This window comes from Prevotella sp. HCN-7019 (assembly GCF_037890215.1).
GTDB lineage: Bacteria > Bacteroidota > Bacteroidia > Bacteroidales > Bacteroidaceae > Prevotella.
On sequence record NZ_JBBKBO010000009.1, the window covers coordinates 57,672 to 115,342 of the forward strand.

At 36.1% G+C, this 57,671-nt stretch carries 45 protein-coding genes and 1 pseudogene; 21 read left to right on the forward strand and 25 right to left on the reverse strand.

Going from position 1 to position 57,671, the window contains the following annotated elements:
* Positions 1–190 precede the first annotated feature (190 nt).
* Positions 191–787 (reverse strand): DUF4738 domain-containing protein, encoded by a 597-nt coding sequence (locus tag WKT13_RS11115; protein ID WP_298617459.1) that lies wholly within the window; start codon positions 785–787, stop codon positions 191–193.
* A 222-nt stretch (positions 788–1,009) separates the two neighbouring features.
* Positions 1,010–1,462 (reverse strand): DUF4890 domain-containing protein, encoded by a 453-nt coding sequence (locus WKT13_RS11120; RefSeq protein ID WP_298617462.1) that lies wholly within the window; start codon positions 1,460–1,462, stop codon positions 1,010–1,012.
* Between the two features lie 166 nt (positions 1,463–1,628).
* Between WKT13_RS11120 and WKT13_RS11125 the strand changes: the two genes are divergently transcribed.
* The 5 genes from WKT13_RS11125 (at position 1,629) to WKT13_RS11145 (ending at position 5,379) form a co-directional block, all read left to right on the forward strand.
* Entirely contained in the window at positions 1,629–2,297 is a 669-nt protein-coding gene (locus tag WKT13_RS11125) for a DUF4230 domain-containing protein (RefSeq protein WP_340323930.1), read from the forward strand.
* Positions 2,294–2,956 carry a DUF4230 domain-containing protein gene (locus tag WKT13_RS11130; protein ID WP_340323931.1) on the forward strand — a complete coding sequence of 221 codons (663 nt, stop codon included), beginning with the start codon at positions 2,294–2,296 and terminating at the stop codon, positions 2,954–2,956. The genes WKT13_RS11125 and WKT13_RS11130 overlap by 4 nt, the downstream gene beginning before the upstream one ends.
* A 284-nt stretch (positions 2,957–3,240) precedes the next feature.
* Complete coding sequence (locus tag WKT13_RS11135; protein WP_340323932.1) at positions 3,241–3,849, forward strand: thiamine phosphate synthase; 609 nt, start codon at positions 3,241–3,243, stop codon at positions 3,847–3,849.
* A gap of 29 nt (positions 3,850–3,878) precedes the next feature.
* Positions 3,879–4,817, forward strand: coding sequence for a ribose-phosphate pyrophosphokinase (locus WKT13_RS11140; protein WP_298617468.1), 939 nt, complete (start codon positions 3,879–3,881; stop codon positions 4,815–4,817).
* A gap of 19 nt (positions 4,818–4,836) precedes the next feature.
* Entirely contained in the window at positions 4,837–5,379 is a 543-nt protein-coding gene (locus tag WKT13_RS11145) for a TlpA family protein disulfide reductase (protein ID WP_340323933.1), read from the forward strand.
* Positions 5,380–5,627: 248 nt separating this feature from the next.
* On the opposite strand, the gene glgP is transcribed toward WKT13_RS11145, so the two are convergent.
* Together glgP and WKT13_RS11155 are read right to left on the reverse strand one after the other, a co-directional pair.
* Positions 5,628–8,183: an alpha-glucan family phosphorylase gene (glgP, locus tag WKT13_RS11150; RefSeq protein ID WP_340323934.1), complete on the reverse strand. Its 2,556-nt coding sequence runs from the start codon at positions 8,181–8,183 to the stop codon at positions 5,628–5,630.
* Positions 8,184–8,196: 13 nt separating this feature from the next.
* Positions 8,197–9,864, reverse strand: coding sequence for a glycosyltransferase (locus tag WKT13_RS11155; RefSeq protein WP_340323935.1), 1,668 nt, complete (start codon positions 9,862–9,864; stop codon positions 8,197–8,199).
* A gap of 131 nt (positions 9,865–9,995) precedes the next feature.
* On the opposite strand from WKT13_RS11155, the gene WKT13_RS11160 reads away from it, so the two are divergent.
* Positions 9,996–10,415, forward strand: coding sequence for a hypothetical protein (locus WKT13_RS11160; protein ID WP_298617473.1), 420 nt, complete (start codon positions 9,996–9,998; stop codon positions 10,413–10,415).
* 576 nt (positions 10,416–10,991) lie between these two features.
* Here the strand turns inward: WKT13_RS11160 and WKT13_RS11165 are convergent.
* Complete coding sequence (locus WKT13_RS11165; protein ID WP_340323936.1) at positions 10,992–11,513, reverse strand: hypothetical protein; 522 nt, start codon at positions 11,511–11,513, stop codon at positions 10,992–10,994.
* 438 nt (positions 11,514–11,951) lie between these two features.
* Between WKT13_RS11165 and WKT13_RS11170 the strand changes: the two genes are divergently transcribed.
* A complete protein-coding gene (locus WKT13_RS11170; RefSeq protein ID WP_298620540.1) occupies positions 11,952–12,785 on the forward strand; it encodes a carboxypeptidase-like regulatory domain-containing protein in 834 nt (277 codons plus the stop codon).
* 79 nt (positions 12,786–12,864) lie between these two features.
* Here the strand turns inward: WKT13_RS11170 and WKT13_RS11175 are convergent, their stop codons facing one another.
* The 10 genes from WKT13_RS11175 to WKT13_RS11220 are packed head-to-tail and all read right to left on the reverse strand — an operon-like array spanning position 12,865 to position 22,981.
* Positions 12,865–14,304 carry an NADH-quinone oxidoreductase subunit N gene (locus WKT13_RS11175; protein WP_298620538.1) on the reverse strand — a complete coding sequence of 480 codons (1,440 nt, stop codon included), beginning with the start codon at positions 14,302–14,304 and terminating at the stop codon, positions 12,865–12,867.
* A gap of 16 nt (positions 14,305–14,320) precedes the next feature.
* Complete coding sequence (locus tag WKT13_RS11180; protein WP_340323937.1) at positions 14,321–15,826, reverse strand: complex I subunit 4 family protein; 1,506 nt, start codon at positions 15,824–15,826, stop codon at positions 14,321–14,323.
* 57 nt (positions 15,827–15,883) lie between these two features.
* Positions 15,884–17,863 (reverse strand): NADH-quinone oxidoreductase subunit 5 family protein, encoded by a 1,980-nt coding sequence (locus tag WKT13_RS11185; protein ID WP_340323938.1) that lies wholly within the window; start codon positions 17,861–17,863, stop codon positions 15,884–15,886.
* Between the two features lie 5 nt (positions 17,864–17,868).
* Positions 17,869–18,177, reverse strand: a complete 309-nt coding sequence (gene nuoK / locus WKT13_RS11190) for an NADH-quinone oxidoreductase subunit NuoK (RefSeq protein ID WP_298620532.1) — start codon at positions 18,175–18,177, stop codon at positions 17,869–17,871.
* A gap of 3 nt (positions 18,178–18,180) precedes the next feature.
* Complete coding sequence (locus tag WKT13_RS11195; RefSeq protein ID WP_298620530.1) at positions 18,181–18,696, reverse strand: NADH-quinone oxidoreductase subunit J family protein; 516 nt, start codon at positions 18,694–18,696, stop codon at positions 18,181–18,183.
* Positions 18,697–18,711: 15 nt separating this feature from the next.
* Positions 18,712–19,239 carry a NuoI/complex I 23 kDa subunit family protein gene (locus WKT13_RS11200; RefSeq protein WP_298620528.1) on the reverse strand — a complete coding sequence of 176 codons (528 nt, stop codon included), beginning with the start codon at positions 19,237–19,239 and terminating at the stop codon, positions 18,712–18,714.
* A gap of 51 nt (positions 19,240–19,290) precedes the next feature.
* Positions 19,291–20,373, reverse strand: coding sequence for an NADH-quinone oxidoreductase subunit NuoH (gene nuoH / locus WKT13_RS11205; RefSeq protein ID WP_340323939.1), 1,083 nt, complete (start codon positions 20,371–20,373; stop codon positions 19,291–19,293).
* A gap of 28 nt (positions 20,374–20,401) precedes the next feature.
* Positions 20,402–21,970, reverse strand: a complete 1,569-nt coding sequence (locus tag WKT13_RS11210; protein WP_298620524.1) for an NADH-quinone oxidoreductase subunit D — start codon at positions 21,968–21,970, stop codon at positions 20,402–20,404.
* Positions 21,971–21,983: 13 nt separating this feature from the next.
* Complete coding sequence (locus tag WKT13_RS11215) at positions 21,984–22,640, reverse strand: NADH-quinone oxidoreductase subunit B (RefSeq protein ID WP_298620523.1); 657 nt, start codon at positions 22,638–22,640, stop codon at positions 21,984–21,986.
* A complete protein-coding gene (locus WKT13_RS11220; RefSeq protein ID WP_340323940.1) occupies positions 22,631–22,981 on the reverse strand; it encodes an NADH-quinone oxidoreductase subunit A in 351 nt (116 codons plus the stop codon). Before WKT13_RS11220 ends, WKT13_RS11215 begins: the two co-directional genes overlap by 10 nt.
* Positions 22,982–23,836: 855 nt before the next feature.
* Here WKT13_RS11220 and WKT13_RS11225 point away from each other — a divergent pair.
* From WKT13_RS11225 to WKT13_RS11245, 5 genes are all read left to right on the forward strand, one after another.
* Positions 23,837–24,442 carry a riboflavin synthase gene (locus WKT13_RS11225; protein ID WP_340323941.1) on the forward strand — a complete coding sequence of 202 codons (606 nt, stop codon included), beginning with the start codon at positions 23,837–23,839 and terminating at the stop codon, positions 24,440–24,442.
* 272 nt (positions 24,443–24,714) lie between these two features.
* Entirely contained in the window at positions 24,715–26,055 is a 1,341-nt protein-coding gene (locus WKT13_RS11230) for a TolC family protein (RefSeq protein WP_340323942.1), read from the forward strand.
* A 23-nt stretch (positions 26,056–26,078) separates the two neighbouring features.
* On the forward strand, positions 26,079–27,257 hold the full coding sequence (locus WKT13_RS11235) for an efflux RND transporter periplasmic adaptor subunit (protein ID WP_340323943.1): 1,179 nt from the start codon (positions 26,079–26,081) through the stop codon (positions 27,255–27,257).
* 16 nt (positions 27,258–27,273) lie between these two features.
* Entirely contained in the window at positions 27,274–28,023 is a 750-nt protein-coding gene (locus WKT13_RS11240; RefSeq protein ID WP_340323944.1) for an ABC transporter ATP-binding protein, read from the forward strand.
* A gap of 39 nt (positions 28,024–28,062) precedes the next feature.
* Complete coding sequence (locus WKT13_RS11245; RefSeq protein WP_340323945.1) at positions 28,063–29,301, forward strand: ABC transporter permease; 1,239 nt, start codon at positions 28,063–28,065, stop codon at positions 29,299–29,301.
* An 87-nt stretch (positions 29,302–29,388) separates the two neighbouring features.
* On the opposite strand, the gene WKT13_RS11250 is transcribed toward WKT13_RS11245, so the two are convergent.
* From WKT13_RS11250 to WKT13_RS11260, 3 genes are all read right to left on the reverse strand, one after another.
* The gene (locus WKT13_RS11250; RefSeq protein ID WP_340323946.1) at positions 29,389–30,021 is read right to left on the reverse strand and encodes an HAD family hydrolase; all 633 of its coding nucleotides are present in this window, start codon (positions 30,019–30,021) and stop codon (positions 29,389–29,391) included.
* Between the two features lie 1,186 nt (positions 30,022–31,207).
* On the reverse strand, positions 31,208–31,582 hold the full coding sequence (locus tag WKT13_RS11255) for a DMT family protein (RefSeq protein WP_298620509.1): 375 nt from the start codon (positions 31,580–31,582) through the stop codon (positions 31,208–31,210).
* An 18-nt stretch (positions 31,583–31,600) separates the two neighbouring features.
* Entirely contained in the window at positions 31,601–32,362 is a 762-nt protein-coding gene (locus WKT13_RS11260) for a tRNA 2-thiocytidine biosynthesis TtcA family protein (protein ID WP_340323947.1), read from the reverse strand.
* A 174-nt stretch (positions 32,363–32,536) separates the two neighbouring features.
* Between WKT13_RS11260 and WKT13_RS11265 the strand changes: the two genes are divergently transcribed.
* The 7 genes from WKT13_RS11265 (at position 32,537) to WKT13_RS11295 (ending at position 39,800) form a co-directional block, all read left to right on the forward strand.
* Entirely contained in the window at positions 32,537–33,034 is a 498-nt protein-coding gene (locus WKT13_RS11265) for a GAF domain-containing protein (protein WP_340323948.1), read from the forward strand.
* Between the two features lie 187 nt (positions 33,035–33,221).
* Positions 33,222–34,619: a tRNA uridine-5-carboxymethylaminomethyl(34) synthesis GTPase MnmE gene (mnmE, locus tag WKT13_RS11270; protein ID WP_340323967.1), complete on the forward strand. Its 1,398-nt coding sequence runs from the start codon at positions 33,222–33,224 to the stop codon at positions 34,617–34,619.
* A gap of 281 nt (positions 34,620–34,900) precedes the next feature.
* Complete coding sequence (locus WKT13_RS11275) at positions 34,901–35,806, forward strand: helix-turn-helix domain-containing protein (protein ID WP_340323949.1); 906 nt, start codon at positions 34,901–34,903, stop codon at positions 35,804–35,806.
* A 125-nt stretch (positions 35,807–35,931) separates the two neighbouring features.
* Positions 35,932–37,041, forward strand: coding sequence for a site-specific integrase (locus WKT13_RS11280; RefSeq protein ID WP_117699877.1), 1,110 nt, complete (start codon positions 35,932–35,934; stop codon positions 37,039–37,041).
* Between the two features lie 461 nt (positions 37,042–37,502).
* Positions 37,503–38,126, forward strand: coding sequence for a mobilization protein (locus WKT13_RS11285; RefSeq protein WP_340323950.1), 624 nt, complete (start codon positions 37,503–37,505; stop codon positions 38,124–38,126).
* 91 nt (positions 38,127–38,217) lie between these two features.
* A complete protein-coding gene (locus WKT13_RS11290) occupies positions 38,218–38,592 on the forward strand; it encodes a helix-turn-helix domain-containing protein (protein WP_012055862.1) in 375 nt (124 codons plus the stop codon).
* Positions 38,577–39,800, forward strand: coding sequence for a primase-helicase family protein (locus WKT13_RS11295; RefSeq protein WP_340323951.1), 1,224 nt, complete (start codon positions 38,577–38,579; stop codon positions 39,798–39,800). The genes WKT13_RS11290 and WKT13_RS11295 overlap by 16 nt, the downstream gene beginning before the upstream one ends.
* 213 nt (positions 39,801–40,013) lie before the next feature.
* Here the strand turns inward: WKT13_RS11295 and WKT13_RS11300 are convergent, their stop codons facing one another.
* The 7 genes from WKT13_RS11300 to WKT13_RS11330 all read right to left on the reverse strand — a co-directional run bounded on the left by WKT13_RS11300 (position 40,014) and on the right by WKT13_RS11330 (position 55,671).
* Positions 40,014–40,697: a hypothetical protein gene (locus WKT13_RS11300; protein WP_340323952.1), complete on the reverse strand. Its 684-nt coding sequence runs from the start codon at positions 40,695–40,697 to the stop codon at positions 40,014–40,016.
* A 65-nt stretch (positions 40,698–40,762) separates the two neighbouring features.
* Positions 40,763–41,116, reverse strand: a complete 354-nt coding sequence (locus WKT13_RS11305; RefSeq protein WP_340323953.1) for a hypothetical protein — start codon at positions 41,114–41,116, stop codon at positions 40,763–40,765.
* A complete protein-coding gene (locus WKT13_RS11310; RefSeq protein WP_340323954.1) occupies positions 41,106–43,460 on the reverse strand; it encodes a hypothetical protein in 2,355 nt (784 codons plus the stop codon). The genes WKT13_RS11305 and WKT13_RS11310 overlap by 11 nt, the downstream gene beginning before the upstream one ends.
* 18 nt (positions 43,461–43,478) lie before the next feature.
* On the reverse strand, positions 43,479–46,319 hold the full coding sequence (locus WKT13_RS11315) for a hypothetical protein (RefSeq protein WP_340323955.1): 2,841 nt from the start codon (positions 46,317–46,319) through the stop codon (positions 43,479–43,481).
* 66 nt (positions 46,320–46,385) lie between these two features.
* Complete coding sequence (locus tag WKT13_RS11320) at positions 46,386–49,655, reverse strand: DEAD/DEAH box helicase family protein (protein ID WP_340323956.1); 3,270 nt, start codon at positions 49,653–49,655, stop codon at positions 46,386–46,388.
* Positions 49,652–52,759, reverse strand: coding sequence for a site-specific DNA-methyltransferase (locus tag WKT13_RS11325; protein WP_340323957.1), 3,108 nt, complete (start codon positions 52,757–52,759; stop codon positions 49,652–49,654). Before WKT13_RS11325 ends, WKT13_RS11320 begins: the two co-directional genes overlap by 4 nt.
* Positions 52,760–52,767: 8 nt before the next feature.
* Positions 52,768–55,671: an SNF2-related protein gene (locus WKT13_RS11330; RefSeq protein ID WP_340323958.1), complete on the reverse strand. Its 2,904-nt coding sequence runs from the start codon at positions 55,669–55,671 to the stop codon at positions 52,768–52,770.
* A 1,197-nt stretch (positions 55,672–56,868) separates the two neighbouring features.
* On the opposite strand from WKT13_RS11330, the pseudogene WKT13_RS13360 reads away from it, so the two are divergent.
* Positions 56,869–56,970, forward strand: a pseudogene (locus WKT13_RS13360) (competence protein CoiA family protein); the annotation flags it as partial.
* Between the two features lie 108 nt (positions 56,971–57,078).
* Positions 57,079–57,423: a hypothetical protein gene (locus WKT13_RS11335; RefSeq protein WP_340323959.1), complete on the forward strand. Its 345-nt coding sequence runs from the start codon at positions 57,079–57,081 to the stop codon at positions 57,421–57,423.
* The last annotated feature ends 248 nt before the right edge of the window (positions 57,424–57,671 follow it).

The following is a 57,671-nucleotide window of genomic DNA, read 5'->3' on the forward strand; positions in this document are numbered from 1 at the left end:
CATGTTGTCTGGACATTTTACGGCATACGGCACGTTAATTAAGAACCAATCCCCACAGAATTTCATTTTAGCCATTATAATGTTATATGGGATATAGTGCCAATTACTATTATCCGTTTCATCATTTTGGGCTACAATCTTCAAACATTTGATCAATCCAAACTCTAAAACACATAATTTCATAAACAACTCAAACGCCTTCTTCCTCAGACAACTCTACCTCAGAATTGTCTAAATCATTTGAGTTTGCTGTATCTAGCATTGTATCTCTATAAACATCAAGCTTATAATTTTTATATGAAAATCTGACAACCAAAGGAATGTATTCATCACTCATCTTATCTGGTGCACCGACACTTGCTGCAAAATAAATATAATCATCATCCACCCTGTCAAAAACAAGTCCCAGTAAAACATTGTTCTTCAAATAATCAGCTCCTACATATTTACTAAAATCTTCTTTTGTAAAACTTCGCTTGAGAACATCCAAACCATCTTTTCCTGTTATACGCAACATTATACGATTGTCATAATATTTATTTCCCGTTCCATCATCAACAATCGACAAAGAATTATCAGCCTTGCGTTCTATGCTGACATTATATACAGAACCGTGCCAATCTATTGTACGAGTCTGTTCATAATCTCCAATTTTCTGGACAGTCTTTTTTACAGTTTTAACTTCTTGCTTATGCGTTATGATATCATTTGTTTTCTTACCTTCACTACATGAAGTTACCAAGTATAAAGTTACAAATACAGCCAAAATATATTTTATTCTTCTCATAAAAGTATTAATCATTTATGGCAACAAAGTTAATGTAAATTGATCGCAGATCAAAATAAATAAACTCATTTATTTTTGAATATTTTTATATAAATAAATGACGCTATCCCATTTTTGGATAGCGTCATCGCCATTACCTTGAGGGAAACAAGCATATGGCTAAGATATTAACCTCACTAATTATGAACAGATGTTCCTATATAAATGTTATTTGTCGACACCTTATTTTCGTTTATTATTCTGACGTGGACGACGTTGCATCATCTTTTTCTGATCTTCCTCATATTTCGAAAACTGATCATCAGTCATTATCTTCTTCAGACCGTTATTATATGCCTCACGTGTCTCATTCATAGTTTTCATCATTGCTTCGATCTGCTCCTTGCTAGGACGTTCTTTAACTAATACAGAGTCATTATTTGCCCTATCACGACGCATACCTTTCATTGGACCTACTCGCCCTCCCATGAACATTTTATCTGCGTATTGCGTATTAAGTTCCAGTAAGTCTTTAGCCTGTTTCTCATCAAGCCCATATTTCTCAACCATACGATCAGTACGTTTCTGTATAATCTCAGACTTATCCAATTTCTTTCTACCATTATTGTCCTGCGCCATAACACATGCAGCACTTAAAGAAAAACACAATACAAATGCTAATAAATACTTTTTCATATCAAACAATTTTTGTTAGTTATATTAACAGCCATTTTAAAAGCCGTTCTAATAATATGACGTTATAACTCCATAAAGGTTTAACATATACATCAAAATAACATATATTACTATTCACTTTGACGTTTTTTTTATATCTTTGCCATATCAAAAAATGGCATCAGAAATGAGAAAGACACTATTTATTCTGATATTACTCACCTCTGCATTTTGCTCATCATGCAGAAAAGAAAGAACTACGGATCCAACAGAAGCGATTGATACAATCCCGATGTTGATAATGCAGATAAAGAAATGCTCACGCCTTTATACAACAGAATATCATATACATAAAATTATAACCCACGATGATAAAATCAGTGTTAAAGGTAAATTTTTTAAAAAAGAATACGATATAGATCTTCCTCTAGGAAACAGAAAAATTGCTATACCAATTGATGCTACAATAAAAGCATATATTGATTTTGGAAACTTTTCAAAAGAAAACGTTGAGAAGATAAACGGCAAAATAAATATTATTTTGCCGGATCCCAAGATAGCAATAACCAGTACAACAATCAATCACAAAGACATTAAAGAATATGTCGCTCTAACACGGCGTGATTTTAGTGATGAGGAACTTTCCAATTATGAACGACAAGGACGCCAGGCCATTGTTGACGACATTCCGAATATGGGCCTGATAGATATGGCAAGAGAAAGTGCGGCTCGCACCCTAATTCCAATATTTAAACAAATGGGCTATAAAGAAAGTGACATAACCATCACATTTAGAAAAGATTTCACACGGAAAGATTTCAACTCTATTATTGAAAAATCAAATATTACACAATGAAGAAAGATTCCGGTAGAACAAGAAGGTTCATAAAACATATTATCAGTACATCAATGATGCCTTGGTTACTTACGGCAGCCGGAGTAATCGTTGTATTGATAATTATAACTTCCATTATTCATTGCGGAAAGGATAATAGTGCAAAAATTTACACAAATGACAAAATTGATATTACGCCAAATCTAATAGAATCAATCAAAGATATTGGCGAATGGGAATTTCTGTCAATCAACGATGAAGAACTTGTAGATACCATAAGGCATGGCTTTTTCGGTGATGATCAACTGGTAAGAATATATTATGGTACATTACGTTTGGGAATTAATCTTCATGAAACCAATAAAGATTGGATAATGACATCTGGAGATTCTATTATAGTAACACTTCCTGCAATAAAACTATTAGACGAAAAATTCATAGACGAAACAAAAACAAGATCATTTCTTGAAAGCGGTAAATGGAGTCATATGGATCGCGCTGCGCTATACAAGAAGGCACAAGACATTATGCTGAAACGTTGTCTGACAGAATCAAACATTAGAAGCGCAGAGCAGAATGCAACTATACAATTTCAGAATCTCATGCAGTCAATAGGATATAATAATATAAAAATCAGATTTGAACACAATAATAAGCAAAAAGCCAAACATGTTAAATAATAGCTGATTAGCCTACAGAATTTAATAATATCATATACAACATCGCTTATGACTCATATGTGTTCTACACAATAAAGTAAATTATATTATTACATTTTCTTATTTACATATAACCGACCATAAAAATTACAAATACATCCACATATATTGTTTAACAACTAAATGTTTTAAATCCTTCGATAAATCTCTACCAAAATATTAAAGCCTGCACATTTTTATTGTATAATATAATTGTATGTTTGGCAGAAAATTAATAATTTTGCAACATAAAAGAAAAACAGGCGATGAAGTTAATTATCATGACCAAATCTACATTCTTCGTAGAAGAAGATAAAATTCTTGTTACTCTTTTTGAAGAAGGGATGGACAATCTGCATCTTTACAAACCGGCAACATCACCTGTTTATTCCGAACGTCTGCTTTCGTTAATACCCGAGGAGTTCTATAATAAAATAACAGTCCACGATCATTTCTATCTAAAAGATGAATACCGTTTGTGTGGTATTCATATAGATACCCCAGTCCTAACTCCCCCACTAAACTACAAAGGGCATATCAGTAGAACATGCACAAACCTAGAACAACTGAAGGATATTAAGAAACAATCCAACTACGTTTTTTTGAGAAATATCTTTGACAGTCAATCAGAGCCGACTCAAAAATCAAACTTCACAATGAATGATTTGGAGAATGCGGCAAGTTGTGGATTGATAGACAAAAAAGTGTATGCTCTTGGTGGAATGAATATGGATAATCTTCAGATTGCCAAAGATCTTGGATTTGGCGGTATTGTTATATGTGGTGACTTGTGGAATAGATTTGACATACATAACCAAAACGATTACAAAGAGTTAATCAACCACTTTGAACGTCTAAGAAAAATAATCAGTTAAATTTATATACATCATTTAATAAAAAAGAAATGAGTGCAAAAAACTCTTTTTTGGTTTTCTCTGGCACAAGCACGAGATACCTTGCAGAAAAAATCTGCTCCAGCTTAGGTTGTCCGCTAGGCAACTTGGTGGTAACGCGATTCTCTGATGGCGAGTTCGCTGTTTCCTATGAGGAATCAATTCGCGGACGCGATGTTTTTCTCGTACAAAGCACATTCCCAAATTCTGATAATCTGATGGAATTGCTATTGATGATTGATGCAGCCAAAAGGGCATCTGCACGACAGATCATCGCAGTGATACCATATTTCGGTTGGGCAAGACAAGATCGCAAGGACAAACCAAGAGTAAGCATCGGTGCAAAACTTGTTGCAAACCTTCTAAGCGCGGCTGGAATCGACCGACTCATCACAATGGATCTCCATGCAGACCAGATTCAAGGATTCTTCGATGTACCAGTAGACCATCTTTATGCATCTGGCGTACTGTTACCATACCTTCAGAGCCTGCACCTAGAAGATCTCGTTATAGCATCTCCTGACGTAGGCGGTTCAAAACGTGCAAGCACTTTTGCCAAATACCTTGGATGCCCACTAGTGTTGTGCAATAAAACACGTGCACGTGCAAATGTTGTAGAAAGCATGCAGATCATCGGTGATGTAAAAGACAAAAATGTCATTATCGTGGACGACATGGTTGATACCGCAGGAACAATCACTAAAGCTGCAGATATCATGAAAGCAGCTGGTGCTAAAAGTGTCAGAGCATGTGCTTCCCACTGCGTTATGAGTGGTCCTGCATCTGAACGAGTACAGAATTCTGCACTTGAAGAAATTGTATTTACCGACTCTATCCCATATTCAAACCGTTGTGCAAAAGTTAAACAACTTTCTGTTGCCGACATGATTGCTGAGACTATAAAACGTGTCATCAACAACGAAAGTATCAGTTCACAATATCTGGTATAACAATAACAGCGGATGTTTTATGAGAATATTCCGTAACATATCTTTGGCTGCGGTAGCAATATTCTTGCTATCCGCATGCCAAATTAAGCATGGCAACAAACAGGAGACCGCAGAAACGCAACAAGCAGAAACGTCTGTTCCGACACTTACGGACATTGAACTTGGCGATCTTCAACGTAACAGCGTATCACTGAAAAGTGAAATAAGCAAGAATCAGATAACCATAATAGACTTTTGGGCAAGCTGGTGTGGTCCGTGTCGGGCAGAAATGCCTTTAATGGTCAACATCTACAATCAATATAAAGACCAAGGCCTTGGAATAATCGGTATATCACTTGATTCTGATTATAATGCATGGGAAAAAGCAATCACAGACAACAAACTGACATGGACACAATTGTCCGATCTAAGAGGTTGGGATAGCTATGCCGCCCAAAACTATCATGTAACAGCAATCCCATACACAATTATTGTTGACAAAAATGCTAAAATCATGGCCAGTGGCCTGCGTGGCGAAAAATTGGAAAAATTCGTAAACAACTATTTCAATACACCACATTAAGTCAAAACCATTTCAGAATATTTTCAGAGATATTTGCAGATATATATGGAATTTCCATACAATATCTGCAAATATTTTTATTGTCAACAAAAATCCTCCGCATTCATCATCTTCATAGAAAATATATAAAATATAACAACAGGTAATAACCATATTACCTGTTTGAAGATAATAAATATGGACTGGGTATAAATAAAAAAGCATCGGATACATACAATATCCGATGCTTTTTATGTTTGTAATATTTATTAATCAAGCCATTTAACATAGCAGAAGGCCTGTCTGTGAGCAAGCATTTCGTGCTTCGGGAACATTCTCACACATCCCTTGAACGAGCCAGCAACATCTGGTTCGAACTCTAGTTCAAATGTATAAAGGTTTCCTTCATGACCAACCATCTTGAACTCACGTACATTGAATATACGTTCCTCTCCATTGCGGTCTGTCTTAACAGAAACAAACTCTAGACCAACAGCGTCATTGAGTCCCTGCTCATCAATCACATATCGCATACTGTACTTCTTTCCTGTTTCTACACCGTTGACAATAAAGTCGCTCTTTGATACGACATGTATTGAATCCCATCGTTCTGCAACAGTCTCTTTCCACTGTGCAAGTTCCTTGGCAAGTTGGTTGTCATTAGCTGACAACTTCTTGAAAAGAGTAGCCTGCTTTGTATAGAAACGACTGTAATAATCATCAAGCTGACGCTTCATGGTATAATGAGGAGCGATTGTCGCGATAGAGTTCTTTATTGTCTTTATCCAACCTTCACTATATCCTTTCTTGTTACGGTTGTAATAAAGTGGTGCGATATCATTCTCAAGAAGACTGTAAATCATTGCTGCATCAAGCTGATCCTGATAACCTTGGTTCTGATATGTACGTTCCTGAGGAAGAGCCCAACCAGCACCATCACGATATCCTTCAACCCACCAACCATCAAGAACTGACAGGTTGACTACACCATTCATCTCAGCTTTCTCACCAGATGTACCTGATGCCTCGAGTGGACGTGTAGGAGTATTCATCCAAATATCAACACCAGAGACAAGACGCAGAGCAAGCTGCATGTCATAATCCTCAAGGAAGATTATCTTACCAAGGAATTCCGGACGTTGGCTTATCTCAAAAACCTTCTTAATAAGTCCTTGTCCAGCACCGTCTGCCGGATGAGCCTTTCCTGAGAAAATGAATTGTACAGGGCGTTCAGGATTGTTGACAATCTTAGCCAGACGGTCGAGATCTGTAAACAGAAGATGAGCACGTTTGTATGTAGCAAAACGACGGCAAAAGCCAATCATCAAGGCGTTTGGATTAATGCGCTCTAACAAAGACACAACACGTGCCGGATCGCCCTGGTTCTTCAACCATGTCTCAGAGAATTTCTTGCGTATATATTCTACAAGATTCTTCTTAAGAATCATACGTGTCTTCCATATTTCTTCGTCCGGCACATCATATATGGCATGCCAAATACTTTCATTACTCTGATCCTTCAGGAAATTCTTGTCAAAATATTTTGCATACAACTGCTGCCATTCTGTTGCCGTCCATGTCGGGAAATGAACACCGTTGGTAACATATCCTACATGATTCTCTTCCGGATAATATCCTTTCCATATCGGAGAGAACATTTTCTGGCTAACCCATCCATGTAATTTACTTACACCATTAACCTCTTGACATGTGTTGCATGCAAATACCGACATACAGAATTGCTCAGAATGGTCATCCGGATTCTGACGTCCCATACCGATGAACTCATCCCATGTTATGCCAAGCATTGAAGGATAGCCTCCCATATATTTACCGAAAAGCGACTCATCAAAATAGTCATGGCCTGCAGGAACTGGAGTGTGGACCGTATAAAGCGAAGAAGCGCGTACGAGCTCCATTGCCTGATTGAAATTCAAGCCACTCTTAACATAGTCACACAGACGCTGCAAGTTACAGAGAGCTGCGTGTCCCTCATTGCAATGATAAACATCTTTCTTTATACCAAGTTTCTTGAGAGTGAGCATACCTCCGATACCGAGCAGAATCTCCTGCTTCAGACGATTCTCGTTATCACCACCATACAATGAGTGGGTTATCGGTTTGTCAAACTCAGAGTTTAACTCATTATCTGTATCAAGAAGATACAGTTTGATACGTCCCACATTTACTCTCCAAACATAAGCATGAACCTGATAATTCATATAAGGTACATCCACTACGAGCGGATTACCGTCAGAGTCATTCTCACGTTCGATCGGCAGTGACTCAAAATTCAGAGCCTCGTATTTCGCAATCTGCTGACCATCCATATTCAGCGACTGGATAAAATATCCATAACGGTAAAGGAAACCGACAGCACACATGTCCACATTACTATCTGATGCCTCCTTCAAATAGTCACCGGCAAGCATACCCAAACCTCCGGAATAGATCTTAAGCACATGACTCAATCCATATTCCATACAGAAATATGCTACAGACGGACGTGTATGGTCCGGTTCAACATCCATATAATCGCGGAATTTCTTATAAACGCTCTTTACACGGCTCATTATAGCAGGATCCTTTACAATCGCCTCCTTGCGGTCATAACTGAGACGTTCCAACAGAAGAACAGGATTGTGTTTCACCTCTTCGAAAAGCTGTTCGTCCAGACTTTTCCACAAATCCTGTGCCTCATAATTCCATACCCACCACATGTTATGGGCTAACTCATCCAAGCATTTCAACTGCTCGGGCAATCTTGATCTTACAATCAACTCCTTCCATTGAGGAGCGTTGGCATAATCTGATTTTATTTTCATAACTGTATTTTAATTATTTTTCTGATATTCGTTTCTGAACTGCTCGGAGAGAATAATCATAAGCGGCATAATACTGTTTGATGAAATTGCTCCATAAAGCAATCTTCGACAATGAGGAAGCATTATTTCTGGCAGACTTAACTTCCGAATCTGTAAATCCGGCAAACTCCTCCACGGTTTCCTTTATTGCCTCTGCGACATCAAAATAATTGTAGTCATTGCGATGGATAACCTTAACTCCATCTTCTATCTCTCCGTATTTCCCCTTGACAGAATTTACCCATAAACCGAAACCAGCCAAGTCAGTCGTTATACAAGGAACCTTGAAAGCGATTGCCTCAAGCGGTGTGTATCCCCACGGTTCATAATATGACGGATAAACGCAAAGGTCGTTTCCTAACACCAGGTCATAATAAGTCATATTAAATATGCCATCATCGCCAGTCAGATAGCACGGCACAAAAATAATCTGTACCTTGGAATCTTTGCTATTATGCACATTCATAGCATTCAGCATGCCCATAACCCGATCTTCACTCATATTATTAAGCCAATGGGTAAGCTGCGGATTTTCAAGCGGGATATCGAAAGTCTGACCTGAAGCGAGACGGTCCTGTAAATCCTCGCGTGGCGAGTTTACCCAAGCTGGAACTTCTATAAATGCTACGGCCTTACGATTGAATTTTTCATCATTTCTCAAACGATTCATAGCCTCTATGAATACGTCAATACCCTTATTTCTGAATTCATAACGACCACTGGTCGATATAATCAGAGTGTCATCATCGACACTGCAGCCCGTTAGTGCATTGGCCACTTGAAGAAGTCTACGACGTGCCATACGTCGTTTCCGAGTAAAAGTCGCAGCTTTTGGTACAAAACTGTTATCAAATCCGTTAGGCAATATGAAATCAGCCGGTTTATCCAACAATTCGGCACATTCTCTACCTGTTATATCGCTGACTGTTGTAAAACAGTCCACATGACATGCAGTCTGTTTCTCAATAGAATGCTTGCTCTGCATATTAAGTTCTGCAGCCATCTGATCACCATTATAGGCAAAGAGATAATCGTACAGAGGTTTGTTGTTACCAGCAATACTGCGACCAATACTCGTCGCATGCGTAGTGAATAAAGTTGCAATCTCCGGTAATTTATGATTGATATAAAGTAGTCCGAGGCCTGTCATCCACTCATTTCCATGATAAATCACACGTGTAGCTGGAGTCAGATAAAATGTATAAAAACTCTCCACGACTCTGGCTGCTGCATACGAAAACATAGAAGCTTCGTCATAGTCGCCATAAGCATGAAGACTGTCTACACCATACAATTCCCATATACGGGTGTATATTTCATTCTTTTCTGAATAAAATGGTGTGAAATCAACTAAAACGGCAACAGGATTACCAGGTATTTTCCAACGTCCTGTTTTTATCTTCAACCCTTCCTCACATGCATGTGTTCTCCATTCTGCATATAGAGTGTTATCATTCTCAAAATAAGGGCATTCCTTGTCACCCCAACAATCAGGGCCGATAAAAATCAAATTATCCTTCAGTTTTTCCTGCAAAGTTTTCGCTCTTGTAGATAAAACCGTATATATACCACCGACTTTATTACATACTTCCCAACTAGACTCAAATAAATAGTCCGGGAACAATAAACTTTCTTTAGCCATATGAAAAATTATGTGTTTGCAAATATATACATTTTAATATAAATTGCCAACTTTTATAAATATAAAAATAGTAAAAGTCGGCGTATTCTTGATTTAATTTGGTATTTTTGCGAGAACGCAAAAAATATAAAATGAAAAGGTTATCTATACTGGCAATCATTTCTGCCATAGCACTGAATGCATTCTCACAAAACGATTCCATATTTAAATGCAATTTGTATAATGAAGAATACAAAGTGTATATGAATATCAATCTGTATGACAGCAATATAACCGCGCCCAGACAAGAAATATTCGGGGAACTGCCAGGATATTTCGGACAGGACAATGACAGTAGGGTTTGGCTTATAACTGATGTAAAAATCTCAAAGAACAATGTAGCAAAATTGTCGATTGTAAACGATTACGGAAGTGAAGACCTTACGGCTACTTTGACCGTAGACAAAGACGGAAACTATATACTAAAACAGGAAGATGGAAGCAGAATAAAGATCGTGGAAAACAGAAAATGGGTGAAAATACCTACAGAGTTAAAATTCAAGAAGAGATAAAATCCACAAAAGAAATACAACACCAGCATACTGTATGATCTTAACAAGAGTATGAAGAATAGTCATAAAATATAAAAAGTATATCTTGCTCACAAGATAGCATACCGCAAGCCACCAATCGCCAGAATAACAGACACACTTTGCTGTTATAATCAAACAAACTGCCCATTTCATTATTCTCACAACTTATATGCTGCATGATTCTTTCCTCTATACGTCATAACTTTCCACTAATCAGTGGATATTGTTATCTGTCATAAAATTTATCAAAAATGTATAATTATTCATTATGACATAAATATACAGACAACACAAATCTACAAAATAGAAAAATAAAAAGCCAGACAACAGCTATCAGAACACAGCGAAAGTATTTCTCACATTCATCATAACTTAGCAATAATATAAAACATCCAACATCAATGCACAAAAATGGCTTTTCCACAGTATAATACTGGCGTTATGGTCATGTAATATCGGCTTTATCGCACCCCAAGATAGGCATCCTTTCTAAGCGGAACTGGCTTTCTGATAAAATAGGTAGCAATCCCTTACCTTCTAATAACAGAGGAAATATCACCAGAGTTTAATATCAGGATCCATTTTTACTATATGAAGTATTTCTTCTTTACTCATTTCTGTATTTTCATCTTCTTCTATCATTATAGAACGTAACTCGTAACTTTCAACAACCTCGTTTTCTTCATCCACATTACTATATACCCAACAGTCGAACACCCTATCGGGCGCATCGAGAAAGGTAATTCTGATAAATGCTCCACCCAACAGATAAGGATTTATATCATAAATAACAAATTTACCTTTTATCATATCCTTATAAGGTTCCAAGCCTGGATCATCCACTTTTCCGCTATTATATTCATCCAAATATGCACGTAAGGTACGGATATAGTTGTTATCCATCCAATCATGTCTATCCCAACCTTCAAAGCGAATATCATTAAGTGATTTTCCTTCACCTATAGTATCCTGGACATTCTTGGTTGAGTCATTCACATTCTGCTGAGAATTACGATGCTTCATAACGCAAGCAGACATTAATATTAAACACATAAATGACAATATTATTCTTCTCATATAGCAAATATATAATTTGGTAAAATGTCTTGTTGTTATATCAACAAATATAAGATATATATTATTACACAATTACACACTCTCGATCTCTATGAAACACTAAATTTACATATATTTATTGTTATATGGATAATTTCTATTAAAAAAATCCTATATCTGAATATATATGTATACATATTGATATGAAAACATTTTAATATGAGCCTGATATAAATCTTCATACCTATGAGAAGTTTCTTGATGCTAAACATAGTAGAAGATAATAAATTTCTGTAATTTTACAGTCAATAAAATAAATATTACAAAACAAATGCGGTAATATTAGTGTAACATCTAGATTCATTTACAAAACTATAATACAAAAATGTATCTGATACATGATATTGCTTGTGCCGAGTATAATCAAAAGAATATAGAACTTAAAAACAGTAAAATAAAATGAGAATATATAAATTAGTAAAAATATCAATATTATTAATGAAAGTCTGCTTGCCAACAATGATTCTTGCACAAGAAACAAGCGACTCTGTTACAATAAGCGGCTTCATTTCTGATTATAATAATAATGCAATAAACAATTGTTCCGTAATGTTTATGAATTCTAATTTTGATGTTCTTTTTGAAACCAAAAGTAATAACAACGGAATTTATCAGATTCGCATACCAAAAGGCAAATACAAAAGTATGGGAGCTATAAATATGGACACTTATCCTCATACCATGAAAGCAGGAACAAATAATGAAGACCTGAGATTAGAATTCTGGGGATGGAATTTTATTGCAGACAAAGATACAATCTTGAATATCAAATATGACAGAATGGAGGCATACGGTCTACATGCATTTCAAATTCCTGGCGGAATGCCAACTTATCAGATATACGTTCGTCCTATGAGTCTGACAAGATATCTTACAAACAAAGACATAAAAAGCCAACAGCACAAACAAGATCTTTCTAATATAATTCAGACCGTTTCATCAAAAAGTGCAACATGCGATAATCTTGCTCCCACAATCGATAAAGTGAATATAAAAGTATGGATTGACGGAGAGAAAGTACCCATCCTAATGAAACAACAGATTAAAGAATATTATGAAGAAAATGAATTTGGCATTGCATATTATCTGACTGTTGACCATCCACAACATAAGAAATCTTCACCATATCATATTTTCAAAGTGGAATTAAAAGATATGGAAAACGGAGATCAAGGTGAGGCAATATATTTTCTTGAGGAAACAAATTATATTGAAAGAACTAACAATATGTAATCTAAGATAAACTAAAAAATAAAAATAGCACCATAAAGAAAAACTTTATGATGCTATTTTTTTATTGGGAATTATGTCCTTATGCCATAGCCAAGGCAATCCAGTCATAGAAGAAGCTGAATACACCAAAGACTAAGATACCTATTGTGCATAATGTAAGAGCCAGTTTTGTGTTGCAGTCACTCTTGAATGCAGGCAGCGGACTGTCAGTCTTGTTAATATACATTGCCTTTACTATAAGCAAATAGTAATAAAGACTTATAACAGTATTTATAAGAGCAATGAATACTACAACATAAGCCCAAACTGTGCCAGACTGTGCAGCAGCCATGAACACGAAGAACTTACTAAACATTCCGGCAAACGGAGGAATACCTGCGAGAGAGAACAATGCAAGTGTCATCAGGAAAGAAAGCTTGGGATTGGTCTGATAGAAACCATCATAGCTTCCCATTTCTGTAGTTCCACCGTTTTTCTGCTCAACAACTCCGATAACAGTAAACACACTCATGTTGGCCACAACATAAACCAGAACATAGAATATAAGTGAAGACATTGCCATTGTGTTATCACCACAAACTGCCAACATTATATATCCGGCCTGTGAGATTGAGCTGAATGCCATGAAACGCTTCAATTCGCTCTGACGTATTGCAAAGAGATTGGCAACAGTAATACTCAGTACAATTACGATATAAAGCAGATACTGCCAGTATTCAACCAGCGGTGCAAATGCTTTCATAAGGATTACCATAAGAGTGAAAGCTGCAGCTCCTTTTGAGATAACGCTCAGATATCCGGTGACTGTTGTCGGAGCTCCCTGGTATGTATCAGCTGTCCAGAAATGGAATGGAACAAGACTTATCTTGAAACCAAGACCACTGAAAAAGAATACAAGTCCCATTATATTCATCGCAAAATTCTCTGAAGAACTCAGAGCTGTTGCGACATCAGCAAAATACAATGTTCCGACACTTCCATATATGAAAGATATACCATAGAGCATCACACCGCTCGAGAATGTCGCAGTAAGAATGAACTTTGCTGCACCTTCAGCAGAATTGTGACGGTATTTGTCAAATGCAACAATGCATGCCATTGGTACTGAAGCCATTTCAAGTCCAAGGAAGAACAAAAGGAAATGACCAGAACTCATCATTACATTCATACCAAGCAGAGTGGATAGAACAAGCATATAGAACTCACCTTCTCGATTGCGCACATCATCACGGCTGAGCCAGAGACGGCTCTGAATGAGTACAATAAGAGTTCCTGCAGCCAGAATGACTTTCATCACATTGGTTGCAGCGGTTGTTATATACATTTCACCAAAAGCAGTCTTAGCATCTGGTGAAAGAATTGTGGCAACAACTTGTATCAGCATCAATGTGCATACAAGCGGATTAAACCACTTCCGATTATTATTGCGTGATGATATGAAATCGGCAATAAAAACGATTATCAGGATAGCCATCAATGTGACTTCCGGAATCATATTTAGAAATTGACTATAACCCATTTTTTCGAACTATTTATTATAATGATGCTAATGCTGATAATGAATGGATATGCTCAATAATAGGACCGACAGAACCACTGATGACATCACTTGCCCACAGAGGTGCGATACCGAGACCTGCTACACAGAAAATCAGACAGCATACAGCTACGCGCTCATCCCATGTTGCATCTGTCAGTTCAAGATAATGAGGATCAGCAACCTTCTGATAAAGTATCTTGCCAACAACACGAAGAATATAAACGGCTGTCACGACAATACTTGTACATGCGATAATCGTTGCTGTACGATGAAATACATCATTATTTGCGAATGATCCTACGAAGATTGTCATTTCTGCAATGAATCCCGAGAAGCCTGGCAGTCCAAGATTGGCGAGACCGGCAATAACATAACCTACACTGAGGAACGGCATTATCTTCATCAAACCACCAAGCTTACGGATGTCACGTGTATGTGTACGGCCGTAAATCATACCGATAAGGGCAAAGAACAAGGCTGTCATCAAACCATGAGAAAGCATCTGAAGAATAGCACCTGTACAGGCTGTCTGAGTCATCATAAGCAGAGCAAAAAGCACAAGACCACAGTGAGATACAGATGAATATGCATTGATGTATTTCAAGTCTGTCTGAACACATGCAGAAAGCGCACCGTAAACGACAGATATGGTTGTGAGTATAATGAAAATCCACGCGAGTTCACGAGCTGCTTCCGGAAGAAGGAACATAGCAATACGGAAACATCCATATCCTCCAAGTTTCATCAACACACCAGCATGAAGCATAGAAACAGCTGTCGGTGCAGAAGCATGACCATCAGGTGACCATGTATGGAATGGGAACAACGCCCCCAGAACGCCGAATCCTATGAATACAAATGGGAAGAATACTTTCTGTACATTAACAGGTATATTGTGCATAGCTGCAATTTCCATGATATTCATAGTTGTTGCACCACTGAAATAATATATACCTAATATACCTATAATAAGAAGAGCTGAACCTCCCATAAGCATAAGTGTAAGTTTCATAGCAGCATACTCCTTATGTCCACTACCCCAAACTCCAATCAACAAATACATTGGAATAAGAGCGACCTCATAGAATACGAACATTGCGAACATATCTGTACAGATGAAGAAACCGAAAACTCCGGTTGACAACAATGTGAACCAAAGGAAATATTCCTTAGTCAGCGGTTTCAGCTGCCATGAAGCAAATGTTCCTGTAAAAACAATGATACTAGAAAGTAAAAGCATTACAACAGAGATACCGTCAACTCCAATAGAATATGCGATATTCAAAGGTTTGAACCATGGAATGCTATAAGTAAACAGCATCGGCGCCGTATCTCCGGCATTGCGCATCTGTATGAAAGTGATAGTCAACCATACAGAAAGCAGCAATAGACATGACGAACCCGCCACCATCACACCACGTACCTGATTTAGATTTCGTGATATCCACAAACCGAATAACATCAGTAATGGTATTACAACAAATAAACTTAATATATTCATTTTTATTTATTTTCTAAGATTTGCCTATATTTTCATTTTATGCAAGGTGATTCTCACTTATAAGCACAATAAAGCTAAAGTCAAAGCAACCGTGCCGGTCAAGAACCAAACAGCATATTGTCTCACGTCTCCACTCTGCCAGCTGCGTATACTTTCTCCACCGGCATTAGCAGCCCAAGCCATGAAATTCATAGCTCCATCTACCACATGACGGTCAAACCAAGCCAAAGGAGTAGAAACAAAACGGAATATGATCTTATGTGTAACAAACATCCAAACCTCATCCATATAGAAGCGACGATAAGCTGCCTCATGCAAACGTGGAAATTTCCGGGCAAGCATGTCTGCAACAGGAGTTTTTTCTCCTTTATACATGAATGTTGCAAGACCGATACCACAAATGGCAAGCACTGTACTGACTCCTGCAACAGTCCAATTTGTATGCGTAGCAAAGCCAATACCATTTGCAGAAATAAGTTCTCCAAACTCAAAAATGTGCAACGTACCAGTTATACCCACCAACAATGTTATGATTGACAGTATAACCAACGGAAGTGTCATTGTCAGTGGAGCTTCGTGCGGTGCGTGTACGCCTTCCGATTTATGAGTTTCGTAATAGCTCTCACCCCAGAATATAACATAGTACAGACGGAACATGTAGAATGCTGTCATTGCTGCAATACCGCTCATTATAATACCCATAGGCATAGAGAAATTATAGCATGCAACGAGAATCTCATCCTTTGAGCAGAAACCAGAGAAGAATGGTATACCGGCAATAGCAAGACATGAGATAAGGAATGTCCAGTGTGTAACAGGCATATATTTACGAAGACCTCCCATGTATTTCTTTTCATTCGAATGAACAGCATGAATAATACAACCTGCACCAAGGAAGAGACATGCCTTAAACATTGCATGTGTAAACAAATGGTACATACTTGCCATATAGCCAAGACCATTAACATCTGCATACTCTTCAGTCATGGCAACCTTGCCGATTTCCGGATCAGGCATACATACACCTAAAGCAACGAGCATGAAACCAATCTGTGAAATAGTAGAGAATGCCAATACTCTTTTGATATCACTCTGACAGCAAGCCACAGCAGCTGCATAAAAGGCAGTGAATGCTGCTATATATGCAATCACATGAAGTGCCTGCGGAGCAAATTCTACAAAAATCGGGAAAAGACTTGCAACAAGATATACACCAGCAACAACCATTGTTGCAGCATGTATCAATGCAGAAACAGGAGTAGGACCTTCCATTGCATCAGGCAACCATATATGCAACGGGAACATAGCACTCTTTCCTGCACCTCCGATAAACATTAGGAATAATGATGTCGGAATAATCCAAGCTGAATTATGGAGAGCCTCGGCCTGCTCCGGAGTCATCGTTGTCAGGTCATAATTGAATGTTCCTACATAGAAGCTGTAAAACAGGATACCTATAAGGAAGAACAAGTCTGCAAATCTTGTTACAATAAAAGCCTTTTTGGAAGCTGCGACAGCTGCATGTAAAGGATAATAGAATCCAATGAGAAGATAAGATGAAACTCCGACAAGCTCCCAGAAAAGATACATCTGGAATATATTTGTAGCAACAACAAGTCCCAACATTGACATTGAGAAAAGGCTTAAGAATGCGTAATAACGCTGAAAACCTTTTTCACCATGCATATATCCAAATGAATATATATGGACCATCAAACTGACTGTGGAGATGACAATAAGCATCATCACTGATATCGGTGTCAGGCGGAACCCTATATTGAATGTAAGTAATTCACTGAATCTCAGCCAAGTGAAATCAAAAGCAGTCACCGTTGGATACAATCCGCTTGATGCTTCACGTCCAACAACAAGGAAATATTCAATAGCTGTATAATACGAAAGTATCGTAACAACAGCCAAAGAGCAAGTACCGACAATTCCAGCTAATTTATGAGACATTTTCATTCCTGCAAGTCCAAGCAAGATAAATGACAATGCAGGCAACAAAAGTATCAGATATACATAACTATAATCCATAACACTTAAAATTTCATGTTTTCAATACTGTTCACCTGATCACTGTGGAAGTTGCGGTAAACATTAATAATGATAGCAATAGCCACGGCTGACTCGGCTGCAGAAACACCAATGGAAAATAATGTAAAAAACATACCTTCCATCTGGCCAGGATACAGCATTCTATTAAACGCTGCAAAATTTATATCAACCGCATTGAGTATCAACTCTATAGAAATCAACATGGCTATCAGATTGCGGCGTGTAACGAAACCGAATACACCTATAAAAAACAACAGTGCAGAAAGCACAAAATAATATTCTACTGGTACCATGTATTACTTCTCCTTTCTTGAAATTACTATACCTCCGATAATGCAAGCCAGCAAGAACACAGATATAAACTCAAATGGCAGTATGTACTGATATTTGTCAGCCCCCATAAGAGTGTGACCGATCTGCTCCATAGGCACTTCTGTGTCTGGCAATTGTGCTGCCATAGATATAAATTCATTCTTTAATAAAATAGCAACTACAGTTACAAGACCAACAAGAGAAAGCAAAGCGCCACATATCACTCGGCTTCCACGCAATTTCTCGTATAACCCCTGAAGAGTATGTTTGCTGACAAGCTGTATTGCAAAAATATAAATCATAGTTACACCTCCGGCATACACAGAAATCTGAGCAGCGCCTAAGAACGTATAATCAAGCAGGAAATAAAGACCTGCAACTCCGAAAAGCACAAACAACAAGAATGTTGCGGCTCTCATTATTCTCTTTGTCGTAACACATACCAAAGCTGAGCCAAGGATGAAGACAGCAAGAATTATAAACATTACCATATTAGCCATTTTTTACGTCTCCTCCTATTTTTTTGTATTAAATGTTCCTATCTCAAACTCGGCCCCTCCATCAAGAAGATTTGGTAATGATGGATTATAAGATGTTTCCTTATCAAGATGCAAAACCAATGAATCACGACTGAATGTTGAATTCTCAAAATCATTGGTAAATTTGATTGCATCATGAGGACAAGCCTGTACACACAATTCACAGAACATACAATCACCTAAATCGTATTGATAATCAACAAGACGACGTTTTTTCTTTCCTTCCTCGTCTGTTACCATCTCTGTTGTTATCTTTATCGTGCCATTCGGACAAGCCTTTTCGCACAATGTACATGCAATACATTTGGTATTGCCGTCTGCATCATGTGGCATTACAAGTCTGCCACGATGTCTTTGAGAGACATGCAATGTTGTCTTACGATTCTCCGGATATTGTTCTGTGACCTTCTTTGTGAAATATTCTTTCCAAGTCACACCCATACCGGTGAGCAAAGATTTTATCGCATCCTTAACCTCTCCAAAGTATGTTTTATTATTTTCCATTTCTATATGATAGTCAACGAATGATATTTGAAATATTACACTTTACTTATATTAAAAGTGAAGTCCGAAAGCTACTACCAATGTCATAATTACAAGATTGAGAAGTGCCAAAGGCATCAGATACTTCCATTCTAATTTTAATATCTGATCAATTCTCAAACGTGGGAATGACCACTTAATCCACAACATAATCCATACTATAAGGAATGTCTTGGCAAGGAACCATACAATACCTGGAATATAATCCATTATAGTATTGAATCCATCCAATCCGGCAACATGCAAAGGCATCCATCCTCCTAAGAAAACAGTTGCTGCAAGACCTGCAATTATAAACATATTCAGATATTCTGCAAGATAGAAAAAGCCGAATCCCATTCCCGAATATTCCGTATGATATCCTGCAGTGAGCTCACTCTCTGCTTCGGCAAGGTCAAATGGGCCACGATTCGCCTCTGCATTTCCAGCAATAAGGAAAACTATAAAAGCAATAATTGCAGGAATATGCCCACGGAATATCAGCCATCCACTTTCCTGTGCCTCGATTATTCCAGACAACTGCATTGTCCCTGTAAGTACAACTGCGGTAATAAGGCACAGACAGAGAGACATTTCATAAGAAATAAGCTGTACTGCACCACGCATTGCTGATACAACACTATACTTATTATTTGAACTCCATCCAGCAAGGAATATACCAACAACACCAATACTTGATATTGCTGTCAGTAAGAATACTCCGAGATTGAAATCTATTATATGAGCACCTTTATTCCATGGCATAAACGCAAATGCACCAACACTACCGATCAACACAAGGAAAGGTGCTATAATATAAAGTAGTTTATCAGCTTTATCTACAAAGAATATCTCTTTGATGAGCATTTTCACAACGTCAGCAAAAACCTGAAATACGCCCCATGGACCGACACGCATCGGACCGAGACGACATTGGAAATATGCACAAACCTTGCGCTCCATGAATATAAGCACTATAGCCAGCAACGCATACGCGGTAAGAATAAACAAGCCGACCAGTACGCACTCGATAAGGACTGACAGGAAACTGCCCAAGCCCAAAGTATCGCGCAGAAGACTGTCAAACCATGTTGTAACTATACTAAAATCAAACATTTTGATAAAATGATTTATTATTTATGAATTATCTGTCGATATCTGGTATCACATAGTCAAGTGTTGCTCCGACAGAAATGAGGTCCGCAATCTTTTCACCTTGCAACATTTCATCAAGTGCAGATACCAGCGGAAGACCCATCGGACGGAATTTCAAACGATACGGACTCTTGTCGCCACGACTATCAAGATACACACCAATCTCACCACGGCTTCCTTCTACAGACTTATACCATTGGCCTTCCGGGACACGGATTATAGGTTTCTGCTTTATATAGAAATCACCAGCCGGTATGTTATCAATAAGCTGTTCTAGAATTCTAACGCTCTGCTCCATTTCCTTCATACGTACCATATAACGATCGAAACAGTCGCCATTATTCAAAACAATCTCATCAAAATCAACATTTCCGTACATATCATATGCATGATGTTTTCTGACATCATTATGCCATCCACATGCACGACCAGTACCACCAGTACAACCGTAAGAGATCGCATTCTCGCGTGAAAGTTTTCCAACACCGACAAAACGATTATGCAGAATAACATTTCCTGTAAAGATGTCATTATATTCTTTGAACATCGGTTTAATGTATGTACAAAGTTTCTTGACATTATTTACAAAATTCGGATCTATATCAGCATAACATCCACCAATTCTATAATAATTCTGTATCAAACGGCCACCTGTTGTTTCCTCCATTACGTTCAATACCTGTTCACGGTCACGCATTCCATAAATAAATGCTGTAAGCGCTCCCAAATCCTGTGCGCAACAAGCATAGAACAACAAATGGGAATCCAGACGCTGAAGCTCATCCATTATCGTACGAATATACTTTATACGATCACTAAGCTCCACTCCCATAGCTTCTTCTATAACAGAAACAAGTGCATGACGGTTCATCATAGCCGAAAGATAATCCATTCGGTCTGTCAACGCCAATGTCTGAGGATACGTATAACTTTCACACATCTTTTCGATGCCACGATGTATATATCCGCAATGTGGATATACCTTACGTATTACCTCACCATCAAGAATTGTCTGCAAACGAAGCACACCATGTGTTGCCGGATGCTGAGGACCAATATTGATCACATAATCATCATCCGTAAAAAGTTTATGATATGTCTCCTTGATTTTTCCGTTATCATCCAAATTATATTCAACAGTATAATCTGGCTCCGGATCATCCTCAAGAGTATATCTGTTATTTTCAGGACTCATGTCATAATCCTTACGGAAAGGATATCCATTAAAGTCAGAGCGCAAATAAAGGCGGCGCATATCCTTATGACCAAGGAACTTTATGCCATAAAAATCAAAGACCTCTCGCTCCAAGAAATCAGCAGATTTCCATAAATGACTTACTGTAGGAATATATGCATTTTCACGGTCAGGATTTACAACTTTTACACTTATCCGTTCATAATTATCTGTGTTTTCAAGAATATAAACACATCCTAGTCCTTCTTCGCCGAAATCCTCTCCGACAATTGTCACAAGGAAGTCGAAATGCTTCTCGTTTTTCAATTTTGCCATTTGTACGGCAAAATCTTTAAGTTCAAAAAGTTTATGTTCTAATTTCATATCCTTCCTTTAATTAAATATTGCCTTCTTTGTTCATGTCAACAGATGTTGCATCATTTAACATAGACTTATCTATTTTTCCATCAACAATTATCGGTTTTCTTTCCTTACGGTTTGCACCTCCGAAGAATTTCTCAACTTTTACCTTTCTCTGAAGTTGCATCATTCCATAAAGGATTGCCTCTGGACGTGGAGGGCAACCTGGAACATAAACATCAACAGGTACTATTTCATTAATACCCTTGACAACATGATAACTACTCTTGAATGGACCGCCTGAAATTGCACAACCTCCAACAGCAACCACATATTTTGGTTCCGCCATCTGGTCATACAAACGCTTGAAAACCGGAGCCATTTTGTTTGTAATTGTTCCGGCACACATAATCAAATCGGCCTGACGTGGAGAGTTTCTGGTCACCTCAAATCCAAATCTCGCAAAATCGTATCTGGCACATCCAACTGCCATAAACTCAATTCCGCAACAACTTGTCGCAAATGTCAAAGACCACAATGAATTACTACGTCCCCAGTTGATCATTTGATCCAAAGAACCAGTAACCACATTCACGCCACCCTCATGAAGTTCTTGAACAATTTTCTCAAGAGAATCATTGTCCTTGAATTCCGAATAAGGAATGCTCTTGATAACAGGTTTCTTTACTTCCATTCCAACGCTCCTTTCCGCCAAGCATAAGCCAAGCCAAATACAAGTACTAACAAGAAGAACCCGATACTTACGAGTGCCATAGCACCAAAGTCCTTCACCACTACTGCCCAAGGATAAAGAAACACTGTTTCAACATCAAAGATCAAGAACAGGATGGCAAAAAGATAGTAGCCGACATATACCGGTATCCATGATGATCCATGAGTAGGAATTCCACACTCAAAAGGTTCACCTTTCACCTTATTAAATGTACGAGGGCCTATGAGTTTTGCAATCACATAAGCCGCTACTACCAAGAAAACAGCCGTTATTAAAACGGTAATTAACAAGATAAAATACATAAAATATATAAAATATTACGTTTTTGTTTGCAGGGAAAAATCGTATTCATGCTATTTTTAAAGTGCGTAATAGAATATTTTCTACACCACAAACGTGTACACCGCTTATTTCAACGTGCAAAGTTAATAATAAATATCCGAATATCCCATAATAATAAAAAAAATATTTATTTATGTTTAAAACCTTCATTACACACATATAAACCACTGATAAAATAAGCTGATATACAGGTTATTACAACCTATTTTATTACATATCAATAAAATAAAACAGACACATCTATTCAAATTATATACAACGATTTCCATACCACATCCATTGCCATTTAGTCATGACGAACTATAGTATTCTATGTTTTACTAAATACACCTTATAAATTAGGTCATTATACAAACCGAAAGGCTACCTTTTTAGAAAAAAAGAATTTGATTCCCCACAATATTCCATTTATTTACAGACAATATTGTTCAATAACAAAAAAACTATAAAAATGCAATTTATATTTTGCAATGTGCGATAGTTAACGTATCTTTGCATTAGAAAAAAGAAATTCTGGGGTTGTTCCGGTTTGATCGGGATACTCATCAATATAAAACAAAACCGAGGAAGTTTCTCTTGTTAATGGCGGGCCACATAAATCCTCAAAGGACTAAGCTGTATAGCCGGTGGATTACAAAGACGGAGAGCTCTCAAATCCTATAAGCTCGGAGTTTCATCACATCATCGGGCAACCCCTTTTCTATTTAACTCTCTTTACATATTATATAATCACTCCATATTCAAAGATATAAACATATCTTATTATTGGAGGTTAAATAGAATGCTTTTTCATAAATAATAATAAAATATACATTATGTTTTCTGGTATAGTAGAAGAAATGGCGACAGTTGTCGCAATACAAAAAGAGCATGAAAATATTCATCTAACCTTAAAATGCTCCTTTATAAATGAATTGAAAATAGACCAAAGCATTTCCCATAACGGCGTATGTCTGACTGTTGTAAACATCGAAAATGATACCTATACAGTCACTGCGATGAAAGAAACTCTTGACAAATCAAATCTCGGTTTTCTCAAACCTGGAGACAATGTCAATATAGAGCGTTCCATGAAAATGAACGGACGATTGGACGGACACATTGTACAAGGCCACGTTGATGGAACTGCAATATGTAAAGATATAAAAGATGCTGATGGTTCCACATACTTTACTTTTGAATACAATTTTGATAAAGATATGGCCAGTCGTGGATATTTCACTGTTGACAAAGGTTCTGTCACAGTAAACGGGGTATCACTGACTGTGTGCAATCCTACAGAAAACACATTTACAGTCGCTATAATTCCCTATACGTTCGAAAATACAAATTTCTGTAATATAAAAATCGGAAGTATCGTAAATATTGAATTTGACATACTCGGAAAATATATTGCAAGACTTAATTCTCTGACTAGATAGTATAAAACCAAACTATAAAACAAAAGAGGCAGAATCAAACGTTCTGCCTCTTTTGTTTTCATAAAAGCCTGCAATCATAACAATATTGAACATGAGGAACTGTTACAAAAAGCTACAAAACCAGGGCTTTTGTAAAAAAGAATGTTAAGAAACGGCCATCATGATAAACATTTTGGATAATTTTTCATCTAACTGATTGTAGCAAAAAAAATTGCAACAGAGAGACATTTATAGACAACATAAAAGAAATATAAAACTTTAAAACATACAAAATGAACAAGTATCGAACAACATGTCTAACAGCCATGATTGCACTATGCATTTCTGATGTCATGGCACAGCAATGGACTTTAAAAGATTGCATTGACTACGCATTGGCAAACAATATCTCATTAAAGAAAACCAAATTGCAGGAGTACAGTGCCATTGAAGATATAAAACAAAGTCAGGCAGATCTTCTACCTTCACTAAGTTTTTCTACATCCCAAAACGGAACATACCGCCCGTGGCCGGAAGAAGGGAAAGCTACTGTTGACAACGGATATGTCCAGTCTAGTGTTGACAAAATCTATTATAGCGGTTCATACAGTGTAAGTGGCAATTGGACTGTATGGAACGGAGGACGCAACACAAACACTATAAAACTCAACAAACTTACAGCTGAGCAAGCCAAGCTTGATTCTGCAGAAACAGCCAATTCCATACAAGAGCAGATCGCACAACTCTATGTACAGATCTTGTATTCAAACGACGCCATCAATGTGTGCAAGGAAAGTTTGGAAACCAGCAAGAAAAATGAAGAACGCGGCAAGGAAATGTTCGATGTCGGCAAAATAAGCAAGGCTGATCTTGCCCAACTCACAGCACAACGGGCACAGGACGAATATAATGTAGTCGAAGCAGAAAGTAATATGAGAAACTACAAACGCCAACTCAAACAGGTTCTCCAGATCGCAGACGACAAGGAATTTGACATTGCCATACCTCAAACTACCGACGAGATGGCATTAAGCGAGATACCGGCTCTGAACGACGTATATACATCCACGCTCAGCATAAGACCAGAGATAAAGAATGCGAAACTCGGCATAGAAAGCAGTGATCTGAGCATAAAAATAGCAAAAGCACAGAAACTGCCAACCATAGGACTGAATGCCGGTGTTTCAACAAACACGACCTCAATGAGTGACAATGCATGGGGCACTCAGCTGAAAAACAATGTAAACGTAGGAGCAGGATTTACAGTAAGTATTCCATTGTTCGACAACCGATCATCTAAAACAGCTGTAAACAAAGCAAAAATACAGAAAGAGAACTACATGTTGGAACTGCAGGACAAGCAAACAACACTCTACTCCACCGTAGAAAACTACTGGCTGCAGGCTGTTACCAACCAGAACAAGTTCAAGGCAGCCAAAGTATCCACAGAAAGCGCAAAAGCAAGTTACGAACTTCTCAGTGAACAGTTCGCACAAGGACTTAAAAATATAGTTGAACTTATGACTGGTAAAAACAATCTGCTTACAGCTCAGCAGAATGAGTTACAGAGCAAATATCTTGCGATACTCAACATTGACATGTTAAAATTCTATGAAACAGGTAAATTAAAATAACAATACACAGAAAATAGAGAGAGATGAAAAGAATCAGTAAATTATGGATTGTTGTCGGTGTACTGGCTATAATAGCATTGATAATGTGGATGCTGTCCGGCAACAAAAAGAAAGAGGAAGTCACTTTCGAAACTGTCGCAGCAGCTCCGGCGACAATAAGAAACAGCATCACAGCCACTGGTACAATTGAACCGGTAACCGAAGTGACCGTTGGTACACAAGTCAGTGGTATTGTCAGCAAACTTTATGTTGACTACAACAGTATTGTAAAAAAGGGACAGGTTATTGCTGAACTTGACAAAACAAATCTTATCAGCCAACTCAACACTGCTAAAGCAAACCTACAAAGTGCCGAAAGCAACTTGAGATACCAGACTGCCAATTACAAACGGTACAAGACTCTTTACGACAAAGGGCTTGTAAGCGCAGACGAGTTTGAAAACGCACAGTTGTCATACAAGCAAGCAAAAGAACAGGCGGCATCCTCTAAGGAAGAAGTGAACCGCGCTGAGACCAATCTTGGTTACGCCACCATCACATCCCCGATTGATGGAGTTGTTCTGTCAAAAGCCGTAGAAGAGGGACAGACAGTCGCAGCTAGTTTCTCCACTCCAGAATTATTCACCATTGCACAAGACCTTACAGACATGCGTGTGGTGGCCGATGTTGACGAAGCAGATATAGGTAATGTCAAAGAAGGCGACAGAGTTACCTTCACCGTCGACGCTTTCCCAGACGATACATTTGAAGGAACCGTAACACAGGTTAGACAAGAAGCAACCACAACCAACAATGTTGTGACATATGAAGTTGTGATAAGCGCTCCAAATGCGGATCTCAAACTGAAACCTGGACTTACAGCCAACGTCACAATCTATACAGCTGAAATAGACGGAGTACTGTGCGTACCAAGCAAAGCTTTAAGATACACACCGACTAAAGAAACTGTCGGCAACAGAAAGATACAAGACGTACAAGGAAAAAACAAGGTGTGGACATTGGAAGCCGATAAAATTGTAGCCCATAGCGTAAGCATAGGTGCTACAGACGGTACACACACACAGATTCTGAAAGGCGTAGAATCAGGAACAAAAGTCATTACAGGTATCAGCGTAATAACCGACGAACAACCGGAAGAAGCTGTAACAGAAAGTAGTCCTTTTGCCCCAGGTCCACCTGATAAAAACAAGAAAAAGAAGTAATAAAAACTGAATTTTCATGGAGAAAAAGATAGTTATAGAACTTCAGAACGTGAAGCGCGACTTCATCGTTGGCGACGAAACCGTGCATGCGCTGCGAGGAGTATCGTTCAAGATACACGAAGGCGAGTTTGTAACAATCATGGGCAAATCCGGATCTGGAAAATCAACACTGCTAAACCAACTGGGGTGCCTTGACACCCCAAGCAGTGGAGAATATTACCTCGACGGCATATCCGTACGCAAGATGTCAAAATCGCAACGTGCCACGTTGCGTAACAAAAAGATAGGCTTCATCTTCCAGAACTACAATCTACTGCCCAAGACTACAAGCATAGAGAATGTGGAACTGCCGCTTATGTACAACTCTGCAGTCAGCGCAAAAGAACGTCTAGAACGAGCCACAGAAGCATTGAAGGCAGTAGGACTAGAGAGCCGTATGTATCATAAGTCGAATCAGATGTCCGGAGGACAGATGCAACGTGTAGCCATAGCACGTGCGCTGGTAAACAATCCGGCCGTAATACTTGCCGACGAGGCAACCGGTAACCTTGACACCCGTACTTCATTCGAAATTCTCGTGTTGTTCCAAAAACTTCATGCAGAAGGACGAACTATAATATTCGTCACTCACAATCCGGATATTGCAAACTATTCATCACGCAACATCATGTTGCGCGACGGAGTGATAATAAGTGATGAAGTGAACAACAGCATCCTTTCAGCAAAGGAGGGACTGGCTGCACTGCCGGTAAACAATGAAGACTGAACAACCACAGCAAACAGAACAAATAATATATAGAAAAAGATGAATTACGCGAATCTGTTCAAAATAGCACTGAAAGCCATCGCAGCCAACAAGATGCGATCATTTCTGACAGCATTGGGCATCATCATCGGCGTTGCATCGGTCATAACAATGCTTGCCATCGGACAAGGCTCGAAGAAAAGCATACAGGCAAACATAGCCGAAATGGGTTCGAACATGATCATGATACATCCGGGCGCCGATATGCGTGGAGGAGTAAGACAAGACGCTTCCTCCATGGAAACCCTGAAAATAACGGACTATACAGCCATAAAGGATGAATGCAACTATATCAAAGGCATAAGCCCGACTGTAACAAGCAGCGGACAGTGGATATACGGCAACAATAATACTCCGTCAACAATATACGGTGTAAACCAGGATTATCTTGACATCAGACAGCTCTCTGTAAGCGACGGCGAGATATTCACAGATGCCGACATCAAATCAAGTGCGAAAGTATGCATTCTCGGCCAGACTGTTGTTGACAACCTTTTTCCTGATGGCTCTGACCCAATCGGAAAAGTTGTACGCTTCAACTCAATACCATTCAGGGTTATTGGTGTGCTCAAGAAAAAAGGCTACAACTCAATGGGAATGGACCAGGACGATCTTGCACTGGCCCCCTACACCACCGTCATGAAACGTATCCTGGCACAAACGTATCTGGGAGGAATCACATGTTCTGCAATAACTGAAAATGTGACAGACAAAGCTACGGAAGAAATCACACAGATACTGCGCCGCACCCACAAACTGAAAGAAGCCACAGAAGATACTCCCGGCGATGAAGACGACTTCAGCATACGTTCTCAGGAGGAACTTTCAAATATGATGAACTCAACCACAGACATGCTTACCGTACTCCTGGGATGTGTGGCAGGCATATCGCTCATAGTAGGTGGTATCGGCATCATGAACATCATGTATGTGAGTGTAACAGAACGCACCCGTGAAATAGGTCTGAGAATGAGCGTCGGCGCACGTGGCATAGACATTCTGAACCAGTTTCTCATCGAAGCAATCATGCTGAGTGTAACCGGCGGTATTATTGGAGTGCTGATAGGCGTGGGAGCTTCCTATGCAGTGAATGCCTTTGCCCACTGGCCCATATTCATACAGCCGTGGAGCATCATAATGAGTTTTGCAGTCTGCACATTCACCGGTGTGTTCTTCGGATGGTATCCTGCAAAGAAAGCCGCACAACTAGACCCGATAGAAGCTATACGATATGAATAAGAGCAAAACGGCTCATGTAATAATAAAAGTTGGATAGAAAAGAGCGAAGCCGACCGCAATATATCATGCGGCCGGCTTCTTTTTAATTCATATTATCTCATCTGGACTGTTTACAAACGTTGTCGCTCCATGTTTCGTCAGAAAATCGCGGTCGCGGAATCCCCACAACACACTGATGCACGGCATACCGCAATTGCGTGCCGTCATGACGTCTACATCACTGTCGCCTATATAAACTGCATATTTTTTATCTGCGCCCAACGCTTTCAGAGCTTCAATCACAGTATCGGGAGCAGGCTTTTTCCGTATGCCCTCACGCTCACCTATCGCGACTTCCACATAACCGTCAAAGAAATGATGACACAATTCCTGTGTGGCGGCATAAAATTTGTTACTCACCACAGCAACCTTCCTACCGTCACGCTTCAACCGTGCAAGCATCTGCATCACCCCCGGATAAGGTTGTGTGGTGTCAAGGCCATGCTCAAGATAATGACTACGGAACACATCGTAAGCCTCATCAAACCGAGGATTATCCATTCCATCGGGAACTGCACGCTCCATAAGTTTTTTCACACCATTACCAACAAAGCGCCTCACTTCATCCGTTGTGCGTTCTGGCATTCCACAATATCTCAACGCATAGTTGCAACTTGCGGCCAGATCGTCAAGCGTATTAAGCAATGTTCCATCCAGATCGAAAACATAAGTTTCGTACATATTGTTATCCTTATTATAAATTTTATAATACGGCGCAAATTTACAAAAACATACCGTACAGACGATAATAAATGAAAGAAAAATCAACCTGACACCTATTTGCCCCATATAAAAACAATCACCTTTTACACAAAAACAGCCTCATCATGATGTTATAATCTCACAAAATCATTATGTACTACATATCATTATGTTCCTTTTATAGGTCGATAGAAATACTATATAAATTAGTTTATTCATATAGTATTATTGAATATCGGGCAAACATCCTGACTGCACTGAAGTATAGACAGTGACCGTACATTTACCCACATAGTTATATATTCATATTCACATTAGCCCAAACGATAAATCTTCAACCACGAGGGCACAGCATGTTTCATGTACGATTCTGTATGCCAGACATTATCGTTTTTAAAGAAAACTCAGGCAATGAACTTACGATTTTTCTTGACTTTATTTTGACAAAATAAAATCGGAAGAAATATGTATGGACACGTCAAACAAAACTTAATAAAAGCCATTTCTGCATGTACAGCATTGTAGCATTACCTGTAGCGTAGTCCGGAATAATTCATCTGGCATTCTGATAATGCCCATATCAACCTCCGTTTACGTCTATTTCAGGGTGCAATATGGAACGTTTTAAGCCCTGATATGGCCCATATCACGTGCTAAAATGGTGCTTATTGCACGACGTTCCAAAGGTTGCAAAAAACAAACCACTGATATACAATATATTACAAACACTTCTCATTTTTCGCGTATTTGCGTCCAAGGAAGAGTCAGCACGCAAATGCGCGCTTATTTTTTGGGGTAGAACAGAAAACCCGGACGAAAAAATCACTGAATGATGAAAATCTGTAAGTGCGCCATATTGTTTTCATTTCTGCAGAAAGAAACGACACTGTTCCGGGATTGAAACCGCAGTTTTTTATTTCTTAATGAAGCCTGTCTCCGCAGAATCCCATACTGGGCCCGTTGTAATCTCACAATGTATTTTCACGGCACAGAAATCAAATTACATGTATTTTATATCAATCACATGCGTTTAGATTTCACAAAAAACAGATTCGTACGGATATATGCTATCATAAATCCATACGAATCTGTCATCATATTTGTAACAATACCACATTAGTGAAAAGACACAATGTGGCGGATCTGTAAATCAGCCGATAATATTTTATTTCTTAAATATGAAATATACAGCAAACACAAGCAGTACGAAAGCCACAAAATGGTTCCAGCGCAGCTCTGTCTTGAAAGCAATGACAGAGAATACAGTAAAGACGGTCAGGGTGATTACCTCCTGAATCACTTTCAACTGCATGATGTCAAACGGACCGCCATTATCTTTAAAACCAATTCTGTTAGCCGGTACCTGCAGACAGTATTCGAAGAATGCTACCGCCCAACTGAAAGCTATCACACCAATAAGAGGAAGCGACGCAAACCAGTTGAACTCTTCCTTCATCTTAAGATGGCCATACCATGCCACAGTCATGAACACATTCGAAAAAATCAGTAAAATTACCGAATAAACACTTTGTAATGCCATAATATATTTGTTATTATCCTAAAAAATCTTATCACCATCACCGTCGTCGGCCGACACTGTCGACAGAATTTTGTCCACACACCGCCAAAGACTATAGCATGCCTCAGGATTGATGCTTTCCATCTCGGCCAGAATATTCTTCATTTTTGTGCGGTTGGTGGCGCGTTCGTGCGGGCATTTCACTGTCTGCTCGCGGAATCTGCGGTTCTCAGCAAGAGCGGCAAGTTCCCGTTCACGGATGAGACACATCGGACGGATGAGCGTCATGTCAAACTTTTTCATCTTCAGAAGCGGAGCCATGGGACTTGGACTGCCTGCAAACAGCATGTTCATCAGCAATGTCTCAAGAATATCATCCATGTGATGACCGAGCGCTATCTTGTTACACCCCATCTCCTTTGCCTTAGCGAAAAGAGCCTTGCGGCGACTCCATGAGCACAAGAAACAATGAGGCTTTCCCGACTGTTCAGAATAGTCGTACGACGTTTCAACGTGGAAGAACGGAACACCGAGATCTTCCGAAAAAGCACGCAGATAGTCAAGGTCTGACTTGTAGCCGACATTCGTCATAACCACATGCACAGCGACAACAGAAAAACGTGGTTTGAATATACGTGATTTTTCTGCAAGCAACGACAAGAGAGCCATGGAATCTTTTCCACCGGACAATGCCACCATTATTCTGTCACCATCTTCTATCAATCCATATTGGCTGATTCCTTTGTTAAAACGTGCCAGAATGTGTCTCCACAACACCTCGTCCTCACTGTACTTTGCCATTCTTAACAATTTGAACATGCAAAATTACATGAAAATAACGGTTTGAGAAAGAATTTAAAAAAAAGATTGATAGAATGACGGATAATTTCAGTAACTTTGAAAATAGAATTGACATTCGAACACGTTTTCAACTGAATAAAAAGCAGATACAGTTCTCTGCATAATATTATATTTATGGCGACAGAAATAGATTTCAACCCTGCAGCAGACAGCAAGCAGGCTCGTTACGAAGAGTTTATAAAGAAACTTGCAGCACTCATTTGTCAGGAATACGACGAAATAAGTGTAATGGCCAATGTTTCGGCCGCACTGAAAGAGGCTTTCGGATTTTTCTGGGTAGGCTTCTACATTGTGAAGGACGATATACTATCACTTGGACCATTCCAGGGTAGTGTGGCATGCTACCGGATAAAGAAAGGACGCGGTGTATGTGGAACCGCATGGGAACAGAAACAAACCCAACTGGTTCCTGACGTGGAAAAATTTCCCAGTCATATTGCATGCAGCCAACTGTCAAAATCAGAGATAGTAGTGCCTCTGTTATATCAAAACAGTGTCATGGCCGTTCTTGACATAGACAGCGACCGTCTGAACTCTTTTGACGAAACAGACAAGCATTATCTTGAAGAAATCTGCAAACTTGTAGCCTCAACCATCTATACAGAACATTAATCATCATAACATCAGTCCAGACATCATTTGTATAAAATGTCAGATAAGAGGCTCGCACTCTTTTCATAGAAAACAGTTTATAATATGGATAAACACCGTTGAAGCACAGCGCGTGTATAATAATATTCCGGATATTTTGCTTACTTTTGCAAGACAGATTCTGCAGTAAATTCATTTTACATATATGATGGAACATAAAGATACGATATGCGCTATTGCGACAGCCCAGGGAGGTGCAATCGGAATAATAAGAGTATCGGGACCGGAAGCTATCACAATAACAGACAGAATATTCCGACCCGTTGACGGACATCATACTCCACTGGAGATGCGCAAGGCCAACACTATAAACTTTGGTTATATCGTTAACAATGAAGATGATATAATCGATGAGGTTCTTGTAAGCATTTTCCGTGCACCACATTCTTATACAGGTGAAGATTCTGTGGAAATCTCATGTCACGGCTCGTCATACATCCTGCAACAGGTCATGCAGATACTGATAAAAAACGGATGCCGTGCCGCCGGGCCAGGTGAATATACTCAACGAGCCTTTCTAAATGGCAAGATGGACCTGAGTCAGGCAGAAGCAGTGGCTGACCTCATTGCCTCTACTTCTGCTGCGACACACCGCATGGCAATAAATCAGATGCGTGGAGGATTCAGTCGCGAACTTTCCGACTTGCGGGACAAACTCCTCCATCTCACATCTCTCATGGAACTGGAACTCGACTTCAGTGACCATGAAGAATTGGAATTTGCAGACCGTTCCGAATTGAAAAACCTCACACAACATATTGAACAAGTCATACAACACCTTGTTGACTCGTTCAGTGTTGGTAATGCTATTAAAAATGGAGTACCCGTAGCAATCGTCGGAGAGACAAATGCCGGTAAATCAACATTATTGAATGCCCTGTTGAATGAGGAACGTGCCATCGTGAGCGACATACACGGCACAACGCGCGATGTTATAGAGGATACAATAAACCTAAATGGCATAACATTCCGCTTTATTGATACGGCAGGAATACGTGAAACAAACGATGCAATAGAAAGTCTTGGCATAGAACGTAGCTTTCAGAAATTAGATCAGGCAGAAATAGTTCTCTGGATCATCGATGCCACCAGTGCAAAAGAACAATATCAAGAATTGGCTGACCAGATTATTCCCCGCTGCAAAGACAAACACTTAATTATTGTATTTAACAAGACTGATCTTATAGATAATAGTTCCAATATAAAGTTAAATAATCTTCCAGAAAATGTCCATACAATGCCGTTATCTGCAAAACTGAAAAATGGCATCTCTGAACTTCAGAAACTTTTAGTTGATTACGTCGCTTTGCCAGACATATCACAAAACGATGTCATAGTAAGCAATATCCGTCACTACGAGGCACTAAACCATGCACTTGAATCAATTCACCGTGTGCAAGAAGGTATGTCCAAACAAATTCCAAGCGACTTATTAAGCCAGGATTTACGTGAATGTCTATTCCATCTCGCAGAAATCGTTGGCGGACAAATAACCACAGATGAGGTACTCGGGAATATATTTAAGCACTTTTGCATCGGGAAATAAGGTAGTATTACAAACCATAAACATCTATCATATTTAATTAGTAAGGCGTTCATTTTGAGCGCCTTTTCTTTTTGCCATCTACCATATAATAATGGTTTCTAATGGTTTTTCATTCATTTTTTGTGTCGATTTTGTACCGCATGGGCTGATTTGGGTATTTTGCGATTTGCAAGGTAGTAGAGAGATTTCAATATGGTACAATATAGTTCAATATGATACAACTATTTGCGTCCATAATTGGAGTAATAAATATAGTGTTTAACATAAAAAATGAATGTAAAATGGCAGCAAGCAAAATTAGAATTAAGAAAATCTGCGAATACTGCGGACAAGAATTTTATGCCTTGAAAACATCTACACGCTTTTGTTCAAAATCATGTAATGATAGGGCGTATAAAATGAGACAGAGAGTCAATACTGTTAAAAAGGCAGAATCAGAAAATCTAACAGTATCTCAAGAACATACCTTTAGTGTAATTAATCAAAAAGAATATCTTTCAATAAAAGAAGTTGGAATACTTCTAGGAATCACATCAAGAGCAGTATATAATTATATTTATAGTGGACAACTGAAGGCAATAAAATTGAGTACAAGACTTACCATTATACATAAGTCTGACATAGACTCAATGATGAGTTCTACCCCTTATGTAAAACGAAATAGAATCTCTCACACTCCTATTACTGATTTTTATACTACCGCTGAAGTTGCAAGTAAATATGGAGTAAACGAATCGTGGATATTTAAAGTCGGGAAAGAACAAAATATACCCAAAGTTTTCAAGAGAGGAAAAACATACTGGAGTGCCAAGCATTTTGATAAATATTTTGCATCTAAAGCAGCGGACTCCAACATTACGGAATGGTATTCTGTAGAAGATCTAACGGAAAAGTTTGGAATGACAACAAGTGCAATATATTCTTTTGTTTCACGATTTGCTATTCCTAAGAAAAAAATCAAGCGACAGGTATTCTATTCCAAAAAGCATGTAGATATTGCCAAAGGTCTTGCTAAGGCTGAACCAGAATATTATACGACAGCCGAAGCTATGGAAAAATACAACCTCACACGTGACCAATTGTATCACTATGTAAAATGGCATCATATCAGTAAAGTGCAGGAGGGAAAATATATCAAGATATCGCGCAAAGAGCTTGATGATCTGCTTGCTCCACCTTCGATTTAATGCTATTTACTGGTTATCCTGTGGTTAACTTTAAGATAACCACACCACCAGAAATACACTTGTTTATTTTGCTATCACTACAATAAGAATTAAACCTGAATATAAATTTTAATACATTATATATTATGAGACAACAAACATGTACTACTGTAACATTAAGACAACGCCCTATAAGAAACGGACGAATCTCTCTTTATTTGGACTACTACCCTGCTGTACGTAATCCTAAAACAATGAAACTGAGCAGACGTGAATATTTAGGATTTTACATTTATGCAACCCCAAAGAATGCAATTGAGCTAGATTACAATAATGAAATCCTAGCTAAAGCCGAACTTATCAGATGCCGCCGACAAGAGGCTGTAATCAATGAAGAATTTGGATTTATGGACAGACACAAAATGAGAGCCGATTTTATGGCATATTTCAAAGAAGTATGTCGTAAGAAAGATCATAAATGGCATATCGTTTATCTGCACTTTGAGAAATTTGTCAATGGCAAATGTATGTTTGGAGAAATAACTGTTGACCTATGTAACCGCTTCCGAGACTATCTTCTCCATGCAAGGCAACTAAAACATACAGATAAAATGGTTTCTCGTAATTCAGCTGCTAGTTATTTCTCATTATTCCGAGGAGTTTTAAAACTTGCATATAGAGATAAATATTTACGTGAAAATCCCAATGATTTTCTTGAAAAGATAGAAAGCAGGGATATTCATAAAGAGTTTTTAACACAAGATGAATTAAAAACTCTGGCTTCAACTCCATGCGATATACCTGTATTAAGAAATGCATCGCTTTTCTCATGTCTTACCGGATTACGCATCAGTGATATATTGAATCTTAAGTGGGAAAATTTATGCACAGCCCCTGATTTGGGACATTGCATTCGTCTTCGTACGCAAAAGACACAGACAGAAGCCTTACTCCCTATCAGTTATGAAGCATACGCACTTTGTGGAGAACCGGGCACAGGTAAAGTGTTCAAAGAACTGCGCCGTTGCATGACTGGATATCCTCTTAAAGCATGGATAAAGAAAGCTGGTATTCAAAAACATATAACATTCCACTGCTTTAGGCACACGTATGCTACACTACAGATCGCAGCCGGTACGGACATCTTCACAGTGTCAAAAATGCTTACTCATAAGAATGTTGCAACAACACAAATCTATGCTGAATTAGTAAGTGAAAAGAAAAGAGAAACTGTCGATAAGATATCACTAAAGTAATATGCAATAAAATTGCATATCTGAAATAAACATGCAACAGTGATCAAAAGTTTTTATATGTATAGCCGTTGGGAAAATCGGAGTTTCCCAACGGCTTTTTCATTTATGTAACAATACAAAATTCAGTTAAAAATGTGAATTTTCTTTGTTCGTTTTTTTATAAGTATGATTGGCGATTTCACGAAGTATGATACTTATATTATATTAAAAACCAGACATTTTGTAATCATTTCCTTTAATTTCTGATACTTCAAAAATATATTTGCATCAAAATCAATAATAAAAAATCACTAATTATGAAAAGATTAAATTTATTCCATTTTGCTGTAATATATGTAACTGCAATATGTTCAATTACCTCAATTCCCAGATATCTGATATTGAAAGGAAACTCTCCACATAGTCTGGATCTTGTATTATACTCACTCTTCACTACACTACTTTTTATTACAATCATATTTATGGTTGAAACAGCTTACTGTAAATATATTGTACCTACAATATGTAATTTTATTGATGTATTACAAGATCAAAGAAATAAAAGAATTAACAAAATACAGGGAAATACGAAAAGGAATGGTAGACTATCGATGAAACTATTTCATAAAACCATTGATGATGATAAAGAAAAGACAGAAAATTCTATATTGTACTCTCATGAGGAAGAAGTAAGATTGGATAGAGAACGTATCAAAAAAGAAAAAGATGATACAATAAAAGAAGTCATGTCTTATTTTGAAGCTACTTTCAAAGATATACTGACAAGCAATGAAATGAGTGTCATGAAAGAAAATATTATGGCCTTAAACAATAAAACAGAAATAAAGACAGCTGTATTACGTCGTTTGAATGGAGTTACATCAAAAGATTTATACCATTTAGCTAGAAATATCGGGAAACGGTTAGGATGCTCAAACATGCAAATAGCACATTTCATCAAAAAAAGTTTTCAGCTTATGCTTGAAGATACAGAAATACTGACCATTTCCAGCAAACTCACCTGTAATGAAGGACGGTTTACAATAAAAATTATTCCTATCGGAACACCGCTCGTTGCACAATCTCTTCCCTTTTCAAGGGATTAATATAGAAAAAACATTACTATCCATTGGTTAACTTATAATCCACCAGTTAACCAATAATACACCATCTTTCTTTGCTGAAAATCAATTAAAAATGATGAAGATGAAATTAAATTTCGAGGAATTACCTCAAGCCACAGCTTTTCTATTGGAGAAGGTGGAAGAACTGACGATTTCTATTAATGAGATGAAGCAGTTATTAAAGAGACAGACAGCAGCAAAGGAAGAAATGATTGGTATTAACGAGGCTTGTGAGATACTCAGTCTGGCTAAGCCAACGGTTTATGCTCTTGTTCAGGCAAATAAAATTCCCTATTACCAACCTGGGAAAATGCTTAAATTCAAACGTACCGAACTTATGGAGTGGATGGAAAAAAGCAGGAAAAAACCGATTGACAAAGAGAGCCTATACAAAGAGATACAAAAAGGAGTAAAACATAAGCCAAAATCAGGATGGGAGGAATTTTAGATATGGGAAAAATTGAAATGACAGATGAATACGTAAGGGTTGGTACCACACTCTATAAAATAGTTTTTCAACCTCTTATTAATGGCACATTTGCCAAGCGTAGAGTCCCTTGGAGTATGGGGACTTTACGTTATGATCATGGGAAAGACTTCATAGCAAGTATTCCTAAATACGATGGTTTCTGCACGGTACCAAGTCACGTAGATTATAAGAGGAATATTGGCTCGTTCCTTAATCTGTATGAGCCGATTACCCATACCCCACAAAAAGGGAAGTTTCCACATATACAAGAACTTATTCTTCATATTTTCGGGGAACATTATGAGTTAGGTATGGATTACTTTCAGCTTCTTTATCTCAATCCAGTACAGAAACTACCAATTCTACTTTTGGTTTCTCAGGAAAGAAACACCGGTAAAAGTACTTTCCTGAATTTTCTGAAAGCAATCTTTCAGGATAATGTCACATTTAACACCAACGAAGATTTTCATAGCCAGTTCAACGCTGATTGGGCCGGCAAATTACTCATTGGAGTTGACGAAGTGTTGCTTAACCGTAGAGAGGATTCTGAACGATTAAAGAATCTAAGTACAGCAAGTGTATACAAGATTGAAGCAAAGGGTAAAGACCGCTGTGAAGTGCAATTTTTTGGTAAATTCATCATGTGTTCCAATAATGAAGATACCCCTGTTCTTATAGAACCGGGAGAAACACGTTATTGGGTGCGAAAAATTAATCCTCTCAAAAATGACGATACGAGTTTTCTTCAAAAACTAATCACGGAAATTCCAGCATTTCTTCACTTTCTTCAACACCGTCAACTTACTACGTACAAAGAAAGTAGAATGTGGTTCAATCCGCAACAGATACATACGCCAGCTCTCGACAGGATTATCAATTGTAGCAGGAATCATACAGAAATAGACCTCGCTGAAATCTGCATAAATATCATGGATACCATGAGCCAGGATAAATTGACTTTCTGTATTAATGACATTCAACAATTATTAATGCTTAGTAATATCAAGGTTGAAACCTATCAGATTAGAAACATTTTAAAAAGGAACTGGAGACTTACACCTACTGACAATTCTCTTGCTTATTCAACCTTCATAAAAAACTTCCCTCCAGGCCCTCCGTATCGGGAAGAAAAGAAAACTGGCCGCTACTATACCATTACAAAAGAATTTCTTAGAAAATTCCGATGATTTGATGAAATGATGAATATTGTTATTAAACAAAAGGGAATGAATGATTTGTAACTCATCAAATTTTCATCATAATTCAGAATAAAGACTCAATGTTTCTTTATTTGAGGCATTGAGCCTTTTTTCTTCCCTAACATTGGAGGCGTTGAAAATCAACGTATTTTCTGTTTTATATCATCATAAAATACTCTTTTAAATCATTTGTTAAAGTTTTCATTGACTATTATTGCAAACTATAAATTTTTTATAAGCTATTACTACTTCCCAAATTTGAGTTTCAGCATAACGCTTTGCTTCTAAAGAGCAAAAAAACGAACTTATAATAGAAAGAATAAAGGTAATCATAAAATAACCAGAATCTTTATCACACCAAAAATAAAAACTAGAGAGCAAACCAATAATTGAAGATGTAAACAATCCCTCATATACAGCCTGCATCATCCAAAAGCGGTTTAGATGTCTTATTGTATCTTTAGCCTCTTCACAATGTCTTAAATCCAGCCACATTTTAGAATAAACACCCTTGTATTTATCTTTACTAAAATCTGCATCTAAATATTTCGATATTTCCTCATTTACAGAATAGGGATCTGAATTAACAAAAGAAAGAACTTTATTGAATACATCATTAAAGTATTCTTTATTCCAAATACATAACATTTTCAACCTTAACCATTTACCTATTGAAAAAGAAACAAGTCCACTTACATATACCAATACAATAATTGCAATAATAATTGCAGTTTTACTATATCCACTTATATCAAAAGTATAAATATTATTTATACTACAATAAATAATCCCAAAGGTTACCAAACCAGAAACAATAAATGAGAAATCGAAAAAATTTAGTGTCTCTGATATTCGGTCAATGATTTTAGAAAGAGCTGTGTCCATAATCATAAATTAAAGGTTCAAACAAAATTAAATTATATCACTCAATACAACTTTTTCATACTAACCTACTGAATATGATAATTATAATACCTCATACTCTCATAATCATAAATTGATACACTATCATTATTAATAATACCATTAAATGAAGTTCCAGACTGATAATCAAATCCGGAGAAGGAAAAATTATTATATACTATCTGTATATATGAGCTTGTTGCAAAATCGAAAATCTGATTATCATTACCATTGAGATAAGATCCTCTATCATAATCAAACATATTAAAACCATACATATTTTTCTGAATATTATATGGAATATATTTGTTGCGGTTATAGTCAAATAATCTGGTTGCAACAAATTTTCTATATTTATTTCCGCAAATAAACGCTATAGCGGCTCTTTTCTCATCTGTCATTTCCACCAAACTTGTATATTATACTATTACGATGTATAAAAGACATCATATTATAAATCTCATGCGAAGATAATTTGTTTTCTTCAAGATGCAAATAAGCACGGGCATATTCATTAAAAATATTAGTAGAAAATATACCTGGATCATCTGTCCCCAAAACCACTGGAGGAGTATAACTCGATAAAGTATTATTCAACCAGTTCTTTAAATGATATTCCTTTATTTCATCATAATAACTTATTCTTAGGTTACTTGTAGGTAAAGTTTCTATTGCAATACCTTTTTTATTAAGAAAATACAAAACAAGTCCTTGAATTATACACATTTCATTTGGATTAAGAATTCTCCCACTTTCTATTTCAATTAACCTGTCATATTCATCATTGACATTGAAAGAGATTCTATGATAAATCTTCATAATTTCATTTATATCATCATTCTCAAACATCTGCCTTATCTCTTTATCTTTCTCATAAGATTCAATAATAAAAGGATTAAAATCTGAGAAATTCTTTTCTTCCACATAAAGCAATGGATCGAATTTTCTTAATTTCCATGCTTCAGACAAAACGTACGGTGGAAATATTTTTCCATATACTTTATGAGAAAATTCAGAAATCTGACTTTCCAACAAAGGGATACATTGCTGCAAACGGGATTCTTTTGTTTCTTTTATTAAGAACCATAAGAATACCATATTATCAAGCCACTCTCCTTGCGAAATTATACATTTACATCCGGTCTTATCCATCCATAATTGCGGTTCAATACCTATAGCTGTACAGTGCCCTAATCTGTCACCATGTCTTAATTCAAGAAAAAGAATAGCTTCATAAATACTTCTAATACCGGATACTATATGCTTAAAGTCCTCACCTGCATGAAAAGTACAATTGGCTATTCCGTTTTTTCTTAAAAACCTGAATATAGGTGCGAAGACTTCCGGACCAGCATCAAATTCACTTGCGGCAGCATCTATTCCTTTTATTTTACATCCATATTTATTATTAGTTCTGACATACTGTACTAAAGCTAATGCCCTCTTACGTAAATCAGTTCTTAAAACTCTGTGTCTTATTGGAATGTTCTTTACATCCTTCTTCTCTTTCTTCTTTATAAAATGCGCAACTAAGTACAATTCTATATCATCCAGTAAACGAGAATCAGTTTCTGCTTTAGCCTCATTAAACCCTTTATATATTCTTCGCACAAGATTATTTATCTCAAATTTATTCTTTCCAGGAGAAAATCTTCCCTCAATAAAAGATAAATACTTATTTGCCCCTGCACCTGAAAGTTGTAAAAAGCGATTTTTGTAACTTGTCTCTACGCCATATCTCGAAGGGGTTTCAGTTATATATTGAAACTGAGTAAAACCATATTGCGAGCATTGCATTACGGATAATCTATGTATTATTCCCTTAATTAAAAGATAATGATGAAATTTACATGCTATAAAATCATTCTCATATCGTGACAGATAATCAAAAACATATAAATAGAACAATATTTCATCAATTATCGGAAAAAAAGATTTAGTGTTATCTATAAACCATATATTACTAACCGAATATTCATCTACATTATTATCCCCATCTACACCATTGATTTTATTTGAAATAACTTTACATATATACGAACGTATCTTTTCAGCTTCAAGCAATCTCTCACCAAACCTTTCCGGTGTAAAATTTAAAGTTGTCTGCTCTGCCAATTTTCTGACAGAATGTTTATTATTGAATTCATCAGCATAATTTTTTATAGTTTTATATGGATGTTTTAGCATATAATTCCACACAATATCCGACTCCGTAGAACCATTCAAATGTATATGCAAGTCATGTAGCCCAACTTCTTTCGTTAAGAAATTCAATTCCGGCAGATATACTACAGGATGAGATGTATATTTAAACTGACTAAGTTTTTTCTCTATCAAGTATTTTAGTTCTTTCAAAGACATGGTAGATAAAGAATACTCCAAATTGCCATAAATATATCCAGCAATAAGGATAGTTGGAGGGATATAAGTAAGTATATCCATCCAAACATTAAATCCTTCCTTCTTTATATAGATACAATTTCCAATATTACATAATAAATCATTGGATATATCTTGTGGCATTTTATACAGGAAATGAGCAAGACTTTTATATTTATCCATTTGAATCTGTCCCATATCCTCATAAAAATTATCATTTTTCTTTATATCCGACATTCTTTCTATAGAGACAAGTCGTCTCTTTACATGCTCAAATGAAATTATATAATCTTTTGTATTAGCATATTGCTCATATTCCAAAAGACTCTCATTATCGGATAAAAGTTTTATTGCAATTGGATACATGATACGTTAATTTATATTTTATCTATTATTTAATTTTATCCTACACATTAGATTAAAAAATCTATAATAGAAATTTTTATTCTTTTCATTATCATTCATTTGATGCTCTTGTGCTACATCAACCTTATTTTTTAAAAACATCTCTACTGACTCTATTTGTTTTGTTAAATCATTAATAGCCAAACCAACTTTTTCAAGCATTATTGATAATTTTTCAATCTTAGAAAAAATCATGTTATTTGACATATTAATATCAAGAAACATTATTTCATTCTCTACAGGTTCCAATGAAAATATAAGTCTTGTAAGATTGTTCTTTTTATTATCTAAGTTTGTTTTCATCTGAAAATCTTCAGACCATCTTATTGCTATCAATAATTTCTCAGACAATTCATTATATTCTTTCAATTTACTTTTTAATGAAAGCAACCTATAAGTTTGTTCTCTTTCAACATAACTCATATCCAGTTTTTTTCTATTATCTTCTAATTTCTCACTAACCTTTATAAGATTATAAAAAACAGGATCAATAAATAATTTGAGTAACGGGCAATCAATAAGCCAATAAAGTAAGCTAAAATCATTCAGTTCTCTCAAATTATACAAATTACTTTTAAATACATATTCGATTTTCTTTGTATTATCAATTATGAGTTCTATATTATGTTTTTTGTCTATCATAGAATCGAAAGAACATTCAACCAAAACAGAATTTAAAAAAGCAATTATATAAGCATTAAATTTTTGACCTAGATTTACATAAGATGAACTATGATCAATGTTTATCATTGTGAAGAAAGTCCGAGTAAATATTCTATTTAATAATTGAGGATATATCATAATATTAATATATGAATATTTCTTACTCCAGTCAATAAGTTTCCTCGAAAGATCATACCATTGTGACGTCATCATGTTTTGGTTCCACACAATGGGATCAAGTTCATCATTATTGATTTTTATTTCATATTTATCTTTTGTAAAAATAGGTTCTAGATAACCTCTAAACTGAGATATTTTCTTTAATAGAAGTAAATCACTATACTCATTATTTGAGACATGCGAATATTGATTCTCTATAGAATGAAACAAAAAGTCTCTTAATATTGCAAAAAGCTTATATATTGATACATATCTAATATAATGATTTGATTGGTCAATTGTACCATGTGAAATTATATCCAGAAATGCTGTATAAGGATTATTTATATCTGAGATTTTTTCTTTTATAATAATAGTTCCAGGTAATGTCTTATAGTAAGAAGACTGCGATTTATATATACTCCTACTATATGCCTCAACCAATCCTATACATTTTGTAAGATCATCATGCTCTAATATAGAACTAAATTTAATTACCTCATCAAGCATATCCGTATTATCTTCAGTTTTTAAACTCTCCACTACATACTTAATATAACATACTCTTACCCAATAATCAAATATCATAAAACATGAATTTTCAGTTTGTTTTGTAAATTGAGCACTAATAGCCAAGAGAGCCTTATTTAAAATATCGTCATTAGTATGAGGCATAAAATCACTACAATCACTCAAAGACTTAGTATCGATCAAAAATTTCATCATTTCTACAGGATAATAACTATCATCATTCACTAAGCTTTTTGCATCTAATGACTTTTGCTTTATATCAGTCCAAAATATATTAATAAACTCATGTATAAACGTAGTTTTATCAAATGATTGTTCATAATCGTTTGATAATAACTTAAGTAGCCTCATTTGTGTCCTTATAGAAAGACCTTCTAAAAAATATATTATTTGATTAGTTACACGAATATTATTAATTTCAAATCCAATTCTAGAGAGGATACAAGTGTAACATTTATTTATTGATAAAGGAGTATTGGCTTTATTAAAAAACACAAGAATATTGTATTCTTTACTTTCTACAACCTCTCTAATAGTTTTAAGATGAATTCTATACTCCGGCTTCAAAACCTTTAAAAGATATTGATTCTCCAAATGATTAATCATATGTGAGAACTCATCAGGATTTCTTTTTGAATAATTACATTCTTTTTCTAAGAAATCTTTACTAAAACTTTCCCATGAGGCCTTTCTTACTAATTTACTATAAAGGTCTAAATCTCCTGTTAATATAGTTATAATCTGCTCAGTAATAAGATATTTTCTTATCACTTCTAAAATTTCAAATCCTTTATTTATATTAGTATCAATATCATCAAAAGGTATTATAAAACATTTTTTACCAAGAACTTTCAATGCGTTATATACATACTTTATGAAGTTATCAATCAGATTATTTGAAGCCTCGGCTTTCTCCATACCTTGCATTGAAACATATAAATCGTCATCCCAATCCTGATAACTATTAGCACTACCCACGCCATCAATAAATGGTAAACCTTTCAAAAGGCTCTTAAATGAAAAATCATATTTATCTTTATCTGTTTTAGATATATTTCCTCTATTAAGATAATCTTTATTGATACATTCTTCTACTAATTCGTGGATGGATGCTATTATACTTATAAAAGGATGTTGTTTACAGTCCAGCAAAGAAGGATCTAATACTTTCAATAAAACCGCTTCTTCCTCATATTTTTGAGATATCTGATATAATGCAGTTTGTAGAAAAGTTGTCTTACCGGCTCCTCTATTACCAAATATTGATATTGTATTATGAACATGGTGTTGCTTTTCAATTTTATTCCCCTCTGGCAACTTAAATTTTTTAGAATTTTCAACCTGAATTCCAACAAGTTCCATCATTTTTTCCATTTGAACTTTATTTACAAGTTCACTATCCTTGCGTACCGCAGCATCAGAATAATCAGTTTCCCTAAAGTCAAGAATAATTTTATTGTCTTCCATACCTATATTAGCTTTAATCTGTTATTATTATTCCAGTTCAAAAATAGAGCTGGAGATTAAATTTTCTTACTCCGCCATCATCGAAAGAAGCATCTTCTCAATATATACCTCCTTCTGTTCTCTTTGGAAATAAACATGATGGTCATTAAACTTCATCTGAACTTCATTTAGATCAAGTATTTCACCTTTATCGTTGAATTCCGACCAATACAGGACTTCCTTAAATGGAGTATTAGAAATGATATAACTGTTCAGAGTAATATCATCATCACTAAGTGACTTTTCTATTACTTTTATCTCCTTATGTAGCTCAATCTTGCTATCAGAGAAGTGTTTCAATCTTGTAATACCTTTTGGATCTACAAAAGAAATATACTGATGGCGACCCGAAATGAGCCATACAATAAAGTCGGGATAAAAGCCTGATGCGTCAAAGAAGCCAATACCTTTTTTACTCTTATTTCTAAGTAAATACAGCTCCTTATCCTTCATAAATATCTTTCCTTTCTCCGAATCAGCAAAATGTTGAATATCCATCAGGAAATCCTTCTCTCCAAGATTCAACGGTACCGGACGAATCTCAATAAGACTTGTTCCATTATCCCCTATGAATGTAGTATCATTACCATTTATATATAACAATGGCTGATACAAATGTCCTGATATATGAAGTACGTCAAAGTTATGACCGGAACCTATCTGCACAGTTTTCATGAACTTGTTATTCACAAGCTCATCTTTAATCTGAAGTATCTTTTCATAGAATTCAGATAAGTCTTTATGTACAAGAAGCTGGTATTCCTTTTCAAAATTAGGATGTGACGAGTCCAGATAAGCGACCTCAACATGCTCACCCATCCATTTACTTTTGATATTGTTGTATGCTTTTTCTACATATCCTTTCAAAAGCGCAGTTACAATACCTTGCCATAGATTAACGCAATTCTTGTAATTTCCAAATTCCATAGCAGGAGCAGGAATAGACAGTTCATACCAATGCGATGACAAGGTCATTATTTCCTTCAGTTTATCTAAAGAAAGATTCATATTATACCAAGCCTTATCATTCTTGAAATCAATAAGGTCGAAATAAACCTTGTTCCAGTCAATCACAGAAAGATGTTTCTGAGAGAATGTAGCTATATTCACATTTGCCCCCGAATCATTCAGTCCTTTTATTGAGCCCATAGCTTGAATTTTGGCATACATATCAAGAGAAACCTGGGACGAAGCTTTATCAAGCATTCCAGGTTCAATGTTTACCACAACATCTTTCTTAAAATCAAGTCCGTCCTTTACTTTTAAATATTTAAGTTTCTTCTTTCCTAAATCTACTACTGGCAATACAGGAAGAGTAACTTCATCAAAATCACTGTCGTTTGCAGGAAGCCCCATTTCTTCAAGAATACTCTTGAATTGTTCCATATAATCAGCCTTTACACCAAATATATTCAATGTTTCTAAAGTCTGAATATTTTTAGGCTTTGAATCGGGCTGCAAAGAAGAATCTAAAGCCGAAGATCTTTTAAGCGACATTTTATATCCTTTTAGACGGACTCCGCGTCCGAAAAGCTGAATAATCTGGCTACCTTCAGAACGGCCTACGTTCATCAATCCCATTGTCGACACTCTCCATGACGACCATCCCTCGGTAAACTTTTTAGAACCTATCAGAATATTTATCTTACTCTCAGGCTTGTTGATTGATTCAAACAAGGATTTATCGGTGTAATCTTTGGCCATTGCATTGATTCCTGCATCTACACACTTTCCTACAAGTTTCGAGGCATCACCCACATTGATAACCCCAAAATAGTCACCATTACCTATACGCATTCCTATTTCACCATCAAGACCACGAAGGTTGTCAAGATGAAGAACTGCACCTGCAACAGTACAATGGAAAACAGTTTTCAAGATATCCTCATAAATCTGTTCAGGAGTCTTATCTTTAAAACTGCGCAGATATTTAAATGAACGTGTAAAAATAGAATGATTATTCTTATTTACCAGCCCATCAGTCCCTTCCAGAAAATTTCTTATGTTTCGTACAGACTCCAAAGTCTCTTTCACAAACCTCTGGAAAAAGCGTAATATAATTACCACGTCACTACTTTCACGTTCTGCCGCTGCACCGCTGTCTGCAGTAACAGAACTTCCCACAAAGATTGCAAGCGGGCGTTCTATAAGGAACGGTCGTAACTCTACCCCCTTGTCAATATATAAACGTAACTGTTCGTAGAAATTAAGTAAACATGCCGTAAGATAGGTTTGCAGATTATTAGTATCCCATGTATCAACCATATTGAGAATCTGATAATCTTTTCCATACCCGTCATTATAGAAATATTTATAAGAGTAATCAAAAAGAGTAGCTTTAGCATACTCTGCAAGCATATCTTTTCTTTTGGCCGGTGAACTTACGGAATTGATAGCCTGACCAAATGTAGCAGAATATTCAAAAGCAAATCCGTCTTTACTTAGTTTATCTCTATAATTCTTCCATTTATCACCGGACGAGCCACGATGACCTTCATCCACCAAAACAAGATTATTCCCTTCAAAAGAATCAACAGCTACAGTCTTGTCACCATCTGTTTCTGCCAATTTGGTTATCTCTATAATATCAATGTTCTGATTATGAAAAAAACCTGATGCCGCATACTTACTGAACTGTTGTGCCTCAATAGAACTCTGTCCGAATTCACCGATATGCTGATTGGTAAGCCCTTCATTAGGCGTAATAAGTATTGTTTTGTTCACTTTTTTACCGGCACGCGACAGATAATGCTGAAACTGTAAAATATTAACATGCATAAGCAGTGTCTTTCCAGAGCCTGTAGCACTCCAGAAAGCCAACTTATTCAAGTCATTCTCTGTAAATTCAGCTATTTCATGATTTGTATCTTTTTCATTATTGAATACAAAAGTATGATAATTACGGATATCCTCAAGAAGCTTTTCTTTATTTGTAAAATATTTATCCAAGTAGATTTCTGTAAAAAGAAGAGAAAGATACTGGAAATATTTCCACTTTATTTCCTTATCCCTGTTTTTACTGATTTCCTGAGTATGCTTGAATATATTATGGTCATACTCAAGCAGCATATCTTCCGTAATCTCATGTCCTACATAAAGTCTGGCTTTCAATTGCTCTGCAAAAATGGATACACCATCTTCCGTATATCCTTCGTATGCAGGATCTTTAAGATTTTCGCTTAATTCCCTCAAAGACTTTGTACCGAACAGATTCAATATAAATCTGTTCAGTACAAGAGAGTTACTCAAAGTTTGAGGAACTGTATTTGTCGTTCTTTTTTGTTTCGCCATAGTCATTCTGCCTCAAACATTCTTTTACTGAATTCCAGTTCTATTAAGGTCACTTTCCATGTATCTGCATCAGTCTTGAGGTTTTCAAGATTGTTGTCACCGTTTACATATATCTTATCATATTCTTTATCACGAGTAGAATATGCCATTCTTCTAAAGAATTCATTTAGGTCTTCATTTGAAACTTTCATACAGTCTCTCCATATTATAAGTATATGTTCTTCCTTACGGCTATATCCTTCCACCACACAAATATCCGATTTAGGATACGAAATTCTTTGAACCTTAAGCCCTATCAGATAATTGAATGTTTCTACAAGGTCTATTTTCTCTTCCTTAGTTTCATTGTTTCGTGTAATTTTTAATTTGGTATTCCACGGATTCACAAACCAGTCTAAAGAGAAAAGCGAGTCTTTGGTTTCTGTATCCAATAAGTAACCAAGCATATAGCCATCAAAGAACTCTCCTTCCTGATCCATTAATGTATTCTTTTTTACTACAAGATTATTTAGTGTATCTTCATACTGTTCAAGACGCATATATTTAAAACAATGACTGCTACCTTTACGACTAACAGGCTTACCATTATTCCAGTCTTCTGAATATATTACTTTTTGAATACGAGATTTTATAACAGAATAAAAATAACTACCCATATCCACTAATATATATTTACGTTCTCCTGCATCATTGCGATTAAGATTAATAACAGCATGTGCGGTAGTCCCTGAGCCAGCAAAAAAGTCAAAGATAAGTCCATTCATATCTGCCCCTAATGAAATATTATCTTGAACTGTATAAACACTTTTAGGATAATCAAATGGGTTATTAGGAATAATATTATTCAGCAAATTTGTACCTTTTGAAGATGCGTCATATCGTTCTCCAATCCACATAGACTTAGGAGTAAATTCATCATCTGCCATATCATATTGATATACAGCATATTTTCCACGTGTTTGTTTACAAAAAAGTATTCCATTATCAATACCTTTTACACAACTATCGTATCCCCATCTCCATCTCAAAAATTGTCCTAACTCATTTAGAGGCAAAATAACCACATATCCTTCTTTTTCATATTTATTTTTAAGTTCATTAAGATACAAATCATTAAATATCTTTTTATCAGAATCATATAGTTTACGATATTCTTCTTTAGATATAATTGATAACTGTTTTTCTTTTAAATGATAAAGAAATGGGAAAAACATATATGGACGTTCTTCCCTATACTTACCCGTTCCAGTACGCTTTAATGGTAGTTCCCTTAAATTTTGACCATTTTTTAACTTTGAAAACTTCTTGAGTAATTCACTATTACTCAACTTGAAATTATAAGTCTTGGCTATTGATTTATCTTTCGCATAAATTACAGAATAATCATGAGATTGAGCAACAAAGCCCTGATCTCGCCCTTTAGGATTAGTAAAAATACTAATATTAGAGATAAAATTATTAATACCAAAATTTTTTTCTAAACAACAATTTATATATCTCAATTCATAATCATCAATAGCTAATTCGATAATACCGGTTTTATCCAAGAATTTTTTAGCAATCATCAATCTAGTATCCATTAAAGAAATCCAAGATGAATGTTCATATCCATTTTTATATATTATTTTGGTCGCATCGGTATTATATGGTGGATCAATATAGATACAATTAACTTTCTCCAAATATTTCTCTTCCAACAAACGCAATGCTTGAAAATTATCAGATTTAATCATCAAGCCATCACATTTTTCATCCAAATCATCAATTTCAGAAATAAGTCTACGTTTAAAATCATCTGTAAAACATGCTGTATCCAAAACCAAAAAAGGATTTTCCTTCAGGAATTGTTCTGTAAGAGGAATAGAGTAACCTGTTACAGCTCCTTCATTAAAAAAGCCTTCAGGCTGAGATGATTTTATTTCGTCAATAGCAAAAAGTTTTACCCATTCCTCCCTTTGGGAATCATTAGCACAAATTTCTGCATAGAACTTCTCCGGTACACGATCCAAAGTAATACAATAATCTGCAGAAACAACCATTTTCTTTTTAAGCCACAATCGTTTCTGAAAGTTTTCCAATGATGCAAGGAATTCTATTATCTTACTACCAACATTCTTTATTGCCTTAATCACCGTAAGATGTGCAAGAAATGACTCTGTAGTACGCGCATCTATATCATCAATTTCAAGTATCTCATTCTTGATATAGAAATCAAGTTCCCTCGATAGAAAGCCTTTTAAATCTTTATGAATAAAATAATCGAATGTATTTCTTGCTACATAATCAGTTAAATGCTTTTGAAGCAATGTCCTGCTTCTGTCAGAATCCGTAGGTCGTAAGGCAAGCACTTCCATTTTAAATTCAGACGGTAATAAATCCTTCACAACATTAAACGCAGATTCAATCAAAGATTTCTGCTTGGTTGCTTTTGGATAAAGTTCGTATGTAAAATTTATATGCAATTCATCGTCTATGACCTCAACAGGACATTCTTCATACAAGGCAAAGCGACGTTCTTTATCTTTCTGCGCCTTATTGTTGTTTTGCTCAGTTGAAGCTTCTTTCAATGTAAACTCTACATACTTACCGCCATCAAGTTTAAAACGATAATTACGGAAATACTCACTGGTTTTTATATAATACTGGTCAGCATTAGCCCAATGAAGTTTTACTTCTTCACCTTCATAAGGAATAGCATACACATCTTTTTTATATCTTCGCTGAGAAATAAAATCGCCTCCATCATAGTATCGGCTAAAGAATGTAGAAAGATGAGAATAAACTTCATTTTCCAAATCTTCAGTATTTCCCAAAGACACAATCTTGGCTTTTAATTCTTTCACTTTAGGCATATCATCAGGAGAAATACCAAGCATTTCGGCAGCTTTACGCGCTTCTTTAAGCTCATTTTCAAGTTCTGACACTTGCGATGATTTATTGTTATTGAGTACTTCTGTAACCTGAGTTTTCAGGTTCTCATTCAAATATTTCTCTATATCCTTCCTCTTTTGGTTCATTATGCGATATATACCGAAATCCAAATCGGCCTGGTCAAGCATAAAGACTTTCTTAAGTGTCTTTATAAATGAATCAAATTGTGATGTTGCCATATATTATGTTATTTTATTTTCCAATTAATAGTAAACAGTGGTTCTTGGGTTATTGTTGCAGCAAGTGCGTCATTCAATTGTTCTATAAGTTTATCTCTTTGCTCGATAATCTCATCTTCAACTACAAAAAGTTCTTGACGCTTCTGCCTCTGTAACTTTTGCAAGTACTGTATATCCTTTTGCAAGGATAGCCTTTTTGCGTCATCTGCTTCAAGTCTGAAAATCCTTTCTTTTTCTTTAATCTGCTTTTTCAGGTCCTTTAATTCCTGTTCTACGAAAAAAGTCTGGTCTTCTGCCCAACGTTCTATCTTTACGCTCTCATCGTTGATAAACTGTTTGTTTCTTTGTTTTATCTGCCCTGAAAGAATATCCAGCTTATCTTTTTCACATTGTTCTATGGACTGTAAATCAATATCCGATGTCTGGCTTGATATTGCCGGAACTGCCATCAGTTTTGAAACAAAATCATCATCCATAAGATTTCCTTCAGAATCGAATGCCGTCGCAAGAAGATGTTCTTCCGAATCTTTTGGAGAAACGTAATGCACTAAGCTCACTTTCAATACACCGGATTTCCCTTTCTGACTTTCAATGATTGATATTTTATCTCCCTGTGCTGAATAATCAAACGTTAGTGTGGCATTTGCATTCGTATCTAAGGCCTTTGCCCTTTCAAGCATCCACTGTGCAAGCGGATGACCGATACGATAAGTATAGGCATCATTAACATCTTTACCCATCTTATAAAATCCTGTCTCTATTTCCTTTCCTTCAAAAGAAACAGAACCATGAAGTCTAAACCGATAGTTCTTATTATCGACTATATCAATTTTATCTTTAAGCACTGAAGTAGTCAAAAGCCAAAGAAGACGGTAAAACTTTGACAAACGGTATTCGTCAGCACTTTTTCTAAGCTTTAACTTATTAACGACATCCTTATCAAAGTTTTCAATCAGTTTTGCTTGTGAATCGACAATGGTCTGATCAATTTCTTCCTTCATCTCTTCCTGAAGGCGATCGAACGCTGCGTCAATTTCTTCTACAGAACGACATGACTGGTAAATATCCAACACACGACGCTCAAAGTCAATACCATCCATCGTACTTCCCAAAACTTCATCGCTTGAACCGAATACGCCACAGAAAAGATTAAATTTCTGCGACAAGAGTTCGTAAACTCTCTGGTCAGCACGATTGGCCTTATTTATAAAGTTTACAACAACTACATCATTCTTCTGACCATAACGATGACAACGACCTATACGCTGTTCTACCCTTTGAGGATTCCAAGGCAAATCATAATTGACCAACAATGAACAAAACTGAAGATTAATACCTTCTGATGCAGCCTCAGTAGCTATCATTATCTGAGCTGTGTTCCTAAAATAATCCACAATAGCCTGACGCTTGTCTGCCGATACTGAGCCTGTTATACGCGATGTTCCCTGATTCTTTTCCAACCAGTCATTATAAATCTCTTTTGATTCAGCATCGTTATTCGAGCCATTGAAAAGAACAATTTTACCTTTATACCCTGCACCCTCCAATAATTGTTTCAGGTATAATTGAGTTCTGTTACTCTCCGTAAAAATCAATGCTTTCTCCGGCTGATCGTTCTTGCGTTTATCCTCAAAAGCTACTTCCAAAGCCTTTAAAAGACATTCACCTTTCGTATTATGGGCTATACCTAATGCCAGTTCATAAATAGCAGTAAGTTCCGCTATTTCTGCTTTAATTCCTTCAGCATCCTCTTTTGAATATTTGGTATCCGGCTTATTTTTAGAATCAGACTCTTCATCTTCTTCATCAGCCCATTCTTCATCATAATCTTCAAATTCATCAATGTCATTCTTAATATCAGACATTATATAATCATCGTCGGTTTGATTTGATATTTCATTCTCTAAAATATCATTCAGCCTGTCAATGATAGTTTTAAGTGTTCCTGCAATAGCAAAAGTGGATGAAGAAAGAAGTTTATGAAGCACCAATGAAATAAGTGTTCTTTGACTGGGGGGCATACCATAACAAGCTTCTTTCTGAAGGTACTCATTAACAAGTTCCGACAGAGCCAGTTCATCATCACTCGGATAATATTCTTGCACCATAGGATGACGTTCCGTGTATTTCACATACTCCTGAACGTCACTTCTCAATGTACGGTGTATGATAGGACTGATTCTGTCTCTAAGTTCATGATACATTTTATCCTGTCGAAGGCCGGCTTTACTATACCTGTCAGTAAAACTCTTTAAACTGCCAAAATAATTGTCATCAATAATAGATATCAGTCCGAACAGTTCCTTCACATTATTTTGCAATGGTGTTGCAGTAAGAAGAAGCTTCTTAAAATTCTTAAGGCCTTCTTTCAGTACAGATGCGGTTTTATTACCTGTTTTATAAACATTACGAAGTTTGTGAGCCTCATCTATAACAATCAAATCCCAATCAATACTCTCAATATGACGAATCTGTTTCTTGGCAAACTGATATGAACAGATGACAATAGCATCAGTTGTATCAAATGGATTACGATATTCAGAAGTTATTATTTTGTTGAAATTCTTATTTTCAAGTATAACAGAAGGCAAAAAGAATTTTTCTGCCAGCTCCATACTCCATTGCTTCCTTAATGTGGCTGGAGCTATGATAAGAATTCTTCTGTTACGTTGTGCCCACTGCTGAGAAATAACAAGAGCCGCTTCTATAGTCTTACCCAATCCTACTTCATCTGCGAGTATAGCTCCCATACTTAAAGGCGAGCGAAAAGCAAACAAAGCAGCATCTATCTGGTGAGGATTTAAATCTACCTGTGCCTCTGCCAAGACACTCGTAAACTTATCATCATCAGAGGAGTTTCGTTTCCTTGTCAAATCCCAAGCTATATATTTTTGTTGTTGTGGTGTAAGCATATTTTTACAAAACATACATTATATGGAACCGGTAATATTCACAATAATATGTATGTAAAACTCTATATACGTTTTCAAATTCTACAATAATTAGCTATAAACTTAATACAAAGATATTTTAATTATTTTAAATAAACAAACTCTATTCTATAGATTATCAGCACTCTGACTATTATAAAGACAAAAAATATACTACATATATTGAAAGTCTTATTAGCAATGATCCAATAAATCAAAACTAACAAGGCCTTAAACAAATCAATTATAAATTTATTCCTTATTGTAAAGAACATAAAAAGTCTAATAAACCGACCTTTGGATCATCAAAACTAGAAACCAAAGATATTATCCCACGTTCTTTTAAAACAGTCTCTTCTACTTCATTAGGTTTTGTCAAAAATATGAATGACTTAGGACGATACTCCTTATATTCACTCCATATTTTGTTAATAAAATATTTTTATATTGAACGAGAATTAGAAAAGTTTATCATTTTGACAAAATGAATCATACCTTATACTCAAAATTGCAAATTTACATACTCGAATGATGAGATTTTAAAAGATTGGATTCTCAAACAACAACGCAATTACAATTTAACACTATAAAAATGCAATATACAAAAGAAGAATCATCACAAAAATCAATACACTAACACTACAACAATAATTAGCCGCAACACCTTACGTATTGATATAAGCAATACATTGCAAAATGTATTCCATCTAGACAAAAACAAGAAACTTTTTTGAAAGATTTAGAGTTTACATAAAAACGAGTAGGCATTTAAAAATAAATATACTGGTGTTATAGATCAAATTCCCTGTTATTTTAATCAAAACAACAAAGCATTTTAAAAGACTTAATATGTTAACCAAAACTTCGATTTAACAAATCACGCAAATAAAATTTATATTATAAGCAGCTATTGCCTTATCATAATTAACAATTCATTCTATTTTGCACATTTACAACAAACTGCAAGGTAAGCATAATCATACTTTTACTAATCAATTTCCACAAATACAGGCTGAATTAAATCAATATGATATATATTAAAATTCGAATTAAGTAATTATCTTTGTGAATAATGAATACTAATCAAAGAAAAGAAACACATTTCATTAAATTTTTCAGCATGAAACAAACCATTAAATATAGATATGCCTTTGACAGCCGAAAGAATACATCACTACAATAAATAAAAACGATAGAAATAGTTCAAAATATTACTGTATTTCATGCGGAAAAGAGCTCACAGCCAAATTAGGGGATAAAAAGCAACATCATTTTTCTCATAAAATCAGTACGGATAGTACATCCTGTAGCTTTGAAACTTATTTACATAATCTAGCGAAATACAAGATTAAAGAAATATTCGAAAATGATACAACTTTCAATATCAATATGACTGAAAAAGTTATATGCTCATCTATACAAAACTGTTATTTTTCATCAGATGAAAATTGTTGCAGTCACAGTAGAGAAATACTTGTGAATTTAAAAGACCGTTATGATTTGTGCACTGTAGAAAAACAAATAGAAGGTTTCAAAGCTGATATATTATTGGAAAACAGCAATAATAAGTATAAGCCATTATTAATAGAAGTTTTTGTAACCCATGAGTGTTCAGAAGATAAAATTAATTCAAAATTACCTATTATTGAAATATACATCAAGAAAGAAGAAGATATCCAAGACATTAAAGAAATAATCAAATCAAACAAAAAACATACAATATACTTCCTATAAAAGTATATGAACCATTAGAGATAAACTACCCTTTTCAAAAATATGCATTATATGCATCAGGTAAACATTACGCTAATTATATTAATGAAGGGACTTGTAATGACATAGATCTAAAAAAGTATAACAAAGCATTATTAGAAATTTCAGTGTACAAGAATCAAATGAGTATCAATTCATTTCTACTCTATGCTTCTTTTTTAGGATATAATATCAGAGATTGCTCTATTTGCCAACATTACAAATACGTT

What these genes read in the sequence shown, in the direction of transcription:
- WKT13_RS11115 (WP_298617459.1), bottom strand. Translation starts at nt 787, where the DNA reads ATGAGAAGAATAAAATATATTTTGGCTGTATTTGTAACTTTATACTTG.
- WKT13_RS11120 (WP_298617462.1), bottom strand. Translation starts at nt 1,462, where the DNA reads ATGAAAAAGTATTTATTAGCATTTGTATTGTGTTTTTCTTTAAGTGCT.
- WKT13_RS11125 (WP_340323930.1), top strand. Translation starts at nt 1,629, where the DNA reads ATGAGAAAGACACTATTTATTCTGATATTACTCACCTCTGCATTTTGC.
- WKT13_RS11130 (WP_340323931.1), top strand. Translation starts at nt 2,294, where the DNA reads ATGAAGAAAGATTCCGGTAGAACAAGAAGGTTCATAAAACATATTATC.
- WKT13_RS11135 (WP_340323932.1), top strand. Translation starts at nt 3,241, where the DNA reads ATGAAGTTAATTATCATGACCAAATCTACATTCTTCGTAGAAGAAGAT.
- WKT13_RS11140 (WP_298617468.1), top strand. Translation starts at nt 3,879, where the DNA reads ATGAGTGCAAAAAACTCTTTTTTGGTTTTCTCTGGCACAAGCACGAGA.
- WKT13_RS11145 (WP_340323933.1), top strand. Translation starts at nt 4,837, where the DNA reads ATGAGAATATTCCGTAACATATCTTTGGCTGCGGTAGCAATATTCTTG.
- glgP (WP_340323934.1), bottom strand. Translation starts at nt 8,183, where the DNA reads ATGAAAATAAAATCAGATTATGCCAACGCTCCTCAATGGAAGGAGTTG.
- WKT13_RS11155 (WP_340323935.1), bottom strand. Translation starts at nt 9,864, where the DNA reads ATGGCTAAAGAAAGTTTATTGTTCCCGGACTATTTATTTGAGTCTAGT.
- WKT13_RS11160 (WP_298617473.1), top strand. Translation starts at nt 9,996, where the DNA reads ATGAAAAGGTTATCTATACTGGCAATCATTTCTGCCATAGCACTGAAT.
- WKT13_RS11165 (WP_340323936.1), bottom strand. Translation starts at nt 11,513, where the DNA reads ATGAGAAGAATAATATTGTCATTTATGTGTTTAATATTAATGTCTGCT.
- WKT13_RS11170 (WP_298620540.1), top strand. Translation starts at nt 11,952, where the DNA reads ATGAGAATATATAAATTAGTAAAAATATCAATATTATTAATGAAAGTC.
- WKT13_RS11175 (WP_298620538.1), bottom strand. Translation starts at nt 14,304, where the DNA reads ATGGGTTATAGTCAATTTCTAAATATGATTCCGGAAGTCACATTGATG.
- WKT13_RS11180 (WP_340323937.1), bottom strand. Translation starts at nt 15,826, where the DNA reads ATGAATATATTAAGTTTATTTGTTGTAATACCATTACTGATGTTATTC.
- WKT13_RS11185 (WP_340323938.1), bottom strand. Translation starts at nt 17,863, where the DNA reads ATGGATTATAGTTATGTATATCTGATACTTTTGTTGCCTGCATTGTCA.
- nuoK (WP_298620532.1), bottom strand. Translation starts at nt 18,177, where the DNA reads ATGGTACCAGTAGAATATTATTTTGTGCTTTCTGCACTGTTGTTTTTT.
- WKT13_RS11195 (WP_298620530.1), bottom strand. Translation starts at nt 18,696, where the DNA reads ATGGCTAATATGGTAATGTTTATAATTCTTGCTGTCTTCATCCTTGGC.
- WKT13_RS11200 (WP_298620528.1), bottom strand. Translation starts at nt 19,239, where the DNA reads ATGGAAAATAATAAAACATACTTTGGAGAGGTTAAGGATGCGATAAAA.
- nuoH (WP_340323939.1), bottom strand. Translation starts at nt 20,373, where the DNA reads ATGTTTGATTTTAGTATAGTTACAACATGGTTTGACAGTCTTCTGCGC.
- WKT13_RS11210 (WP_298620524.1), bottom strand. Translation starts at nt 21,970, where the DNA reads ATGAAATTAGAACATAAACTTTTTGAACTTAAAGATTTTGCCGTACAA.
- WKT13_RS11215 (WP_298620523.1), bottom strand. Translation starts at nt 22,640, where the DNA reads ATGGAAGTAAAGAAACCTGTTATCAAGAGCATTCCTTATTCGGAATTC.
- WKT13_RS11220 (WP_340323940.1), bottom strand. Translation starts at nt 22,981, where the DNA reads ATGTATTTTATCTTGTTAATTACCGTTTTAATAACGGCTGTTTTCTTG.
- WKT13_RS11225 (WP_340323941.1), top strand. Translation starts at nt 23,837, where the DNA reads ATGTTTTCTGGTATAGTAGAAGAAATGGCGACAGTTGTCGCAATACAA.
- WKT13_RS11230 (WP_340323942.1), top strand. Translation starts at nt 24,715, where the DNA reads ATGAACAAGTATCGAACAACATGTCTAACAGCCATGATTGCACTATGC.
- WKT13_RS11235 (WP_340323943.1), top strand. Translation starts at nt 26,079, where the DNA reads ATGAAAAGAATCAGTAAATTATGGATTGTTGTCGGTGTACTGGCTATA.
- WKT13_RS11240 (WP_340323944.1), top strand. Translation starts at nt 27,274, where the DNA reads ATGGAGAAAAAGATAGTTATAGAACTTCAGAACGTGAAGCGCGACTTC.
- WKT13_RS11245 (WP_340323945.1), top strand. Translation starts at nt 28,063, where the DNA reads ATGAATTACGCGAATCTGTTCAAAATAGCACTGAAAGCCATCGCAGCC.
- WKT13_RS11250 (WP_340323946.1), bottom strand. Translation starts at nt 30,021, where the DNA reads ATGTACGAAACTTATGTTTTCGATCTGGATGGAACATTGCTTAATACG.
- WKT13_RS11255 (WP_298620509.1), bottom strand. Translation starts at nt 31,582, where the DNA reads ATGGCATTACAAAGTGTTTATTCGGTAATTTTACTGATTTTTTCGAAT.
- WKT13_RS11260 (WP_340323947.1), bottom strand. Translation starts at nt 32,362, where the DNA reads ATGGCAAAGTACAGTGAGGACGAGGTGTTGTGGAGACACATTCTGGCA.
- WKT13_RS11265 (WP_340323948.1), top strand. Translation starts at nt 32,537, where the DNA reads ATGGCGACAGAAATAGATTTCAACCCTGCAGCAGACAGCAAGCAGGCT.
- mnmE (WP_340323967.1), top strand. Translation starts at nt 33,222, where the DNA reads ATGGAACATAAAGATACGATATGCGCTATTGCGACAGCCCAGGGAGGT.
- WKT13_RS11275 (WP_340323949.1), top strand. Translation starts at nt 34,901, where the DNA reads ATGGCAGCAAGCAAAATTAGAATTAAGAAAATCTGCGAATACTGCGGA.
- WKT13_RS11280 (WP_117699877.1), top strand. Translation starts at nt 35,932, where the DNA reads ATGAGACAACAAACATGTACTACTGTAACATTAAGACAACGCCCTATA.
- WKT13_RS11285 (WP_340323950.1), top strand. Translation starts at nt 37,503, where the DNA reads ATGGTTGAAACAGCTTACTGTAAATATATTGTACCTACAATATGTAAT.
- WKT13_RS11290 (WP_012055862.1), top strand. Translation starts at nt 38,218, where the DNA reads ATGATGAAGATGAAATTAAATTTCGAGGAATTACCTCAAGCCACAGCT.
- WKT13_RS11295 (WP_340323951.1), top strand. Translation starts at nt 38,577, where the DNA reads ATGGGAGGAATTTTAGATATGGGAAAAATTGAAATGACAGATGAATAC.
- WKT13_RS11300 (WP_340323952.1), bottom strand. Translation starts at nt 40,697, where the DNA reads ATGGACACAGCTCTTTCTAAAATCATTGACCGAATATCAGAGACACTA.
- WKT13_RS11305 (WP_340323953.1), bottom strand. Translation starts at nt 41,116, where the DNA reads ATGACAGATGAGAAAAGAGCCGCTATAGCGTTTATTTGCGGAAATAAA.
- WKT13_RS11310 (WP_340323954.1), bottom strand. Translation starts at nt 43,460, where the DNA reads ATGTATCCAATTGCAATAAAACTTTTATCCGATAATGAGAGTCTTTTG.
- WKT13_RS11315 (WP_340323955.1), bottom strand. Translation starts at nt 46,319, where the DNA reads ATGGAAGACAATAAAATTATTCTTGACTTTAGGGAAACTGATTATTCT.
- WKT13_RS11320 (WP_340323956.1), bottom strand. Translation starts at nt 49,655, where the DNA reads ATGACTATGGCGAAACAAAAAAGAACGACAAATACAGTTCCTCAAACT.
- WKT13_RS11325 (WP_340323957.1), bottom strand. Translation starts at nt 52,759, where the DNA reads ATGGCAACATCACAATTTGATTCATTTATAAAGACACTTAAGAAAGTC.
- WKT13_RS11330 (WP_340323958.1), bottom strand. Translation starts at nt 55,671, where the DNA reads ATGCTTACACCACAACAACAAAAATATATAGCTTGGGATTTGACAAGG.
- WKT13_RS11335 (WP_340323959.1), top strand. Translation starts at nt 57,079, where the DNA reads ATGACTGAAAAAGTTATATGCTCATCTATACAAAACTGTTATTTTTCA.